The sequence below is a fragment of the Kaistia nematophila genome (genome assembly GCF_026343855.1).
GTDB lineage: Bacteria > Pseudomonadota > Alphaproteobacteria > Rhizobiales > Kaistiaceae > Kaistia > Kaistia nematophila.
The window spans coordinates 282,587-339,445 of record NZ_JAPKNK010000002.1; the positions used below are offsets into that span (position 1 = coordinate 282,587).

At 66.4% G+C, this 56,859-nt stretch carries 53 protein-coding genes and 1 tRNA gene (2 of these 54 only partly in view); 25 read left to right on the forward strand and 29 right to left on the reverse strand.

Translation table 11 applies throughout. The features are described from left to right. The 9 genes from ribH to OSH07_RS05660 all read right to left on the reverse strand — a co-directional run. On the reverse strand, positions 1–87 hold the beginning of the coding sequence (gene ribH / locus OSH07_RS05620; protein ID WP_266337634.1) for a 6,7-dimethyl-8-ribityllumazine synthase. The gene continues 366 nt to the left of window position 1, outside the view; only the first 87 of its 453 coding nucleotides appear in the window; it begins with the start codon at positions 85–87; its stop codon lies beyond the left edge, outside the window. 174 nt (positions 88–261) lie between these two features. Next, positions 262–873 carry a riboflavin synthase gene (locus OSH07_RS05625; protein ID WP_266337635.1) on the reverse strand — a complete coding sequence of 204 codons (612 nt, stop codon included), beginning with the start codon at positions 871–873 and terminating at the stop codon, positions 262–264. 3 nt (positions 874–876) lie between these two features. Beyond that, positions 877–2,010 (reverse strand): bifunctional diaminohydroxyphosphoribosylaminopyrimidine deaminase/5-amino-6-(5-phosphoribosylamino)uracil reductase RibD, encoded by a 1,134-nt coding sequence (gene ribD / locus OSH07_RS05630; RefSeq protein ID WP_266337636.1) that lies wholly within the window; start codon positions 2,008–2,010, stop codon positions 877–879. A gap of 39 nt (positions 2,011–2,049) precedes the next feature. Beyond that, positions 2,050–2,529: a transcriptional regulator NrdR gene (gene nrdR, locus OSH07_RS05635; RefSeq protein ID WP_266337637.1), complete on the reverse strand. Its 480-nt coding sequence runs from the start codon at positions 2,527–2,529 to the stop codon at positions 2,050–2,052. 12 nt (positions 2,530–2,541) lie between these two features. Next, positions 2,542–3,849 (reverse strand): serine hydroxymethyltransferase, encoded by a 1,308-nt coding sequence (glyA, locus tag OSH07_RS05640; RefSeq protein ID WP_266337638.1) that lies wholly within the window; start codon positions 3,847–3,849, stop codon positions 2,542–2,544. A 180-nt stretch (positions 3,850–4,029) separates the two neighbouring features. Next, positions 4,030–5,322, reverse strand: a complete 1,293-nt coding sequence (locus OSH07_RS05645) for a L,D-transpeptidase family protein (RefSeq protein ID WP_266337639.1) — start codon at positions 5,320–5,322, stop codon at positions 4,030–4,032. A 359-nt stretch (positions 5,323–5,681) separates the two neighbouring features. After that, the gene (ldtR, locus tag OSH07_RS05650; protein WP_266337640.1) at positions 5,682–6,194 is read right to left on the reverse strand and encodes a transcriptional regulator LdtR; all 513 of its coding nucleotides are present in this window, start codon (positions 6,192–6,194) and stop codon (positions 5,682–5,684) included. Between the two features lie 190 nt (positions 6,195–6,384). Next, positions 6,385–6,807, reverse strand: a complete 423-nt coding sequence (locus OSH07_RS05655) for a DUF6163 family protein (protein ID WP_266337641.1) — start codon at positions 6,805–6,807, stop codon at positions 6,385–6,387. Next, complete coding sequence (locus tag OSH07_RS05660; RefSeq protein WP_266337642.1) at positions 6,804–7,844, reverse strand: enoyl-CoA hydratase/isomerase family protein; 1,041 nt, start codon at positions 7,842–7,844, stop codon at positions 6,804–6,806. The genes OSH07_RS05655 and OSH07_RS05660 overlap by 4 nt, the downstream gene beginning before the upstream one ends. A 321-nt stretch (positions 7,845–8,165) precedes the next feature. On the opposite strand from OSH07_RS05660, the gene OSH07_RS05665 reads away from it, so the two are divergent. The 6 genes from OSH07_RS05665 (at position 8,166) to OSH07_RS05690 (ending at position 14,633) form a co-directional block, all read left to right on the forward strand. Further along, a complete protein-coding gene (locus OSH07_RS05665; RefSeq protein WP_266337643.1) occupies positions 8,166–9,428 on the forward strand; it encodes a hemolysin family protein in 1,263 nt (420 codons plus the stop codon). A gap of 95 nt (positions 9,429–9,523) precedes the next feature. Beyond that, complete coding sequence (hemB, locus tag OSH07_RS05670; protein ID WP_266337644.1) at positions 9,524–10,543, forward strand: porphobilinogen synthase; 1,020 nt, start codon at positions 9,524–9,526, stop codon at positions 10,541–10,543. A gap of 43 nt (positions 10,544–10,586) precedes the next feature. Then, complete coding sequence (locus OSH07_RS05675; RefSeq protein ID WP_266337645.1) at positions 10,587–11,933, forward strand: branched-chain amino acid ABC transporter permease; 1,347 nt, start codon at positions 10,587–10,589, stop codon at positions 11,931–11,933. A gap of 15 nt (positions 11,934–11,948) precedes the next feature. Then, positions 11,949–13,205: a threonine ammonia-lyase gene (locus tag OSH07_RS05680; RefSeq protein ID WP_266337646.1), complete on the forward strand. Its 1,257-nt coding sequence runs from the start codon at positions 11,949–11,951 to the stop codon at positions 13,203–13,205. 87 nt (positions 13,206–13,292) lie between these two features. Continuing rightward, on the forward strand, positions 13,293–13,793 hold the full coding sequence (locus tag OSH07_RS05685) for an RDD family protein (protein ID WP_266337647.1): 501 nt from the start codon (positions 13,293–13,295) through the stop codon (positions 13,791–13,793). Between the two features lie 81 nt (positions 13,794–13,874). Further along, positions 13,875–14,633 (forward strand): arginyltransferase, encoded by a 759-nt coding sequence (locus OSH07_RS05690; RefSeq protein ID WP_266337648.1) that lies wholly within the window; start codon positions 13,875–13,877, stop codon positions 14,631–14,633. Between the two features lie 156 nt (positions 14,634–14,789). On the opposite strand, the gene parC is transcribed toward OSH07_RS05690, so the two are convergent. Together parC and puuE are read right to left on the reverse strand one after the other, a co-directional pair. After that, entirely contained in the window at positions 14,790–17,048 is a 2,259-nt protein-coding gene (parC, locus tag OSH07_RS05695; RefSeq protein WP_266337649.1) for a DNA topoisomerase IV subunit A, read from the reverse strand. A 62-nt stretch (positions 17,049–17,110) separates the two neighbouring features. Beyond that, on the reverse strand, positions 17,111–18,022 hold the full coding sequence (gene puuE, locus OSH07_RS05700; RefSeq protein ID WP_266337650.1) for an allantoinase PuuE: 912 nt from the start codon (positions 18,020–18,022) through the stop codon (positions 17,111–17,113). Positions 18,023–18,205: 183 nt separating this feature from the next. On the opposite strand from puuE, the gene OSH07_RS05705 reads away from it, so the two are divergent. Then, positions 18,206–18,397 carry a hypothetical protein gene (locus OSH07_RS05705; protein WP_266337651.1) on the forward strand — a complete coding sequence of 64 codons (192 nt, stop codon included), beginning with the start codon at positions 18,206–18,208 and terminating at the stop codon, positions 18,395–18,397. A gap of 107 nt (positions 18,398–18,504) precedes the next feature. Here OSH07_RS05705 and pssA read toward each other — a convergent pair whose 3' ends face one another. From pssA to OSH07_RS05725, 4 genes are all read right to left on the reverse strand, one after another. Continuing rightward, positions 18,505–19,338: a CDP-diacylglycerol--serine O-phosphatidyltransferase gene (gene pssA / locus OSH07_RS05710; protein ID WP_266337652.1), complete on the reverse strand. Its 834-nt coding sequence runs from the start codon at positions 19,336–19,338 to the stop codon at positions 18,505–18,507. A gap of 1 nt (position 19,339) precedes the next feature. Further along, a complete protein-coding gene (locus tag OSH07_RS05715; protein WP_266337653.1) occupies positions 19,340–20,041 on the reverse strand; it encodes a phosphatidylserine decarboxylase in 702 nt (233 codons plus the stop codon). 260 nt (positions 20,042–20,301) lie between these two features. After that, on the reverse strand, positions 20,302–22,239 hold the full coding sequence (locus OSH07_RS05720) for an ABCB family ABC transporter ATP-binding protein/permease (protein WP_266337654.1): 1,938 nt from the start codon (positions 22,237–22,239) through the stop codon (positions 20,302–20,304). A 134-nt stretch (positions 22,240–22,373) separates the two neighbouring features. Beyond that, positions 22,374–24,026 carry a LysM peptidoglycan-binding domain-containing protein gene (locus OSH07_RS05725; protein ID WP_266337655.1) on the reverse strand — a complete coding sequence of 551 codons (1,653 nt, stop codon included), beginning with the start codon at positions 24,024–24,026 and terminating at the stop codon, positions 22,374–22,376. Positions 24,027–24,255: 229 nt separating this feature from the next. Between OSH07_RS05725 and OSH07_RS05730 the strand changes: the two genes are divergently transcribed. Next, a complete protein-coding gene (locus OSH07_RS05730) occupies positions 24,256–24,861 on the forward strand; it encodes an LOG family protein (protein WP_266337656.1) in 606 nt (201 codons plus the stop codon). A 24-nt stretch (positions 24,862–24,885) separates the two neighbouring features. Here the strand turns inward: OSH07_RS05730 and OSH07_RS05735 are convergent, their stop codons facing one another. Next, complete coding sequence (locus OSH07_RS05735; protein ID WP_266337657.1) at positions 24,886–26,031, reverse strand: FAD-dependent oxidoreductase; 1,146 nt, start codon at positions 26,029–26,031, stop codon at positions 24,886–24,888. Between OSH07_RS05735 and OSH07_RS05740 the strand changes: the two genes are divergently transcribed. Continuing rightward, the gene (locus tag OSH07_RS05740; RefSeq protein WP_338149868.1) at positions 26,015–26,791 is read left to right on the forward strand and encodes a TetR/AcrR family transcriptional regulator; all 777 of its coding nucleotides are present in this window, start codon (positions 26,015–26,017) and stop codon (positions 26,789–26,791) included. The two genes, OSH07_RS05735 and OSH07_RS05740, sit on opposite strands and share 17 nt — an antisense overlap. Before the next feature lie 47 nt (positions 26,792–26,838). On the opposite strand, the gene cimA is transcribed toward OSH07_RS05740, so the two are convergent. Genes cimA through cysS form a run of 3 tightly spaced genes read right to left on the reverse strand, consistent with a single transcriptional unit; the run spans position 26,839 to position 30,210 of the window. Beyond that, positions 26,839–28,443 (reverse strand): citramalate synthase, encoded by a 1,605-nt coding sequence (gene cimA, locus OSH07_RS05745; RefSeq protein ID WP_266337658.1) that lies wholly within the window; start codon positions 28,441–28,443, stop codon positions 26,839–26,841. After that, positions 28,440–28,652, reverse strand: a complete 213-nt coding sequence (locus tag OSH07_RS05750) for a CysS/YqeB C-terminal domain-containing protein (protein ID WP_266337659.1) — start codon at positions 28,650–28,652, stop codon at positions 28,440–28,442. Before OSH07_RS05750 ends, cimA begins: the two co-directional genes overlap by 4 nt. Positions 28,653–28,698: 46 nt before the next feature. After that, positions 28,699–30,210, reverse strand: a complete 1,512-nt coding sequence (gene cysS, locus OSH07_RS05755) for a cysteine--tRNA ligase (RefSeq protein WP_266337660.1) — start codon at positions 30,208–30,210, stop codon at positions 28,699–28,701. 348 nt (positions 30,211–30,558) lie between these two features. Between cysS and OSH07_RS05760 the strand changes: the two genes are divergently transcribed. From OSH07_RS05760 to OSH07_RS05780, 5 genes are all read left to right on the forward strand, one after another. Further along, positions 30,559–30,747 carry a hypothetical protein gene (locus OSH07_RS05760; protein WP_266337661.1) on the forward strand — a complete coding sequence of 63 codons (189 nt, stop codon included), beginning with the start codon at positions 30,559–30,561 and terminating at the stop codon, positions 30,745–30,747. A 91-nt stretch (positions 30,748–30,838) separates the two neighbouring features. Beyond that, entirely contained in the window at positions 30,839–33,124 is a 2,286-nt protein-coding gene (locus OSH07_RS05765) for an NADP-dependent malic enzyme (protein WP_266337662.1), read from the forward strand. Between the two features lie 140 nt (positions 33,125–33,264). Beyond that, entirely contained in the window at positions 33,265–33,837 is a 573-nt protein-coding gene (locus tag OSH07_RS05770) for a hypothetical protein (RefSeq protein ID WP_266337663.1), read from the forward strand. A gap of 159 nt (positions 33,838–33,996) precedes the next feature. Beyond that, positions 33,997–34,956 (forward strand): metallophosphoesterase family protein, encoded by a 960-nt coding sequence (locus OSH07_RS05775; protein WP_266337664.1) that lies wholly within the window; start codon positions 33,997–33,999, stop codon positions 34,954–34,956. Between the two features lie 57 nt (positions 34,957–35,013). Then, positions 35,014–35,409, forward strand: coding sequence for a cupredoxin domain-containing protein (locus OSH07_RS05780; RefSeq protein WP_266337665.1), 396 nt, complete (start codon positions 35,014–35,016; stop codon positions 35,407–35,409). Between the two features lie 91 nt (positions 35,410–35,500). Here the strand turns inward: OSH07_RS05780 and OSH07_RS05785 are convergent. After that, positions 35,501–35,575: transfer RNA gene (locus OSH07_RS05785), tRNA-Val, on the reverse strand. 154 nt (positions 35,576–35,729) lie between these two features. On the opposite strand from OSH07_RS05785, the gene OSH07_RS05790 reads away from it, so the two are divergent. The 4 genes from OSH07_RS05790 (at position 35,730) to OSH07_RS05805 (ending at position 41,674) form a co-directional block, all read left to right on the forward strand. Continuing rightward, entirely contained in the window at positions 35,730–37,181 is a 1,452-nt protein-coding gene (locus OSH07_RS05790; protein ID WP_266337666.1) for a DHA2 family efflux MFS transporter permease subunit, read from the forward strand. Between the two features lie 218 nt (positions 37,182–37,399). Next, a complete protein-coding gene (locus OSH07_RS05795) occupies positions 37,400–38,188 on the forward strand; it encodes a ThuA domain-containing protein (RefSeq protein WP_266337667.1) in 789 nt (262 codons plus the stop codon). A gap of 176 nt (positions 38,189–38,364) precedes the next feature. Continuing rightward, positions 38,365–39,411, forward strand: a complete 1,047-nt coding sequence (locus OSH07_RS05800; RefSeq protein WP_266337668.1) for a Gfo/Idh/MocA family protein — start codon at positions 38,365–38,367, stop codon at positions 39,409–39,411. Between the two features lie 442 nt (positions 39,412–39,853). Further along, complete coding sequence (locus tag OSH07_RS05805) at positions 39,854–41,674, forward strand: ABC transporter ATP-binding protein (protein WP_266337669.1); 1,821 nt, start codon at positions 39,854–39,856, stop codon at positions 41,672–41,674. A 40-nt stretch (positions 41,675–41,714) separates the two neighbouring features. Here the strand turns inward: OSH07_RS05805 and OSH07_RS05810 are convergent, their stop codons facing one another. From OSH07_RS05810 to OSH07_RS05825, 4 genes are all read right to left on the reverse strand, one after another. Beyond that, a complete protein-coding gene (locus OSH07_RS05810) occupies positions 41,715–42,167 on the reverse strand; it encodes a YbaN family protein (RefSeq protein WP_420909601.1) in 453 nt (150 codons plus the stop codon). Between the two features lie 151 nt (positions 42,168–42,318). Continuing rightward, positions 42,319–43,218, reverse strand: coding sequence for a ribokinase (locus OSH07_RS05815; RefSeq protein ID WP_266337670.1), 900 nt, complete (start codon positions 43,216–43,218; stop codon positions 42,319–42,321). Then, positions 43,215–44,090, reverse strand: a complete 876-nt coding sequence (locus OSH07_RS05820) for a MurR/RpiR family transcriptional regulator (protein WP_266337671.1) — start codon at positions 44,088–44,090, stop codon at positions 43,215–43,217. The genes OSH07_RS05815 and OSH07_RS05820 overlap by 4 nt, the downstream gene beginning before the upstream one ends. Before the next feature lie 36 nt (positions 44,091–44,126). Continuing rightward, positions 44,127–45,107, reverse strand: a complete 981-nt coding sequence (locus OSH07_RS05825; RefSeq protein ID WP_266338180.1) for a TIM barrel protein — start codon at positions 45,105–45,107, stop codon at positions 44,127–44,129. Positions 45,108–45,329: 222 nt separating this feature from the next. Between OSH07_RS05825 and yghX the strand changes: the two genes are divergently transcribed. Next, positions 45,330–46,217, forward strand: a complete 888-nt coding sequence (yghX, locus tag OSH07_RS05830; RefSeq protein WP_266337672.1) for a YghX family hydrolase — start codon at positions 45,330–45,332, stop codon at positions 46,215–46,217. A 94-nt stretch (positions 46,218–46,311) separates the two neighbouring features. On the opposite strand, the gene OSH07_RS05835 is transcribed toward yghX, so the two are convergent. Next, positions 46,312–47,295 carry an aldo/keto reductase gene (locus OSH07_RS05835; protein WP_266337673.1) on the reverse strand — a complete coding sequence of 328 codons (984 nt, stop codon included), beginning with the start codon at positions 47,293–47,295 and terminating at the stop codon, positions 46,312–46,314. Between the two features lie 68 nt (positions 47,296–47,363). Between OSH07_RS05835 and OSH07_RS05840 the strand changes: the two genes are divergently transcribed. After that, a complete protein-coding gene (locus OSH07_RS05840; RefSeq protein ID WP_266337674.1) occupies positions 47,364–47,759 on the forward strand; it encodes a MerR family transcriptional regulator in 396 nt (131 codons plus the stop codon). On the opposite strand, the gene OSH07_RS05845 is transcribed toward OSH07_RS05840, so the two are convergent. Next, positions 47,747–48,778: an NAD-dependent epimerase/dehydratase family protein gene (locus tag OSH07_RS05845; RefSeq protein ID WP_266337675.1), complete on the reverse strand. Its 1,032-nt coding sequence runs from the start codon at positions 48,776–48,778 to the stop codon at positions 47,747–47,749. The genes OSH07_RS05840 and OSH07_RS05845 overlap by 13 nt on opposite strands. A gap of 26 nt (positions 48,779–48,804) precedes the next feature. Further along, the gene (locus OSH07_RS05850; protein WP_266337676.1) at positions 48,805–49,386 is read right to left on the reverse strand and encodes a TetR/AcrR family transcriptional regulator; all 582 of its coding nucleotides are present in this window, start codon (positions 49,384–49,386) and stop codon (positions 48,805–48,807) included. Positions 49,387–49,732: 346 nt separating this feature from the next. On the opposite strand from OSH07_RS05850, the gene OSH07_RS05855 reads away from it, so the two are divergent. From OSH07_RS05855 to aspT, 4 genes are all read left to right on the forward strand, one after another. Continuing rightward, the gene (locus tag OSH07_RS05855) at positions 49,733–50,212 is read left to right on the forward strand and encodes a VOC family protein (protein ID WP_266337677.1); all 480 of its coding nucleotides are present in this window, start codon (positions 49,733–49,735) and stop codon (positions 50,210–50,212) included. Between the two features lie 170 nt (positions 50,213–50,382). Further along, on the forward strand, positions 50,383–51,129 hold the full coding sequence (locus OSH07_RS05860; RefSeq protein WP_266337678.1) for an SAM-dependent methyltransferase: 747 nt from the start codon (positions 50,383–50,385) through the stop codon (positions 51,127–51,129). Positions 51,130–51,536: 407 nt separating this feature from the next. Further along, complete coding sequence (locus OSH07_RS05865) at positions 51,537–52,736, forward strand: TCR/Tet family MFS transporter (RefSeq protein ID WP_266337679.1); 1,200 nt, start codon at positions 51,537–51,539, stop codon at positions 52,734–52,736. A 78-nt stretch (positions 52,737–52,814) separates the two neighbouring features. After that, positions 52,815–54,482: an aspartate-alanine antiporter gene (gene aspT, locus OSH07_RS05870; protein WP_266337680.1), complete on the forward strand. Its 1,668-nt coding sequence runs from the start codon at positions 52,815–52,817 to the stop codon at positions 54,480–54,482. A gap of 16 nt (positions 54,483–54,498) precedes the next feature. Here the strand turns inward: aspT and rsgA are convergent, their stop codons facing one another. Next, a complete protein-coding gene (rsgA, locus tag OSH07_RS05875) occupies positions 54,499–55,470 on the reverse strand; it encodes a ribosome small subunit-dependent GTPase A (protein WP_266338181.1) in 972 nt (323 codons plus the stop codon). A gap of 227 nt (positions 55,471–55,697) precedes the next feature. Continuing rightward, positions 55,698–56,384, reverse strand: a complete 687-nt coding sequence (locus OSH07_RS05880; protein WP_266337681.1) for a GntR family transcriptional regulator — start codon at positions 56,382–56,384, stop codon at positions 55,698–55,700. Positions 56,385–56,549: 165 nt separating this feature from the next. On the opposite strand from OSH07_RS05880, the gene OSH07_RS05885 reads away from it, so the two are divergent. After that, positions 56,550–56,859, forward strand: the beginning of a protein-coding gene (locus tag OSH07_RS05885; protein ID WP_266337682.1) for a benzoate/H(+) symporter BenE family transporter. Its footprint extends 857 nt past the window's final position; the window shows 310 of its 1,167 coding nt (coding positions 1–310); its start codon is at positions 56,550–56,552; its stop codon lies off the right edge, out of view.

A 56,859-nucleotide genomic window follows, 5' to 3' on the forward strand; every position in this document is an offset into this window, starting at 1 on the left:
GCCCTTGGCGCCGTTGAACAGCTCGTCGGAGATGTCTTCGTAGAAGCGGGCGTCGATGATGAGGAGATGAGGTGCCGAATCGCTCATGTTGAGGCTCTCATTTTGACCGGTCACCCGGAAAGGAATGGGCGGCAGGTGAACCACGCGGCCCCTGCGCTGTAAAGGGAAAAGAACGCCGCAGCCGCCGCCCTCCCCGCGCCGCGGAAACGCTCGCGCATTCCCGGGCGGGAGGCCGCGCGGACAGGCCGCTTTCCTGGCAGCTTACGACGCCTCTGTCAGGCGTGCCACATAGCGCGCCATCTGGTCGACTTCGAGATGTACCCGGTCGTCGACCTTGCGCGCGCCCCAGGTGGTGACGTCGGGGCTCAGTGTGTGCGGGATTAGAAGAACCGAGAAGCGGTTGCCCTCGACCCAATTGACGGTGAGCGAGGTGCCGTCGAGTGCGACCGAGCCCTTGGTGGCGATGAAGCGGGCGAGGCTGGCCGGCGCCTCGAAGACGAAGCGCGTGGTCTCGCCGAGTTCCTCACGGCTGACGATGGTGGCGAGGCCGTCGACATGGCCGGAAACCATATGGCCGCCGAGCTCGTCGCCGAGCTTCAGCGCCCGCTCCAGATTGATCGCCTCCCCGGCCTGCCAGTTACCGACTTCGGTGAGCGCGAGCGTTTCCGGCGCCGCCTCGACGTCGAAGCGTGTCCGGCCATTCGGCTGCGGGTCAATCGAGATCACGGTGAGGCAGACGCCGGCGCAGGCGATCGACGCCCCGATGTCGATGGTCGCCGCATCGTAGCGGCTGTCGATGGTGATCCGGTTGACGTCGTTGCGACGCTCGATCGCCGTGACCTTGCCGACGTCGGAGATGATACCCGTGAACATTGTTCAGACTGCCCTTTCGTAGCGAACCATTCGGTCTTCGCCGAGACGCGCTTCCTCGACGCGGCGGAAGCGCGGACTGCGCTCGATCGCCGAAAGCGCACCGCCCGCGAGCGCGCGCACGCCATCCGGCCCGACCACGACCGGCGCGTGAAACAGAACCACTTCATCCAGGAGGCCGCGCCCGAGCAGGGAAGCCGCCACCTTGGCGCCGCCCTCGGCCAGAAGCCGGGTCACGCCGCGCTCCGCCAGCAGGCGCATCGCCGCCTCGATGTCGATGCCGCCGGATCCAGTGCCGACCGGCAGGATCTCGACGCCATGCGCCAGCAGAGCCTCACGGTGGGCGAGCGGCGCCTCATTACTGCAGACAACCCAGAGCGCCGTATCGGCGGCGCCCCGGACGAGCGACGATTTCGGCGAAAGCCGCGCCTGGGTATCGAGCACGATGCGGATCGGCGAGTGCGCCCGCAGGCCCGGGACCCGGACCGTCAGGCTCGGATCGTCGACGAGCGCGGTGCCGATGCCGATCAGCGTGGCGTCGGCCTCGATGCGCATGGTCTGCAGCCTGGCGAACGCCTCGCGGCCGGAAACCAGCATCCGCTCGCCGGTCTGTCGGCCAATCATGCCATCGGCGGAAACGGCGAGCTTCAACGTTACATGCGGCCGCCCGGCCGCAAGAACGGAAATGGTGCCGGCATGCAACCGCCTGGCCTCGTCGCCGAGCACGCCGACGGTGACGGCAATGCCGGCGTCGCGCAATTGGGCATGGCCGCGCCCAGTGATTTGCGGATCGGGACTCTCGAGCGCGCTGACCACGCGAGAAACGCCCGCCTCGATCAGTGCCTGGACGTCGGAGACACCATCAACAGCGACCGGCGACGGCTCCAGCGTCGTGTAGAGAGTGCTATCGCGAGCCAATTCGCCCGCCATAGCGAGCGCACCGCGCTCGGCATGTGGGATGCCACCGGCCGCGGTGTTGCCGCGACCGAAGATGACAGGCTCGCCGCTTTCGAACCCGACGACGAGCGCGCCGACCGCCGGGGCGACGGAACCGAGATTGCGACGGCCGAAGCGGAGCGCAACGGCCATGAGCCGGCGGTCCAGTTCGGGATCGGCGTTGCCCGTTCGCTCCGTCGCCATCCGACACCCCCGCAGGTTTCGAGCGAGACCGGGAAAGCCCTAGTCGCGCTCCTCGGCGTCCGTCACGTCCTGGCTCGAAAGCTCGTCCAGCACGGTGGAGAAGTCCTTGGCCTCGCGGAAATTGCGATAGACCGAGGCAAACCGCACATAGGCGACGTCATCGAGGCCCTTCAGCGCCTCCATGACATAGACGCCGATCTGCTCCGCATTGATCTCGCTCTCGCCGCTGCTTTCGAGCTGGCGGACGACGCCGTTGACCATGCGCTCGACGCGCTCGGGATCGACCGGCCGCTTGCGCAACGCGACCTGGACCGACCGCATCAGCTTGTCGCGATCGAAAGGGACACGCCGGCCGCTTTTCTTGATGACGATCAGCTCGCGCAGCTGGATCCGCTCGAAGGTCGTGAACCGGCCGCCGCAATCCGCGCAGACCCGCCGCCGCCGGATGGACGTATTGTCCTCCGACGGACGGGAGTCCTTCACCTGCGTGTCGTCGCTACCGCAATAGGGACAACGCATGGAGTTCCCCGATCAGGAATAGATCGGGAAGCGTGCGGTCAGAGCATGGACGCGCTCCTTGACCGAAGCTTCCACGAGCGGGGCCGAACCGTCTTCCGACTGCGACACGGCGCCGAGCACCTCGGCGATCAACCGGCCGACCTCCTGGAATTCCGCGACGCCGAAGCCGCGGGTGGTGGCGGCCGGCGTGCCGAGACGGATGCCGGACGTGACGAAGGGCTTTTCCGGATCGTAGGGGATACCGTTCTTGTTGCAGGTAAGGCCAGCGCGGACGAGCGCCTTCTCAGAGACGTTGCCCTTCACCTGCTTCGGCCGCAGATCAACCAGCATCAGGTGATTGTCGGTACCGCCCGAGACGATATCGAAGCCCGAGCCCTTCAGCGTTTCCGCCAGCGCACGAGCGTTTTCGACGACGTTGTTCGCGTAGACCTTGAAGTCCGGGCGCAGCGCCTCGGCGAAGGCGACGGCCTTGGCGGCGATGACGTGCATGAGCGGTCCGCCCTGCAGGCCCGGGAACACGGCCGAGTTGATCTTCTTCGCGATCGCCTCGTCATTGGTCATGATCATGCCGCCGCGCGGACCGCGCAGCGACTTGTGCGTCGTCGAGGTGACGACATGCGCATGCGGCAGCGGCGACGGGTGGGCGCCACCGGCGACGAGGCCGGCGAAGTGCGCCATGTCGACCATCAGGTAGGCGCCGACCGAATCGGCGATCTCGCGGAAGCGCTTGAAATCCCAGATGCGCGAATAGGCCGTGCCGCCGGCGATGATCAGCTTCGGCTTGGTCTCTTCGGCGATGCGCTGGATCTCTTCATAGTCGAGCAGCTGGTCCTCGCGGCGCACGCCATAGGGCGCAACCTTGAACCACTTGCCGGACATGTTGACCTGCGAGCCATGCGTCAGGTGTCCGCCGGCGGCGAGGTCGAGGCCCATGAAGGTGTCGCCCGGCTCCAGCAGGGCCAGGAACACGGCCTGGTTCATCTGGCTGCCGGAATTCGGCTGGACGTTGACGAACTGGCAGTCGAACAGCTTCTTGGCGCGCTCGATGGCGAGCGTCTCGACGATGTCGACGAACTCGCAGCCGCCATAGTAGCGCTTGCCCGGATAGCCCTCGGCATACTTGTTGGTGAGCACCGAACCCTGCGCTTCCAGAACGGCGCGCGAAACGATGTTCTCCGAAGCAATCAGCTCGATCTCATGCTGCTGGCGACCGAGCTCCTTGCCGATGGCGTCGGCGATTTCCGGATCGGCCTGGGCAAGCGTCCGGTTGAAGAAGGCGGAGGTCGAGGAAAGGCTGTCTGCACGATCCGTCAGAGACATGGGGCGGTCCATCCTGTTGGCGGTACCGGAATCGTGCCAGAGACGGCACGTGCCGGAACCCGCGCGGCGTACCATATGTAGGGGTAGACGCCAAGAAAAAGGGCCTCATCGGCCCTTCAATTAACGGTTGTCGTTCCGGGCAATTGGCGCGGAACGACGCTTTCAGGGCCTGCCAGCGACCTATTGTAGCGCCAGCTGGCCGATGCCGTCGCGATTGTAGATGTCATCGCGGAAATGGGTCACGCCGTCGGCCATCGCCCAGGCGCTGATATATTGCAGGTAGAGCGGAATCTCCGGCTTCGGATTGATGTCGACCTGCTCGCCCGACTTGAAGATCTGGTCGATGCGCTCGCGCGGGAACTCCGGCGTGTCGCGCAGCAGCCAGCCGATCAGCTGGCGGATGTTCTGCACGCGGATGCAGCCCGACGAGTCGAAGCGCTGCTCGCGGCCGAAGATGTCTTTCTGCGGCGTGTCGTGCATGTACACCTGCTCGTCGTTGTGGAACGAGATGCGCACGGTGCCGAGCGAGTTGAAATCACCCGGATCCTGGCGGAAGCGGTAGCCCTTGGTCGCCTGGTCGGTGTTCCAGTCGATCGCCGTCGGCGGCACTTCCATGCCGCTCTGGTCGTAGATGCGGATATGCTTCTTGGTCAGGTAGTCCGGCGACTTCTGCATCAGCGGGATCAGGTCCTTGCGGATGATCGAGGCCGGCACGGTCCAGAACGGATTGAAGCTGACGCGATAGATCTTGGTGGCGAGCACCGGCGTCGGACGATCGACCTTGCCGACGACGGCGGTGTGGCGCGAGATGACGCGGCCATTCTCGACCACCTCGATCGCTGCGGCCGGGATGTTGATCATGACATAGCGTTCGCCGAGGAAGCCCGACATAGAGCGCAGGCGGACCAGGTTGGTCTGCAGCTGGCCGAGACGGACATCTGCCGGAACGTTCATCATGTTGATGGTCGACTGGCCGGCGACGCCATCGGCCGGCAGACCGTGCCGGGCCTGGAAGCGGCGCAGGCCGGCATCGACGTAGGAATCGAAGGTCTGCGAATTGCCGGCGCCGGCGGCGAGATCACCGGTAACGGTGAGGCGCTGGCGTAGGATGACAACGTTGGGATCCTTGAGGCCGAGGCTGAGCTTCTTGTCGGCCGGAACCATGGGCCAGCCGCCGCGCGCCACGATATCGGTATAGTTCTGGATCGCGTATTCGACCGCCTGGGCCGTATCGGGCGACAGGATCGGCGCCGAGGTGCGCACGGAGGCGGCGCCGCTCGACGCGGCATCGAAGCCGTCGGACCAGTCGCCGCTGCTGCTCTGCAGCACCTGATTGATCGGATCGTCGCTCTGCGCCATCGCCGCGATCGGCGCCGCAACCGAGGCGGCCAGGGCGCCGGCCAGGGTGCGCAACGCGCCACGCCGCGTCATCCGGGCCGCCGGGAGGAGATTGGTGTTCTTGGATCCGCTCATGTCGATACTTCTGGAAGCTCGCCTGTACTGGGAGCCCGCGAACCGATCGCCCGCCCCCGATCTTCGACTGCGGCTAGCACGCGCCGCGAACCTTGAAAACAGGCCGGCCTGAAGCCGACCCCACCACCACGCGAAACGCACAGCGCCGCGACTGTACCCACTCCATACAGACGATCCGCACGCGCGACACCGCACAATCCGTATGCCTCTGGCTTTCATGTCACTATGGCGCTTTCATGTCACACCGCCGCAACGCAGCGCAGTCGCCCGGATGCGTGCCGCGCCGCCAACCCGCCGCCGAACGTGCAAAAGCCCCGGCAGGGGTGGCCGGGGCTTTTGGAGGGTCAGGCGATCCTGCTTCAGAGGCGATACAGGATCTGGTCGGTCCAGAAGCGCTCGAGGCGCTGCAGCGAGCGGTTCAACTGCTGGAAGTCGTCGATGGCGATGCCGCCGATCTGTTCGATCGACTTCATGTGGCGCTCATAGACGCCGGCGACGATGGCGGCGACTTCCCGGCCCGCCTCGGTCAGGCTGACGCGAACCGAACGGCGATCCATCCGCGAACGCTGGTGGTGGATGTAGCCCATCTCGACCAGCTTCTTGAGATTGTAGGAGACATTGGAGCCGAGATAGTAGCCGCGGGTGCGCAGCTCGCCTGCGGTCAGCTCGGAGTCGCCGATGTTGAACAGCAGCAGCGCCTGGGTGCTGTTGATGTCGGAGCGCCCCTCGCGGTCGAACTCGTCCTTGACGACATCCAGCAGGCGGCGGTGCAGACGCTCGACGAGCGTCACGGCCTCCATGTAAAGCGGCTTGAGTTCCGAAGTAGACTGGGGCTTGGCGACCGTTTCGACTGCCCGAGCTGCGCTGATCATCTTCTGTGCCTCTCTGTTCCGCGGCAAGTATTCTTCTCACCTCATGACAACGGAACTTATAGGCGGCATTTGAAAATCATCTTAAGGATCAGGATTAACAGCCACTTACCCGGCAGGTTGGCATTCGAAACGGATTCTATCGTTAAAAACTTGCTATACGGCGAGCGGAACGCCGCGCCCCACCTCGGTTTCAGCCGGTCGCCGCCTCGTGCCGGCGGCTCATGACGAGCAGGCCGACGAAGACCAGGAGGGCGATGACGTGGAACGAGACGACGAAAAGGTTGAGCCCGAACGTCTCGGCGAACACCGTGTGCATCGCGATTTCGAACAGCGCGACATAGATCCAGATCACGTTGCCCCAGGCGACGCGCATCCAGAGGCCGACAGCGGCGACGAGGTCGACCACGGCGAGATGGATGGTGACGAAGCGCCACTGCGTCGACATCGTCTCGAAGCTCCAGCCGTCATCCTGGAAGACGCCGGCGATGTAGAGCCACTGGCGCAGGCCGAGCAGCAGCAGGATGGCCGCCACGCCACGCAGATAGACGTCGAGCGCCAGCGCATACGGATTGTCCGGCTCGCTCGGCAGCTGGGTAACTTCATTGTCGATCATGGCAGCGGAAGATCTCCGTCGTGGGGAGCCACGAAGTGCCCTTCGATCAGGCCCGGGTCAACTGCGTCGAGCGTAGCAGGGTTCCACCGCGGCGACTGGTCCTTGTCGACCAGCACGGCCCGCACGCCTTCATAGAAGTCATGGCCGTCGAGGATCGTGCAGGCGATCCGCCAGTCCAGCCGGATGCAGTCGTCGAAATCGAGTTCGCGTGCGGCGCGGATCTGCCGTAGCGCGACGCGCAGGCTGGTTGGCGATTTGCCGCGGATGGTGGCGGCCGTTCGCGCCGCCCATTCGGCATGGGGCCCCTCCAGCACGTCGAGGCGGGCGAGGATCGATTCGACCGGACCGGTCGCGAAGATGGCCGAGATCGTCGCATCGAGCGGTCCGAGCGTCTCGGCGGGCGCCGCCTCGGCGTGGCGAGCGAGCACCGCGTCGACATCGGCGGATTCCGCGAGTTCGGCGACGATCGCATCGAAGGCGGCGGCTGGGGCCGCATGGGTCGCGACGCCGGCGTGGAGCGCATCGCCGCGCGCCAGCCGCGCCGCGGCCAGGCCGCAATAGAGCCCAATCTCGTGCGGCATGCGCGACAGGAAGAAGCTGGAGCCGACATCCGGGAAGAAGCCGATGCCGGTCTCCGGCATGGAGAAGATCGCCTTTTCGGCGAAGACGCGATGCGATCCGTGCACGGCGATGCCGGCGCCGCCGCCCATGATGTAGCCGTCGACGAGCGCGACATAGGACTTGGGATAGGCCTTGATCGCCGCGTTCAGACGGTATTCGTCATGGAAGAAGGCTGTCTGGTCCGGCGCCCCTCGTCCGGCCTCGTAGACGGCGCGGATGTCGCCTCCGGCGCAGAAAGCGCGCCCCTTCGCCCGGACGATCACCAGGCGGATCGCCGGATCGTACTTCCATTCCTCGAGAGCGCCGGCGAGCGCCTTGATCATGCCGTGCGACAGCGCGTTCAGCGCGGACGGGCGATTGAGCGTGACGAGGCCGGCATGCCCCAGGCGTTCGAACAGGATTTCAGGCTCGGCCATCTTGCCTCCGGCGGGATGTGGACGATGGTAAGCGGGACCCGTGGCGGGACAAGGCCGTGTCGTCCGCCGTCCCCACCTCATTCGCCGGTGGCGTCTTTCAGACGAGATGATGGCCTCATCTCTCCGCTGGCGAGAAGCCGGCGCGTTCTATATGATCCACCGCATGTCTAGATAGTCTTTGCGAAGCTTTGCTCTGGAGCGGAACCTTGCGGTTCGGCGGGCCAGCCCTTTTTCTTTGTCCAAACGGATAAGATGGTACCCTTCTCAATGATTGCCGCGCGCTAACCGCACATGCCCTGGCAAGACCTTTTGATCATCGCTGTGTTGATCGCATTCAACGGCTTCTTCGCGCTTTCCGAGATCGCCGTCGTTTCATCCCGCCCCGCCCGTCTGCAGTTCATGGCCAATGAAGGCGTCCGCGGCGCCACCACGGCCCTGCGCCTGGCGGAAGATCCGACCGGGTTTCTCTCCGCCGTCCAGATCGGCATCACGCTCGTCGCCATCCTGTCGGGCGCCTTTGGCGAGGCAGCGCTGGCGACGCCGCTTACCGACTTCCTGATGTACGAGTTCCCGAGCCTCGGCGCTCGCGCCTCGACGATCGCGACCGTCATCGTCGTGGTCGGCCTCGCCTATTTCTCGCTGATCGCCGGCGAACTGGTGCCGAAGCGGCTGGCGCTGACCAATCCCGAGCGGCTGGCCTGCTTGGTGGCGCGTCCCGTCGGCATGCTCGCCCGCATCGCCCTGCCCGTGGTCTGGTTCCTGCGCCTGTCGACGGACACGGTGCTGCGCCTCATCGGCAAGCAGGGCAATGACGAGCGTGGTGTCACCGAGGAAGAGGTGAAGACCATGATCGCCGAAGGCGCCGAGGCCGGCGTCTTCCACCAGGCTGAGCGCGAGATGATCGAGGCGGTAATCCGCGTCGCCGACCGTCCGGTGCGCACAATCATGGTCGCCCGGCCCGACGTCGTCTGGCTCGATATCGAGGATCCGCCGAGCGAGAACCGCAACACGGTGATCGAATCCGGCCACTCGCGCTTTCCGGTCAGCCGCGGCGAGATCGACGCTGTCATCGGCATCGTCCACGCCAAGGACCTGCTGGAGCAGATCTACAAGGGCCAGACCGTCGATATCGAGGCGATCATCCGCGAGCCGCTCTATGTCGACGAGCGGATGGCGATCCTGAAGGTCCTCGACCGGTTCAAGACTTCGAACGTCCACATGGCCGTCGTCCTCGACGAGTATGGCAGCTTCCAGGGCGTCGTCACGCCGATGGATATCCTGACGGCGATCGCCGGCGACATGCCGGAGCACGAGGGCGACGACGTCCCTGACGCAACGCAGCGCGCCGACGGCTCGTGGCTGATCGACGGCAGCGCGCAGATCGACAGCGTCGAGCGGACGCTGGGACTGCGATCCCTCGCCAAGGACGAGGACTTCGCCACGATGGCCGGCTTCATGCTGCACCATCTCGGCCACATCCCCGTGCCGGGCGAGTTCTTCAGTTATGAAGGCTGGATCTTCGAGGTGGTTGACCTCGACGGCCGCCGGATCGACAAGGTACTCGTCCGCAAGAGCGACAGCTAAGTCGCTCCACTCCATCGGGAGGCGCGACAGCGCGGCGCTTGCCGCCGGCTTTGCCGGTGCTAACGTCCCGCTGCCGCGCATCCAAGGAAACAAGAATGACCCGTCACACCTTCACGCCGCCCGACATGAACGCGATCCTGGGCGGCCGCCGCCTTCGACGCAATCGCAAGGCGGACTGGTCGCGCCGGCTCGTGCGCGAGACGCTGCTGACGGTCAACGACCTGATCTGGCCGATCTTCCTGATCGAGGGCACGAATGTTCGCCAGGACGTCGCCTCGATGCCGGGCGTGCAGCGCCTCTCGGTCGACCAGGCGGTGGTGGAGGCCGAGAAGGCGGCGGCGCTGGGCATTCCGGCGATCGCGCTCTTCCCCTTCACCGAGCCGTCGCTGCGCGATCCGACCGGCTCCGAATCGCTCAATCCGAACAACCTCGTCTGCCAGGCCTGCCGCGCCATCAAGGCGGCGGTGCCGGAGATCGGCCTGATCACCGACGTCGCGCTCGATCCCTATACCAGCCACGGCCATGACGGCGTGATGGAAGGCGACCGAATCGTCAACGACGCCAGTGTCGCCCTGCTGGTCCAGCAGGCGCTGCGCCAGGCCGAAGCCGGCGCCGATGTCATCGCGCCGTCCGACATGATGGACGGCCGCGTCGCGGCGATCCGCGAGGTCCTGGACGAATCGGGCTTCCTCGACGTCCAGATCATGGCCTACTCGGCCAAGTACGCCTCGGCCTTCTACGGCCCGTTCCGCGACGCGATCGGCACCTCGAAAACCCTGATCGGCGACAAGCGCACCTACCAGATGGATTTCGGCAATACCGACGAGGCGCTTCGCGAGGTTGAACTCGACATCCAGGAAGGGGCTGACATGATCATGGTCAAGCCCGGCATGCCCTATCTGGACGTGGTGCAGCGGGTGAAGGAGACCTTCGCCATGCCGACCTTCGCCTACCAGGTGTCGGGTGAATACGCGATGCTGCAGGCGGCCGCCCGCAATGGCTGGATCGACGGCGAGCGCGCCTTCATCGAAAGCCTCGCAGCCTTCAAGCGGGCGGGGGCGGACGGCGTGCTGACCTACTTCGCGCCGCTCGTCGCGCCGCTGCTTCCTCGCTGAGCGGGGCGCGCCGATGAGGGGGGCCGCAAGATCGGCCGCGATCATGGCGCTCCTCTTCTGCGCCGCCGCGCTGCTTTCCGCCTGCGGCGACGTCGACCGCCAGCAGGCGAAGATCTGCGTTGCGGTCGCCACCGCCGTCGCGCCCGAGAACCAGAAGGTCTCGATCCAGTCGGTGATCCCGCTCGTCGGCGTCAGCCATGCGGTGCGGGTGAACTACAGCGTGCCCGGCATGGCGCTGCCGCTCTATGTCGATTGCGCCTTTGGCGGCGGCATGCTGGAGCCCGGCCGGAGCGATGTCATCGGCGTGCGCGGCTATGACGGCGCGCTGTCGGAACGGGAATTGCTGACGCTCTATCGCTGGTTCCTGTCGCGGGACGATTTCATCGATCGCGCCGTGGCCGAGACGAACTGGCAGCCGGAGAGTATCCAGTTGCTGTCCTGGGCGCCGCCGAAGGCTGTCGGCTTCGCGCTCCAGCAGGTGACCAACATTCTGAACCTCGCGGCGCTTTATTCGCCGCTCGCCCTCGCCTTCGCCCTCATCTACGGGCTGATCCGGCGCATCAACATGGCCTTCGGCCAGATCACGGTGATCGGCGGCTATGGCGCCATCTTCGGCATCGTGGCGGCAGTCGGGATCCCTTCCTTCGGCCCCTTCGCGACGCTCGCCCTCGCCGTCGCCTGCGCGGTCTCGCTCGCGGCGCTCTGGGGCTGGCTGGTGGGGCGGACGGTCGTGCTGCCGCTCGCGGACCGTCCGGACCGCGCCTTCATGATCGCTACCATCGGTCTCGGAATCGCGCTGTCGGAAATGCTCCGCCTCGGCCAGGGCGCGCGCGAGATCTGGGTCGAGCCGATGCTGGACACGCCGGTGATCCTGACGGCGGGCGCCTTCCCCGTCGTCGTGCCGGAGATGCGGCTGGTGATCATCCTGGTCGCGCTGATCGTGCTGCCGGCGGTCCTCGCCTTCATGCGCCTTTCGCGATTCGGTCGGGCCTGGCTCTCGGTCGCGGACGACCCGGTGATGGCGCGCCTCGCCGGCATCAATACGGGCGCGGTCACCGCCGTCACGCTCATCCTCGCCTCGGCGCTCGCGGCTGGCGGCGGGCTGGTGCTGGCTCTGAGCTATGGCACGATCAGCTTTTCCATGGGCCTGATGGTCGGACTGAAGGCGCTACTCGCGAGCCTCGTCGGCGGTGCCGGCTCCCTGCTCGGCGCCGTGCTCGGCGGCCTGCTGATCGCCACGCTGGAGACGGCGTGGTCTGCCTATTTCGATTCGACATCGCGCGACATCGTCGTGCTCGGCGTGCTCACGCTGCTCTTCCTGCTGCGTCCCAACGGCCTCATGGGGCTGGGCAAGGCGCTGGAGGAAGGGCGCGGCACCCGACTATCCTGAGTTTCGGAGACCTCCATGCAAGAAGCGTCCAGCCAAGACACGTCGCGGCCCTCCCCCCAGGCCATCCCGACCCTTGAGGACATTCGCGACGCCGCGCGGATCATCGACGGCGTCCTGATCCGGACGCCGTTCCTGCCTGCGCCGCGCCTGTCGCGCCTCACCGGCGCCGAGGTCTACGTCAAGTACGAGAACCTGCAGGTCACCTCCGCCTTCAAGGAACGCGGCGCCCTGGTCAAGCTGCTGTCGCTGACCCCGGAGGAGCGCGCCAACGGCGTCGTCGCCATGTCGGCCGGCAACCATGCCCAGGCCGTCGCCTACCACGCACAGCGGCTCGGCATCCCGGCCACCATCGTGATGCCGAAGACCACTCCCTTCGTGAAGGTCGAGGCGACCCAGGCGTTCGGCGCCAAGGTCGTCGTCGAGGGCGAGACGCTCGCGGTCTGCCAGGCGATCGCCGCGAACATCGCGCAGGAGACCGGCGCGGTCTGGGTCCATCCCTATGACGATCCGCACGTCATCCGCGGGCAGGGCACGGTGGCGCTCGAAATGCTGGAGGACGGCCCTCCCCTCGACTGCATCCTCGTGCCGGTCGGCGGCGGCGGCCTGATCGGCGGCATCGCCATCGCCACCAAGGCGCTCTCGCCGCAAACCGAGGTGATCGGCGTCGAGACCGAGCTCTATCCGTCCATGCGCGCCGCGCTCGACGGCGTCGAGGGCGAATGCGGCGGCAACACGCTGGCCGAGGGCATCGCGGTCAAGAATGTCGGCAAGCTGACGCTGGAGATCGCCCGCCGCCATGTCGACGACGTAGTGCTGGTGCCGGAGACGACGATCGAGCGCGCGGTCAACGCCTATCTGACGCTGCAGAAGACAATGGCGGAAGGCGCCGGCGCCGCGGGCCTCGCCGCCATGCTGGCCGATCCCGAACGCTTCCGCGGACGACGCGTCGGCCTGGTGCTCTGCGGCGGCAACATCGATCCGCGCCTCGCCGCCTCCATCATGGTGCGCGAACTGGCGCGGTCCGAACGGATCGTCGCCGTGCGGATGACCATTCCCGACCGGCCGGGCGTGCTCGCCGACATCGCCGAGACGATCGGCGAGTGCGGCGGCAACATCCTCGAAGTCTCGCATCATCGCCACCTGCTGAGCGTGCCGGCGAAGGGCGCCAGCCTCGACGTGACATTCGAGACGCACGGCCCCGAGCATGCGGCCGAGATCGTCGCCGCCCTCGAGGCGAAGCACTATTCGGTGGAGCGCATGGATCCGCCCTGATCCCGGGCAGCACGAGAGCATCTCTTCTTGTATGAAGGAGCAGCATTTCCCATTTGATTAACCATGGGACGGGGCCAGGAAATCGCCATGACGCACTATGACGACGCCTACCGCTCGGATGGCCTGGTCTTCGACCCGGCGCGCGAGCCGGAACTCTTCGATGGCGTGCTGTCGAAGCGGTTCTTCGCCTGCATCGTCGACGCAATCCTGATCGGCGTCTTCCTCGCGCTGGCGGCGCTGGTCATCTTCGCGATCGGCGTGGTGACGCTCGGCATTGGCTGGTTTCTGTTCGCGCTACCGCTGTTCGCGATCGTGGCGCTGCTCTACATCGCGCTGACGCTGGGCGGCCCCAAGGCGGCGACGCCCGGCATGCGGATGATGGGCGTCGCGATCCGCAGCACCGACCGCCAGCGCATCGGCCCGATCATCGCGGCCGCCCATGCGCTGATCTTCTGGTTCTCCATGTCGGTGCTGACGCCGCTCGTCCTGCTGGTCGGCCTGTTCTCCAACCGCAAGCGCCTGCTGCAGGACATGCTCCTCGGCACGGTGATCCTGAACAACGACCCGCTGGTGCGGACGCGCCGCTGAGTCCTGCAGAATTTACTATTGGCACCGGCTGCTCGCGTATTATCGTTCGATGATGCCTGAATCGTCCGGCCCCGTTGTGCGATGACCCATCACTCGACCGACACGCCGCAGTTCTTCCTCACCGCGCCGTCGCCCTGCCCCTATCTGCCGGGCCAGATGGAGCGGAAGGTGTTCACGCATCTCGTCGGCGACAAGGCCTCGGCCTTGAACGAGGTGCTGACCCAGGGCGGCTTCCGCCGTAGCCAGAACATCGCCTATCGGCCCGCCTGCGAGGCCTGCAAGGCCTGCGTCTCGATCCGCGTCCCCGTCGACCAGTTCGTGATGACGCGCAGTTTCCGCCGCGTGCTGGAGAAGAACAGCGACCTGATCGGCACCCGCGTCGCGGCCGCCCCGACCTCGGAGCAGTATTCGCTCTTCCGCGCCTATCTCGACGCCCGCCATTCGCAGGGCGGCATGGCCGACATGACCGTGCTCGACTACGCCATGATGGTCGAGGACACGCATGTCGACACCATCCTGGTCGAATACCGCTTCCGTGGGCCGGACACCGCCATCACCGGCGAAGGCGAGGGTCCGCTGGTCGCGACCGCCCTCACCGACCTGCTCTCGGACGGCCTGTCGATGGTCTACTCGTTCTATGAGCCCGACCTGATCGACCGCTCGCTCGGCACGCTGATGATCCTCGACCACATCCGCCGCGCCGGGCGGATGGGCCTGCCCTATGTCTATCTCGGCTATTGGGTCGATGGCTCGAAGAAGATGGCCTACAAGGCCCGCTTCAAGCCCCAGGAGCACCTTGGTCCCCGCGGATGGGAGCCGGTGGGCCCGGGCGGCGAGTGATCAAGGTTTGAAGTAAGCCCCTCACCCAACCCTCTCCCGCCAGCGGGCGAGGTCTCTTGGGCCGGCGTACTTCGTGAACCTCAAGCCTCAACAGGCGCCGCAGCGCCCCCCCCCTCTCCCGCTGGCGGGAGAGGGCTGGGGTGAGGGGCTGCCGACCTATTTCAGCGGCGGCGTTCCAAAACTATTGGTCTTCGGGAACTTGTCCGGCGGCAGGCGGCCGGCCTGGCCGCGCTCGGCGATCCAGGGCTTCAGCTCCTCGGCCGTGCGCGTGTAGCTGCGGCCGGACGAATCCATCCAGGTCAGCCCGTCGGCGGTCGAGAACATGCGGACGTCGGCCGGGCCGCCATCCTTGTAGCGCTGCAGGCGGACGCCCTTGCCACGCGTCATCTCGGGCACCTGTTCGGCCGGGAAGACGAGGAACTTGCGGTTCTGGCCGATGATGGCGACGAGATCGCCCGCAGCCTCGACGCAGATCCGCGCCTCCTCGGTGCCGTCGACGTTGAGCACCTGCTTGCCCTTGCGGGTGTTGGCGATCACCTCGGTCTCCGGCACGATGAAGCCGCGACCATCGGTCGAGGCCAGCAGCAGCTTGCGGCCGGGCTTGTGCACGAAAACCGTGACGATGTCCTGCGCATTGTCCATGTCGACCATCAGGCGGATCGGCTCGCCATGGCCGCGACCACCCGGCAGCTTGTCGGCGCCCAGCGTGTAGAACTTTCCGCCGGTCGAGAACACCAGCAGCTTGTCCGTCGTCTCGGCGTGGAAGGCCATCTTCAGGCCGTCGTCGGTCTTGAAGGTCAGCGTCGTGTAGTCGCTGACATGGCCCTTCAGCGCGCGGATCCAGCCCTTCTCGGATACCACCACCGTAATCGGCTCGCGCTCGATCATCGATTGCTGGATGTCCTCGACGTCATGCTCCGGCGCATCGGCGAAGCCGGTGCGGCGCTTGCCGAGCGGCGTCTCGGGCCCGAAGGTCTTGCGGACCTCCTTGATCTGCCAGGCCACCGTCTTCCACTGCTTGTCCTCGGAGCCGAGCAGCGCCTCGATCTCCGCCATCTCGGCCGACAGCTTCTCGTGCTCGCTGCGGATCTCGAATTCCTCGAGCTTGCGCAGGGAGCGCAGCCGCATGTTGAGGATCGACTCGGCCTGCAGGTCGGTCAGCGAGAAGGTCTTGATCAGTTCCTGCTTCGGCTCATCCTCGTAGCGGATGATCCGGATCACCTCGTCGAGGTTGAGATAGGCGACGAGATAGCCTTCGAGCACTTCGAGCCGGTGCTTGATCTGCGCCAGGCGGAAGGCCGAGCGGCGCACCAGAACCTCGCGGCGATGCTCCAGCCATTCGCGGAGAACCTCCGAGAGGTTCATCACCTTCGGCACGATGCCCTTCGAAAGGACATTCATGTTGAGCGAGATCCGGCTCTCGAGCTCGGTGAGCTTGAAGAGCGATTCCATCAGCAGCGCCGCATCGACCGTGCGGGCGCGCGGCTCCAGCACGACGCGGATGTCCTCGGCCGATTCGTCGCGCACATCCGCCAGCAGCGGCACTTTGCGCGTCTGGATCAGCTCGGCGATCTTCTCGATCAGGCGTGACTTCTGCACCTGATAGGGGATCTCGGTGACGACAATCTGGTAGGTGCCGCGACCCTGGTCCTCGACATGCCAGCGCGCGCGGACGCGGAAGCCGCCCTTGCCGGTGCGATAGGCCTCGGTGATCTGGGCGCGGGTGTCGACGATGATGCCGCCCGTCGGCAGGTCCGGTCCCTGCACGTACTGGACGAGATCCTCGGCCGTCGCGTCGGGGTTCTTGATCAGCGCCAGCGACGCGTCGCAGAGCTCGGCGATGTTGTGCGGCGGGATCGAGGTCGCCATGCCGACGGCGATGCCCGAGGTGCCGTTCGCGAGCAGGTTCGGGATGCTCGCCGGCAGAACCACCGGCTCCTTCAGGTCGCCGGAATAGTTCTCGCGGAAGTCGATCGCGTCTTCGTCGATGCCTTCGAGCAGCATCTGCGCGACTTCGGTCATGCGCGCTTCGGTGTAGCGGTAGGCCGCCGCGCCGTCGCCGTCGATGTTGCCGAAATTGCCCTGGCCGTCGACGAGCGGATAGCGCGAGGAGAAATCCTGCGCGAGGCGCACGAGCGCGTCGTAGATCGACTGGTCGCCATGCGGATGGAACGAGCCCATCACATCGCCGACGATCTTGGCCGACTTCTTGAAGGCCGAGTTCGGATCGAGCCGCAGCAGGTGCATGCCGTAGAGGATGCGGCGGTGGACCGGCTTCAGGCCGTCACGCGCATCCGGCAGCGCCCGACCCATGATGGTCGAGAGAGCGTAGGCGAGGTAGCGCTCTTCCAGCGCCTCGCGGAGATTGATGCTTTCGACATGGCCGCCATCCGGCGGAATCAGCGCTTTTCCCATGCCTGATGGGAGTATCCGCTGAATTCCGCCGATTCAAGGAAAACTGGCCGGCCGCCGCCGTTTCATGCCGGCCTGTGGTGCGCGTGCCAGTGCCAGGCGATGTCGATCCGGCGCGGAATCCAGACCTTCTCCTTGGAGGCGACGTAATCGACGAAACGGGCGAGCGCCGCGGCGCGTCCCGGCCGTCCGACGAGGCGGCAGTGCAGGCCGACGCTCATCATCTTCGGCGCGCCCTGCTCGCCCTCCTCGTAGAGCACGTCGAACGCGTCCTTCAGATAGGTGAAGAACTGGTCGCCCGAGTTGAAGCCCTGCGGCGTGGCGAAGCGCATGTCGTTGGTTTCGAGCGTGTAGGGAATGATCAGGTGCGGGCCGTTCGGCCCCTTCACCCAATAGGGCAGGTCGTCGGCATAGCTGTCGGAGGTGTAGAGGAAGCCGCCCTCCTCCATCAGGATCTTCAGCGTGTGGTCTGACGGCTTGCCCTGGTAGAAGCCGAGCGGCCGAGAGCCGGCGACCTCGGTGTGCAGGCGGATCGCCTCGTGGATGTGGCGACGCTCCTCCTCCTCGGAGAAGTCCTTGTATTCGAGCCAGCGCAGGCCGTGGCTGGCGAGTTCCCAGTCCGCCTCCTTCATGGCGGCGACCGCCTCGGGATTGCGGGCCATCGCCTGCGTCACGCCATAGCAGGTGACCGGCACCTGCCGGCTGGTGAACAGCCGCCACAGCCGCCAGAAGCCGGCGCGCGAGCCATATTCGTAGATCGATTCCATGTTCAGGTTGCGCTGGCCGACCCAGGGCTGCGCGCCGACGATCTCCGAAAGCAGCGATTCCGAGGCCTTGTCGCCATCGAGGATGTTGCTCTCGCCACCCTCCTCGTAATTGACGACGAACTGCACGGCCACGTTCGCGCCGCCCGGCCATTTCGGGTCGGGAGTGTTGCGGCCATAACCGATGAGGTCGCGCGGATAGGAAGTCGTCATGCTGTTCCCGGTAAGCTGGCGGAATGGTTATCGTCGCCGCACCACCAAAGCCCGGGTGTCGCGGCAAGCCTGCAATTTCAGCGTTAACACGGCCCGCCGATTCACAGGACGTTAACCTACATGGCTCAAATTCAAGACAATTGGTAGCGACCGCAGCTGCCGCCCTTGCCCGAGGAAGACCCGATGCAGTCCGCGCACCCGCAGTTCCAGGCAGCCAGCCTCCCGGCCGATGATCCGCGCTTCATGGCGGCGCTGGATCTCCAGATCGCCCAGATGCGCCGCGTTCTCGAATTGATGGCGCCGAGCAGCGCCAATACGGATTTCGGTCATGTCCCGTTCGGCGAACGCATGCAGGCAGTCGCCAGCCACGGCTGACATCTTCAGACGCAGATAGAAAAAAGGCCCGATCCGCGGAAGCGTTGATCGGGCCTTTTTCTTTTGCTCGCAGCCGAGGGATCGCACGGTGCAACGAGCGGATGCCGCTAGGGGCTATCCGCCCCGATGCTCGCCGCCAGGCGATCCTCCCGCTCATGCTTGCGCCAGGCGCGCCAGCCGACCGGCAGCACCCCGAGATAGACGATCGCGCCCGCCGTCAGTACATGCCAGGGATAGCTGAGCAGCGAGGCCGCCAGCACCACCACCAGCACGAATAGCGGCAGCACGACCTCGCGCGAAACGCGGGCGCCGAACTTCTTGCCCGACCAGGTCGGCAGGCTGCTGACCATCAGCAATCCGATCGCAATCGTGTAGACCGCCACGACCGGCGCGGTGAAGCGGCCGTGCGGCAGTTCGAGATATTCGAGATAGACCGGCAGCAGGACGAGCAGCGCCCCCGCCGGCGCCGGCACGCCGACGAAGAAGTTCGCCTGCCACTCCGGCTTGTTCGGATTGTCGATCGAGACGTTGAAGCGCGCGAGCCGCAGCGCGGCGCAAATGGCGAAGACGAGCGCCGCGATCCAGCCGAGCGAGCGGACCTCGTCCAGCGCCCAGACATAGAGCAGGATCGCCGGCGCGACGCCGAAATTGACGAAGTCGGTCAGGGAATCGAGCTCGGCGCCGAAGCGCGAGGTCGAGCGCAGCAGCCGCGCCACGCGCCCGTCTATGGCGTCGAGCACGGCGGCGACGACGATCATCGCGATCGCCTCGCCATAGCGCGCCTCGATCGCCATGCGGATGGCCGTCAGGCCGGCGCAAAGCGCCAGCAGCGTGACCAGATTGGGAAGGATCATCCGGATCGGGATCTGGCGAACCTGCCGCAGCCGGGGCCGATGGCCCTCCTCGTCATCGGGGTCGAACGGCGGAAAGATGGTTTCCATCTCAGTCGATCCGCACGCCGGTCGCCCCACCCGCCGCGCCGAAGCGCGCCAGCACCGTCTCGCCGGCGATCGCCGTCTGGCCCTCGGCGACGAGCGGAACGGCGCCCTCGGGCAGATAGACATCCAGGCGGGAGCCGAAGCGGATCAGGCCGAAGCGCTCGCCGGCGGCGAGCTGCTGGCCTTCGCGCGTGAAGCAGACGATGCGGCGGGCGACGAGGCCGGCGATCTGGACCACGCCGAGCGAACCATGCGCGCCTTCGATCACGAGGCCGTTGCGCTCATTGTCCTCGCTCGCCTTGTCGAGCTCGGCATTCAGGAACTTGCCGGGCTTGTAGGCGATGCGCTGGACGCGGCCGGCGACCGGGGCGCGGTTCACGTGGCAGTTGAAAACGTTCATGAAAACGGAGATGCGCACGCGCGGCGCGGTGCCGAGCTCGAGCTCCGGCGGCGGCACGACCGGACCGACCGCCGAGACGCGGCCATCGGCCGGGCTGATGACGAGATCCGGATCGATCGGCGTCACGCGCGGCGGATCGCGGAAGAAATACACGCACCAAGCCGTCAGGATCAGGCCGAGCCAGAACAACGGCCCCCAGAGCCAGCCCAGAAACAGCGAGACGAAGGCGAGGATCGCGATGAAGGGATATCCCTCGCGATGAATCGGCACGAAATTCGCCCGGATCGATTTCAGCACAGAATCCATGCTTTGCCCTGTCTCCTGAATAAGCTGCGTCCGGTAAATCACGGATGGGCCGGCGAGTGAAGCCGCCCCATGCCCTTTCCCGCTGTCGAAACGGGGCGCACTCACCTCTCCCTGAGGGAGAGGTCGACGCACGCAGTGCGGCGGGTGAGGGTTTACGGCCTCAGCCGGATCGTTCCCTACCCCCTCACCCGGAGCTTCGCTCCGATCTCTCGCTCGGGGAGAGATGAAGATTCTGACGCCCCCCCGAAATGGAGAGGACCCTAGCCGACGGTTTCCAGACCGGCCTTCTGTCCGCGCACCACGACGCCCAGCGTATCGGTCTCCTGGACCTGGCGCAGGCGCTCGGCCGCCTCGTCCGCTTCGCGCTGGCGATTCCACATGGAAGCGTAAAGTCCGCCCTTCTGCATCAGTTCGTTGTGGCGGCCGCGCTCGATGATCCGGCCGGCCTCCAGCACGATGATCTCGTCGGCGGTCACAACTGTGGAAAGCCGGTGTGCGATCACCAGCGTGGTGCGCCCGGACGACACGCGATCGAGCGCGCCCTGGATTTCCCGCTCGGTATGCGTGTCGAGTGCCGAGGTCGCCTCGTCCAGCACCAGGATCGGCGGCGCCTTCAGGATCGTGCGGGCGATCGCCACGCGCTGCTTCTCGCCGCCGGAGAGCTTCAGGCCGCGCTCGCCGACCTCGGAATCATAGCCTTCCGGAAGCGACTCGATGAAGGCGCCGATCTGCGCCATCTGCGCGGCCTCGCGGACTTCTTCGCGCGTCGCGCTCGGCCGGCCATAGCCGATATTGTAGGCGATGGTGTCGTTGAACAGCACCGTGTCCTGCGGAACCATGCCGATGACGGCGCGGACGCTCGCCTGCTGCACCTCGCGGATATCGACGCCGTCGATGGTGATGCGGCCGGCGGTGACGTCGTAGAAGCGGAAAATCAGCCGCGAGATCGTCGACTTGCCGGCGCCGGACGGACCGACGATGGCGACCGTCTTGCCGGCCGGAACCTCGAAATCGACGCCCTTCAGGATTTCGCGCGCCGGGTCGTAGTGGAACGAGACATTCTCGAAGCGAACGGCACCCTGCTTGACGACGAGCGCCGGAGCGCCGGGCTTGTCCTGCACCTCTTCCGGCATGTCGAGCAGCCGGAACATCGCCTCGACATCAGCGAGGCCCTGCTTCAGTTCGCGATAGACCGTGCCGATGAAGTTCAGCGGGAACGAGAGCTGAACCAGCAATGCGTTGATCATGACGAAATCGCCGATGGTCTGCTCGCCGCGCATGATCGCCGCGCCGGAGAGCGCCATGCAGATGGTCATGCCGGTGGTGAAGATCACCGTCTGGCCGAAGTTCAGCCAGGCGAGCGACGTCCAGGTCTTGATCGAGGCAGCCTCGTAGCGGGCGAGCGAGCGGTCGTAACGCTCGGCCTCCATCTGCTCGTTGCCGAAATACTTGACCGTCTCGTAGTTCAGAAGCGAGTCGACCGCCTTGGCGTTGGCGTCCGTGTCGGAGGCGTTCATCTCGCGACGGATGGCGATGCGCCAGTTCGAGGCGACGATGGTGAACCAGACATAGGCGACGATGGTGACGGCGATGACAGCGACATAGGTCAGGTTGAACTGCCAGGCGATCACCACGGCCGCCAGCAGGAACTCAAGCAGCGTCGGGAAGGTGTTTAGGATGATGTGGTCGACGATCGAGTCGATGCCCTTCATCCCGTGGTCCATCGTCCGCGACAGGCCGCCGGTGCGGCGCTGCAGATGGAAGCGCAGCGACAGGCGATGCATGTGCACGAAGGCGCGCCGGCCGAGCTTGCGGATCGCGTTCTCGCTGACGCGCGCAAACAGCGCGTCGCGCATCTGGTTGAAGGCGTTGAGCAGGATGCGGCCGACGCCATAAGCGACCACCAGCATGATCGGCACGGTGATGATCAGTGCGAGGCCGCCCTTGTCGCCAGCGGCATTGGCCGGCGCCACGAGCGCATCGGTCGCCCATTTGTAGAGGAACGGGATGCAGACCGTCAGCACCTTGGCCAGCACCAGGATGACGAGCGCGCCGGCGACCCGGAGCTTCAGATCGGTCCGGTCCTTCGGCCAGATATAGGGCCAGAGGCTGGCGATGGTGGAGAACGCGGTAGCGTCCTTATCTTCGTCCGGCACGGCCTTGGCAGGCTGCGGGGTGGCGCTGTTGTTCGCGCTCATTGGCGTCTCTCCAGATCATGGCGGACTGCCGCCGCGCGCTGGCGCAACGGCAAAACCGCGCCTCGGAGCCTGCCCGGGCGCGGTGGAAAACGGGAGCGCGCGATGACGCGCTCCGCTCACATGGTGCTTGCGGCTCAGTTCGTCCAGTTCGCGTCGCCGGTCGGCAACACGAAGGTCTGGCCGGGATAGATCAGATTGGGATTGCGGATCTGATCGTTGTTCGCCTCGTAGATCGTCGAGAAGCGGATACCGCGGCCATAGAGGCGGCGCGAAATGCTCCAGAGATTGTCGCCGCGGCGAATGATGACATTCTGCGGCGCGGGCACGCTGCCGTCCGCCGATGCACCACCTGCGCCGCCACCGCCCGCCACGACCGGCGACAGCGCCGCGACATCGGCGGTGCGATCGAACGGAACCTCGGCGCGGGCGACCACCTTGCCGGTGCTGGTATCGACCTGGTCGACGCGTACGACGCGACGGCCCGGCTCGATCGACTTCGGCGTCTCCAGCAGCCAGCGACCGCCTTCACCCGGCTTTGCCTCGCCAACCGGCTTGTCGTCGACATAGACGCGAACCGGCGCATTGGTCTTGGCCGAGCCGGCGACGAAAGTCTTGCCGTCTTCAGCCTCGACAGCATCGACAGTGACCTTGGGCTCGGTGCTGGCAGGAGCCGCATCGGCGGTCTTCGTCGCGTCGGAGCCTGCTTCGGTGGCCTTGGGCGCGTCGGAGGCGGGGGACTCTGCCTTGGCGACGTCAGTCTTGGTGGCACCGGTCGCCGGGGCAGCCTGCTCCGTCGAACCGGCGACAGGCGCAGCGGCGTCCGCCGGTGCGGCAACCTTGTCGGAAGCGGCGAGCGTATCGCCCGCCTTGGCCGACGCGTCGGCCTTGGGCGCCTCCGCCTTTGCAGTCTCGGTGCCGGCGGATTCGGTCTTCGCCGCATCCGTGCCGGCCGCCTCGGCCTTGCCGGCAGCGTCCGGCGCAGCGGCGGAGGGCGCGGCGGTCTCGGGCTTCGCGGCGGCCTCCGGGGTCGTGGTCGCGGTGCCCCCCGCCTGCGGCACAGCCGGTTCCGGCGTCGCGGCGGCCACCTTGGTCTCGGCGCCGGCATCCGGCTTCTGCAGGACCTTGCTGGCGGCGTCCGGCGTGTTCAGGACGACGAGCGCCTCGCCCTTGCCCGGCTCCTGCACCTGCACGGCGACGGTCTGCTCGGAAAGGGTCTCGGTCTTCTTGTCGGCCGAGGTGGTGCGGATCGAAAGGTCGTGCGTGCCTGCAGCGAGCGGCTTCTCCACCGCCATAGCCCATTCGCCGCGCTCATTAGCCTCGGCGGTCGCGATCGGCGCGGAGCCGTCCAGCAGTTCGACCTTAGCCTTCGGCGCGGCGAGGCCGGCGACGACGGTCTCGCCGGTCGGCTCGACGCGGACGATGTCGAAGCTCGGAGCGGCGCTCTCGGCCGGCGCCTCGGCCTGCTTCGCGGCGCCCGAAGCATCGGCAGTGGCATTCGAAGCCGCGTCAGCCGGCTTGGGCGCGTCGGCGGGCTTGTCGGCCTCGGCTGCCTTGGATGTATCGGTAGTCTTGGAGGCGTCGGCGGTGCCGGAATCAGCAGCCGGCTTCGCATCCGCAGACTTGGAATCTGCAGACTTGGCGTCCGCCGAAGCCGTGGAGCCGGCGCCCGGCGTGGAACTCGGCTTGACGACAAGGCCGTAGTAGCCCCCGACCAGGATAGCGGCAATCGCCACGACGCCGGCGACGCGGCCGGAAGTCTTCGGCCCGGAGGGTGTATTTTCAGCCATCGATGCTCAAACCTGTCGCTCAAAACGGAACGGTTTCGCGTTCCGCGCCCGGCGGGCACTCATTCCCCTGCCGGATCCGCCGATTCCCTGGCTGTTTCCCCGGCATCTCACGAAACTGTTATACCTGCTTTCCCCCGCGCGACAAGGCAGCGAAACCGCAGTTTCCGAGGCTCTGTGACGCATTTGCCGACCGCTTGACGGTCGCCGCCACGGATGCGAGGAAGGCCCTATGACAGAGCTTTCCTCGATTTGCGTCTACTGCGGTTCCTCCACCGGAGATCGACCCGTCTATGCCGAATTTGCCGAGCGTCTCGGTGATCTCATGGGCCAGGAAGGCCTCGGCCTCGTCTATGGCGGCGGCGCCATCGGCCTGATGGGAATTACCGCCCGCTCGGTCATGGCCGCCGGCGGCCATGTGACAGGCATCATCCCGCAGTTCCTGAAGGAACGCGAAGTGATGCTGGAAACGGCGCATGAACTGATCGTCACGGAGGACATGCATGAGCGCAAGCGCATGATGTTCGAGCGTTCGGACGCCTTCGTCGCCCTCCCGGGCGGCATCGGCACGCTCGAGGAGCTGGTCGAGATGATGACCTGGGCCCAGCTCGGCCGCCACCGCAAGCCCGTGCTGATCGCCAACATCAATGGCTTCTGGGATCCGCTGATCGCGCTTCTGCGACACATGGCCGATTCCGGCTTCATCCGGCGCGGCTTCGAAGTCAACTACCTCGTCGTCGACAGCGCCGAGCAGGTGCTGCCGAAGCTGCGCGAAGCGATTGCCCGCACGGTCGAGCCGGCGCCCGTCGTCGAGCCGATGCCGATCGCCGACCTCTGAGCGATCGGCCCTCTTCCGAAGCGGCTAGGGTGCGGGCACGAGCGGCTCGCGCGCGCCGGTGAGGAAGTCGACGATGCCCGCGGGTCCGCGCTCGCCGAGGCAAAGCGCCAGCACCTGATGGGCAGCCGCGGCTTCCGACGCGCTGCGCGGGAACATCGCCGCCTCATAGGCGGCGAAGGCGGCCTCGATGTCGCCGGCGTGCGCCACGATCGCCTCGCCGAGTTCAGCGCCGTCCAGCATCGCCAGGTTCGCGCCCTCGCCGGCCGGCGGCGCCAGGTGCGCGGCATCGCCGACAAGCGTAACGCCGGGCACGCGCTCCCATTTCAGCCCGACCGGCAGCGCATACAGCCGCCGCAGCACCAGCGCGGTCTCGCCTTCCGTGATCAGCGCGGTCAGCGCCGGCGCCCAGCCCTCGAACTCCGCGGCGACCCGCGCCATCAGCGCATCGGAATCGGCAAGGTCGATGGCGTCGAACCACGCCTCGGGGCGCTTCAGCCCGATATAGCTGTGCAGGATTCCATTCGGCTCACGATGGGCAAAGATCCCCTTGCCCGGCGCCAGCACGAACAGCGCGCCGCCACCGACCGCCTCGGCCGTGGCGGCATGCCGTGCGTCGGCATCGTGCAGATAGGTCTCGACGAAGCTCGTGCCGATATAGTCGGGTTTCACGTCCGTCAGCAGGGGCCGCACTCTGGACCACGCGCCGTCCGCGCCGACGAGCGCTTCGGCCACGACCTTCGATCCGTCGGCGAAGCCGAGTTCATGCCGGCCTCCGCCCAGCGCCGCGATGGCGACGAGTTTCCTGCCCCACTGGATCGTGCCCGGCGGCAGGGATTCGAGCAGGATCCGCCGCAACTCACCGCGCAGCACCTCGGGCCGCCCGCCCGTGCCGTCGTCCGGCTGGTCGAGCAGGACGGTGCCGTCCCGATCGAGCACACGCGTCGCCTCGCCGCCCTCATGCACCAGGGCACGAAACGCATCATAGAGCCCCGCCGCCCGCAGCGCCCCCTGCCCGTCCGCTTCGTGAATGTCGAGCATACCGCCCTGGGCGCGAGCGCCAGCCGAGGGATCCGCCTCATAGATTGTCGCCGGGATGCCGTGGAGGTGAAGGACGCGTGCGAGGGTTAGGCCGCCCAGGCCCGCGCCGACGATCGTGACCGCTGCCATCATCGAGTTCCTTTCAGGATCAGAATGGAACGACGTTCCATACATCGTAATTGGAATGGCGTTCCATGCATGTCAAGATGCCGGCATGAAAACCGAACCCCCTCGAACCGAACGGCGCGCCGACGCGCTCTCGAAGCAGCGGATCGTCGAAGCGGCGATCGAGATCCTCGACGCCGACGGCGAGACCGCGCTGACATTTCGCGCGCTGGCGGCGCGACTGGCGACGGGAAGCGGCGCCATCTACTGGCACGTCGCCGATAAGGGCGAGCTGCTGGCGGCGGCGACCGACGAGATTGTCGCCCGCGTCATGACCGGCATCGTCCCGGAAGTGGAGCCGCGCGCGGCGATCCGGGCTATCGCTCTGGGCGTGTTCGATGCGATCGACGCCCACCCCTGGGTCGGCGCCCAACTGACGCGCGAGCCGTGGCGGCCGGCACTGTTGCTGGTATTCGAGGGAATTGGCGGACGGCTGCAAACGCTTGGCGTGCCGGAACGGGCGCAGTTCGACGCCGCTTCGACCCTGCTCAGCTACGTCATCGGCGTCGGGGGACAGAACGCCGCCCACGCGCGCATGGCGCGCGATGAGGAGCGGACGGATCGGTCAGCCTTTCTCGGCGAAGTCGCCGATCGATGGTCTGCGCTGTCGGCCTCCGGATATCCGTTCCTGCGTCATGTGGCGGCGCAGATGCGCGACCATGACGACCGCGAGCAGTTCCTTGCGGGCGTCGACCTCATCATGGCGGGCATAGCTGCCATCCAATAGATTCGCCCGGCTGCGGCGAAGGGCGCCCGTGCGGGCGCCCCGCTCGTTCAGGCGGCGACGGGCTTCGCGCCGGCGCGGATCAGCTTGTAGATGATCGAATCGAGCAGCGCCTCGAAGGAGGCGTCGACGACGTTTTCCGACACGCCGATCGTCATCCAGCTGTCGCCGGTGCCGTCGCGCGTCTCGATCAGCACGCGCGTCACCGCCTCCGTGCCGCCGTTCAGGATGCGGACCTTGTAGTCGATCAGCTCGAGATCCCGGATGATGTCCTGATAGACGCCGAGATCCTTGCGCAGCGCTCGGTCGAGCGCGTTGACCGGGCCGTTGCCTTCCTCGACCGTCAGCAGCCGCTCACCGCCGACGATCAGCTTCACCACGGCCTCCGAGACCGAGATCTGCTTGCCGATCGCGTTGAAGCGGCGCTCGACGGTGACGTGGAAGCTTTCAACGGTGAAATAGTCCGGCACGTGCCCGAGCGTGCGCCGGGCCAGCAGCTCGAACGAGGCGTCGGCGCCCTCATAGGAATAGCCGACCGCCTCGCGCTCCTTCACCTCGGCGAGCAGCGCGTCGAGGCGGCGATCGCTCTTGTCGACCGAGATGCCGAGCCGCGCCAGTTCCGCCAGCAGATTCGAGCGGCCGGCCTGGTCCGAGACCAGGACGCGGCGATGGTTGCCGACCTGCTCCGGCTTCACATGCTCGTAGGTGCTCGGATCCTTGACGATGGCCGAGGCATGGATGCCCGCCTTGGTGGCGAAGGCCGAGGCGCCGACATAGGGCGCCTGACGGTTGGGCGCGCGGTTGACGATCTCGTCGAAACGATGCGAAAGCGCCGTCAGCCCGCGCAGCGACTCGGTCGAGACGCCGATCTCGAAGCGGTCGGCATAGAACGGCTTCAGCATCAGCGTCGGGATGATCGAGGTCAAATTAGCGTTGCCGCAGCGCTCGCCGATGCCGTTCAGTGTGCCCTGGATCTGGCGCGCGCCGCCGCGCACGGCGGCCAGCGAATTGGCGACAGCCTGCTCGGTGTCATTATGGGCGTGCACGCCGAGATGATCGCCCGGAATGACCTTGGCGACCTCGCGGACAATCGCCTCGACCTCTTCCGGCAGCGTGCCGCCATTGGTCTCACACAGCACGACCCAGCGCGCGCCGGCGTCATAGGCCGTCCTGGCGCAGGCCAGCGCATAGGCCGGATTGGCTTTGTAGCCGTCGAAAAAGTGCTCGCAATCGACAAGCGCTTCTTTGCCGGCCGCGATCGCCGCCTCGACCGACTGGCGGATGCCGTCGAGGTTTTCTTCCTCGGTGGCGCCGAGCGCGACCTTGACCTGGTAGTCCCAGCTCTTGGCGACGAAGCAGATCGCGTCCGATGCGGAAGCGAGCAGCGTGTTGACGCCGGGATCGTTGGAGAGGCTGACCCCTGCCCGCTTGGTCATGCCGAAGGCGGTGAAGGTCGCCCGCTTTGTGCGCCTCTCGGAGAAGAACCGCGTATCGGTCGGGTTGGCGCCGGGATAGCCGCCCTCGACATAGTCGACGCCGAGTTGGTCAAGCAGGTCGGCAATCAGGACCTTGTCCTCGACCGAGAAGTCGACGCCATTCGTCTGCGCGCCGTCGCGCAGCGTCGTATCGAAAAGATAGAGGCGCTCTTTCGTCATTCCGCGTCTTCTTCCGGCGCCGCCTTGCGGTCCCATGTCGTCCAGAACTCGCCGGTCACCTCGTCCTTGCCGTCGATGATGACGAGGCCCATGGCGTCGAGCTGCTTACGGATGCTGTCGGCCTTGGCGAAGTCCTTCGCCTGGCGGGCGGCGATGCGGTCGGCGATCAACTGATCGATCAGGTCTTCGTCGAGCGGAATCTGGGTCATCTTGGTGTGCTTTCCTGTTGGGGATGGCGTGGTCGGCCTCAGGCCGTCAGCGCTTCACCTCCCACGTCGTGACGATCTCGCCGGTCGCCGGATCCTTGGCGTCCTTGAGCGCAATGCCCATGCCGTCGAGCACCTGGCGGATGCGATCCGCCTCGGCGAAGTTCTTGGAGCGGCGCGCGTCGAGACGGGCGGCGATATAGGCTTCTATCTCCGCGTCGGCGGGACCGTCCGTCACGGCATGGCCGTAAGAATAGATCTCGGCCGAAGCCTCGCCATTCCAGAGGCCGAGGAAGCGCATCGAACGCGAAAGTTTGGTCGCCGCCTCGACGTCCCCCTTCTGCCGCGCCCAGGCCGCCATCAGCGCCTTGGCCTCGGAGAAGTTCAGATCATCGGCCAGCTTCTCCACTAGCTCTGCCGGCGGCTCGTCGCTGTCGCCCGGGTCGGCGCCGATGACGAAATCGATCCAGTCGGCGAGCTGCTTGCGCGCCTCGACCAGCCGCTCGGCGGTGAAATCGATTGGTTGGCGGTAATGCGTCGTCAGCATGGCGAAGCGCAGCACATAACCGTGCCAGACATTCGAACCGAAGCTGCCGGTTTCCAGCAGTTCGCGGATGGTGACGAAGTTGCCGAGGCTCTTCGACATCTTCTCGCCTTCGACCTGCAGGAAGCCGTTATGCATCCAGATATTGGCCATGCACGGCGCGTCGAAGGCGCAGCAGGACTGCGCGATCTCGTTCTCGTGGTGCGGGAAGACGAGATCGATGCCGCCGCCATGGATGTCGAAGGTGTTCTTCTGCGGATCGTCGCAGGAAAGCCCACCGCCGAACGGCTCCAGAAGCTTCGCCATCGACATGGCCGAGCATTCGATGTGCCAGCCGGGACGGCCGCGCCCCTCGATGCCGGCCGGCGACGGCCAGCCCGGCTCGTTGTCGGCCGAAGGCTTCCAGAGCACGAAATCCATCGGCTCCTTCTTGTAAGGTGCTACGTCAACCCGTGCCCCGGCCAACATCTCGTCGAGCGAACGGCGAGCGAGCGCGCCATAGCGCGGCAGCTTGCCGTTGAGCGCGTCCATCGCCGAGGGCGAGAACAGCACATGGCCTTCCGCGACATAGGCGACGCCGCGCTCGACGAGCCGCTCGATCATCGCCTTCATGCCATCGATGTGCTCGGTGGCGCGCGGCTGCTCGGTCGGCGGCAAGCAGCCGAGCGCCGCCACATCCGCCTGGAACTGCGCGTCGGTCTTTTCCGTGACCAGCCGGATCGCCTCGTTCAGCGGCAGGTCGGGATAGTCGACGGCGGCGCGCGCGTTGATCTTGTCGTCGACGTCCGTGATGTTGCGGACATAGGTGACGTGATCGGCGCCATAGACATGGCGCAGCAGGCGGTACAGCACGTCGAAGACGATGACCGGCCGCGCATTGCCGATATGAGCGAAATCGTAGACCGTCGGACCGCACACATACATGCGAACATGCGGCTTGCCCGTAGCGGGATCGCGGAAGAGCGGGTTCAGCTCGTCCTTGTCCTTCGTCAGCGTATTGTAGAGGCGCAGCGTCATTGAACGATCCCGATGAACAAAAGCCCGCCTGCCAAGGCGTTCATCTCTATCGGAACGGAACAGAGGAACGGCCTCAGCCAGCGAGCGCTAGCCGGTAATAATCCCGCAGCAGGTAATGCCGTTGAAACGCGGAAAAGCCGTCATGCCAGCGTGATGACGGAATTCGGACGAAGCGTCAAGGCGGAAGCCATCCACAGTCCCGCCATCAACGTCACCAAAACCCTAAGATCGGGACAATTTTAATCAAATCGCAATTATTCCGAACGATATCTGAACGCAGGTTTCAGGTCGGGTTCAGCGGCGGGGGCGCAGGATCCGAGCATCGACCGGCTTTTGGAGTATTGCGTCATGGCCACTCGTTCGTTCTTCGCCGTCACCCTCTTTGCGACGCTGATCGGTATCGGCCTCGCCGAAATGGTCCAGCGCCCGACCCACACCGACATCCGGGATCCGCGCGCGTCCGCCCTCAGCATGTGCATGAGCAAGGGCGTCGCCTGCGGCGTAGCAGCCAACCGCGCCGGCTTCGCCTCATTCTGACATTCAATCGCTCGCCTCGCTGGCCCTGATCGGCTACGACGGATCGCGGCAGGCAAGCTGCCCACCATCCGTATCGTTCGCAGGCAAGACAATGACCGACAAAAGCCCGGCCGGCGCCGATCTCGACGAGAGCGCGCTGTTCTTTCACCGCTTCCCACAACCGGGAAAGCTTGAGATCCGGGCGACGAAGCCCCTCGGCAATCAGCGCGACCTGGCGCTCGCCTATTCGCCGGGCGTCGCGGCCCCCTGTCTCGCCATCGAGAAGGACCCTGCCAAGGCCTTCGACTATACCGCCCGCGGCAATCTGGTCGCGGTCATCTCCAACGGCACCGCCGTGCTCGGCCTCGGCGCCATCGGCGCCCTCGCCTCGAAGCCGGTGATGGAGGGCAAGGCCGTCCTCTTCAAGAAGTTCGCCGGCATCGACGTGTTCGACATCGAGGTGGACGAACGCGACATCGATCGCTTTGTCGACGTGGTGGCGGCGCTGGAGCCGACCTTCGGCGGCATCAACCTCGAAGACATCAAGGCGCCGGAATGCTTCGAGATCGAGCGCAAGCTGCGCGCGCGGATGCAGATCCCCGTCTTCCATGACGACCAGCACGGCACGGCGATCATCGTCGGCGCCGCCGTCATCAACGGTCTGAAGCTGAAGCAGAAGCCCATATCGGAAGCGAAGATCGTCTGTTCGGGCGCCGGCGCCGCCGCGCTCGCCTGCCTGAACCAGATGGTCGCGCTCGGCGCGAAGCTCGAGAATATCTGGGTCGCCGACATCGAGGGCGTCGTCTACGAGGGCCGCGAGGCGCTGATGGACCCGTGGAAGTCCGTCTTCGCCCAGAAGACCGACAAGCGGAAGCTCGCCGACATCATCGACGGCGCTGACGTCTTCCTCGGCCTCTCCGCCGCCGGCGTGCTGAAGCCCGACATGGTCGCCCGCATGGCCGAGCGGCCGCTGATCCTGGCGCTCGCCAATCCGAAGCCGGAGATCATGCCGGACGACGCGCGCGCCGCGCGGCCCGACGTGATGATCTGCACCGGCCGTTCCGATTTCCCCAATCAGGTCAATAACGTACTCTGCTTTCCTCACATCTTCCGCGGCGCGCTCGACGTCGGCGCGACGACGATCAACGAGGAGATGAAGCAGGCCGCGGTCCACGCGATCGCAGCCCTCGCCCAGGAGGAGCCGTCCGACATCGCCGCGCAGGCCTATGGCGGCGTGCAGCTCACCTTCGGACCGGACTACCTGATCCCGTCGCCCTTCGATCAGCGCCTGATCCTGCGGATCGCGCCGGCGGTGGCGCGGGCGGCGATGGAATCCGGCGTCGCGACGCGGCCGATCGCCGATTTCGACGCCTATATGGACCGCCTGACCCGCTTCGTCTTCAAGTCGGGCCTGTTGATGAAGCCGATGGTGGCGGCCGCCAAGCAGGACGTGAAGCGCGTCATCTATGCCGATGGCGAGGACGAGCGCGTGCTGCGCGCCGCCCAGGTGGCGCTGGAAGACGGCCTGGCGCAGCCGATCCTGATCGGCCGCCCCTCGGTGATCGAGACCCGCGTCAAGCGCTTCGGCCTGCGCTTCAAACCGGGCACGGATTGCGAGATCATCAATCCCGAGGACGACAAGCGCTATCGCGAGTATGTCGAGCTCTATCTCGACAAGATGGGCCGGCGCGGCATCACGCCGGAAGCGGCGCGCACCATCGTCCGCACCAATTCGACCGTCATCGGCGCGCTGGCGCTGATCCGCAGCGATGCCGATGCGCTGCTCTGCGGTCTCGAGGGCCAGTTCCGCACCAATTTCCGCGTCATCCGCGACGTCATCGGCCTCAGGCCGGGCAGCCACGCCTATTCGGCGATGAGCCTGCTGATCAGTTCGGGCGCGACGACGTTCCTCACCGACACCTATGTCAACGAGAACCCGACGGCGGAGGAAATCGCGGAAGTGACCCGGCTCGCCGCCGACCACATCCGCCGCTTCGGCATCACCCCGAAGGCGGCGATGCTGTCGCACTCCAACTTCGGCTCGCGCGACAACATCTCGAGCGCCAAGATGCGGGCGGCGACGCAGATCCTGTGGGAGACGGCGCCCGAGCTCGAGGTCGATGGCGAGATGCACGGCGACTCGGCGCTTTCCGAGACGCTGCGCGCCCGCGTGATGCCGAAGTCGAAGCTGACCGGCGAAGCCAATCTCCTGGTGTTCCCGAACCTCGACGCCGCCAACATCACGATGAACGTCGTCAAGGTGATGACCGACGCGCTGCATGTCGGCCCGATCCTGCTCGGCGCCGCCAAGCCTGCCCATATCCTGACGCCGTCCGTGACGTCGCGCGGCATCGTCAACATGACGGCGCTGGCCGCCGTGGAGGCGCAGAGCGTCTGATCGAGGCGCCCGACACCCGCATGCGCATGCGGATGCGGATGGGCAGGCACGCGTCAACCTGATCTAAATCATGGCCGGCCCAGATTGGGCCGGCCATTCTTCTTCGTGGCACCTTCCCTCCCGAAAAGAGCCAAGTCGCGATGACCAGTCCGGCTGACGACAGCGTCGATCTCTATCTGAGCGACATCCATAACTTCTTCCAGACGCCGGAAGTCGATCCGTTCCTCGGCGAGAACATCGAGGCGTCGGGCATCGATCAGCTGATCGACACGATGAATTCCCGGCCCGACTCGCGAAAGATCCGGCGCATTGTCATCCACCTGCCGGAAGCGACGATCGAGCCGGCCCTGCAGGGACGGGTGCGGACGGCGATCACCAATTACTGCGACGCCCAGATCCGCCTCGACGTACAGAAGACCCGCGAGATCTGGCTGGAGGGACGCAGGGCGCTCAAGATCGGCCTCGTGTTCTGGGCAATCTGCCTGAGCCTGTCGCTGCTGTTCGAAGAGGTCATCTTCACCCGCCACGCGCTCGGCCGGCTGTTCGGCGAGGGCTTCATCATCGCCGGCTGGGTCGGATTGTGGCGACCAGCCGAACTGCTTCTCTATGACTGGCGCCCCTTCGCGCGTGAGAAGAAGCGCTACGAGGAAATCAAGGCGATGGAGGTCACCATCGTGCCCCGCGCCGCCGGCGCCGGCCCGACCGCACTCTGAGGAGCCCGCCACGCACTGCGGACAGCTCTCACTGGATGAGAGGACCGGCAGGCTTCGCGCGAACTGCCGAGGCAGCGCCCCGGCGGGACAAATGCCGGCCTCGCTCTATCTGGCATCCATGGCGCGTGCTTGCCGCCGCACCAGGATCAGGAGCGAATCATGAGCACATCCGATCAGGACAGGGCCTTGCTTGACGAGGACGGCATCGACCGCCGCGGCTTCCTCAGATGCATGAACTGGGCCGGAACCGGAATTCTCTGGAGCCTCGCCGGGGGCCTGCCGCTGGGGATCGGCCTCGACAGGGCGCTCGCCGCCGAGGCGCCCGCATCGCCCTTCACCTTCCTGCAGATCAGCGACAGCCATGTCGGCTTCGACAAGCCGGCCAATCCCAACGCCCTGGCGACGCTGCAGGAGGCGATCGACCGGATCAAGACGCTGCCCGTCAAGCCCGCCTTCATGATCCATACCGGCGATATCAGCCACCTCTCCAAGCCCTCGGAGTTCGACAACGCCGACAAGCTGATCGGCGAGGCCGGCATGCAGGTATTCTACGTCCCCGGCGAGCACGACCTTCTCGATGAGCAGCAGGGCAAGGCCTATCTCGACCGCTACGGCAAGGGCTCGAAGGGCGCGGGCTGGTACAGCTTCGACCAGGACGGCGTGCATTTCGTCGGCCTCGTCAACGTCGCCGGCCTCACCGCCGGCGGCCTCGGCAAGCTCGGCGCCCAACAGCTCGCCTGGCTGAAGGCCGACCTCGCCGGCCAGTCCGCCTCGACGCCGATCGTCGTCTTCGCCCACATCCCGCTGTGGAGCGTCTATCCAGAATGGGGCTGGGGAACCGACGACGGCGCGGAGGCGCTTTCCAACCTGAAGCGCTTCGGCTCGGTGACCGTGCTCAACGGGCACATTCACCAGGTGATGCAGAAGGTCGAGGGCAACGTCACCTTCCATACCGCCCGCTCGACCGCCTTTCCGCAACCGGCCCCCGGCACGGCGCCGGCGCCGGGCCCGATGAAGGTGCCGGCCGGCGATCTCCGCAAATATCTCGGCATCGCGACGGTCGATTTCGTCCGCGGCGCGCAGCCGCTCGCCATCATCGACCGTCCGCTCGCCGGCTGACGGAGAGGCCCGGGCCGTCCGACAGGGCGCTCGCACTCTCGAAAGGAGGACTTCGTCATGCGCGCATGCATAACGCCTCGTCCCATAGCGAGGAAAGAATCAGCGAGCCGCTCGCCGCAGCCGCGCCGTAGCCTGGTCGCGCTGCCGACCCTGCTGCTCTGGCTCGCGACCGCACCTGCCGCCCTCGCCGCCGGAAATGCTGCGACGGTGGAGATCCAGAACTTCACCTTCACCCCCGCCGAGCTGACGGTAAAGGCTGGCACGACCGTGACCTGGGTCAATCACGACGACGTCCCGCATCTCGTCGCCGCCACCGACAAGTCGTTCCGCTCGCCGCCGCTCGATACCGACGAGCAGTTCTCCTTCACCTTCGAGAAGTCCGGAAAGCTCGCCTATTTCTGTGCGCTTCACCCGCGCATGACGGGCACCATCGTGGTGACCAAGGGGAAATAGGGGTCCGATAGCGCGGATAGCCCTGCGCCGCGATCCGCAAGAAGCGAACACGGCCCTGTGCGGGGAATATCGATTGGAATGATAAGGAAAATGGTGGGCGGTACTGGGATTGAACCAGTGACCCTTCGCGTGTGAAGCGAATGCTCTCCCGCTGAGCTAACCGCCCTACCGCCGGAAGCTCGTTCCGGGAAGGTGGCCGGGATATAGATTGCCGCGGCGGACCAAGTCAAGCCGGACCGGTGGCTTATACCACGGGATTGTGAATTGCGCGTTTCGGGTCTATCGGTCAGATAGATCGCCCACCTTACGAAACGCCCGTTATGCCAAGCGATACAGTCCTCGGCGCGGAGACCACCTCCCGCGCGCCTGCCCCCGCCTACCGCATCACCGCCCTGATCGTCGCCAGCGCGCTGTTCATGGAACAGCTCGATGCCACAGTGCTCGCGACGGCGCTGCCGACCATGTCGAAGAGTTTCGGCGTATCGCCGCTCGACATGAGCGTGGCCTTGACCGGCTATCTACTCAGCCTCGCCGTCTTCATCCCGGCGAGCGGCTGGATCGCCGACCGCTTCGGCGCGCGAAACGTCTTTGGCGCCGCGATCGCGATTTTCATGGCCGGCTCGCTGCTCTGCGCCCAGGCGCACAACCTGCCCTTCCTTGTGTTCGCGCGCGTGCTGCAGGGGCTGGGCGGCGCGATGATGGTGCCGGTCGGCAGGCTGGTGATCCTGAAGAGCGTGCCGCGCGCCGATTTCGTCTCCGCCATGGCCTGGGTGATGGTGCCGGCGCTGATCGGCCCGGTGATCGGCCCGATGGTGGGCGGCTTCATCGTCACCTATCTCGACTGGCGCTGGATCTTCTATGTGAACCTGCCGCTCGGCGTGATCGGCATCCTGCTCGCCAGCCACTACATCGACAATGTGCGCGAGGAGATCCGACGGCCGTTCGACGTCATCGGCCTCTTCCTGTCGGGCACGTCGCTCGCCTCGCTTCTCTTCGCCTTCGAGACGGGCGGTCGCGGCGCGGCGTCGCCGCGCACGGCGCTGGTGCTGCTCGCCGTGGGCGTCGTCACCGGCGCGCTCTATATCGCCCATGCCCGCCGCCACGCCGCGCCGATCCTCGACCTGACGCTGATGCGGCTGAAGACGTTCCGCCTCTCGGTGCTCGCCGGCGGGCTGGCGCGCATCACCGCCGGCGCCATGCCCTTCCTGCTGCCGATGATGATGCAGCTCGGCTTCGGCATGTCGGCCGCGCATAGCGGCCTCGTCACTTTCGTCTCGGCCGCCGGCGCGATGGCGATGAAGGCCTCGGCCGCGCCGATCCTGCGCCGCTTCGGCTTCCGCAACACGCTGATCTGGAACAGCGTCGTCGCCAGCGCCTTCCTGGCGATCTATGCCACCTTCCGCCCGGACTGGCCGCTCGCCGCCATCTATGTCGTGCTGCTGATCGGCGGCTTCTCGCAGTCGCTGCAGTTCACCGCCTACAACACGATCGCCTATGCCGAGGTCGAGCGTGACCGCATGAGCGCGGCTACCAGCTTCTACACCACCATGCAGCAGATGATGCTGTCAGCCGGCATCTGCGTGTCGGCGGCGGTGCTCCACATGGCAGTGGCGCTGTCCGGCCGCGAAACGCCGGTGATGGCGGATTTCTCGGCCGCCTTCCTCACAGTCACCAGCATCTCGCTGCTCGCCGCCTTCGTCTGCGCCCGGCTGCCGCGCGACGCCGGCGATGACCTGACCGGTCGTGCGCCGGCCGAGGACGCAGCGCACTGAGGGCTGGAAGCTGGCCGGACCTGCGACAGATTCGGCACGAGCGGTGGATATTGCTTCCACGGGGATGCAGGCTAGAGTGGGCTGGTTTACGATCCAAAGCGCTTTGGGAAGACCTCCGTCACCCCGGCCTCCCTCCATCCGGGGCCCCAGAGCAAATACCGAAATCGCATGCGCCGGACGGCCGGCGCGCCAAGGAACCGTCTAGGGAGACCAAGGTCATGACGATCCGCGTTGTTGTCTGGGGCGAAAACGTCCACGAGCAGGAAAACGAAGTCGTCCGGAAGATCTATCCGGAAGGCATGCACACCACGATCGCCAAGGGCCTGGACGAGGACCCCGTCATCGAGGTTTCGACCGCGACGCTACAGGAGCCGGAGCACGGCCTGACCGAGAAGCGCCTGGCGGAGACCGACGTGCTGATCTGGTGGGGCCACAAGGCGCATGGCGAGGTTTCTGACGCCGTCGTCGAGCGCGTCGCCAAGCGCGTCTGGGAAGGCATGGGCCTGATCGTCTTGCATTCCGGCCACTTCTCGAAGATCTTCAAGCGCCTGATGGGCACCCCCTGCTCGCTCAAGTGGCGCGAGGCCGGCGAGCTCGAGCGCGTCTGGGTGATCAACCGCAACCACCAGATCGCTCAAGGCCTGTCCGACTATTTCGAGATCGAGCAGACCGAGATGTACGGCGAGCCCTTCACGGTTCCGGAGCCGCAGGAGACGGTCTTCGTCACCTGGTATGAAGGCGGCGAAGTGTTCCGCTCGGGCCTGACCTGGCAGCGCGGCGGCGGCAAGATCTTCTATTTCTCGCCCGGCCACGAGACCTACCCGATCTATTACAACGCCGACGTCAAGCAGGTGCTGAAGAACGCCGCCAAGTGGGCCTACAACCCCGCTCCGGCCTGGGTCGGCATCGAGAAGGCGCCGAACACCCCGGCCGACCAGGCCCCGAACGGCCCGCTCACCATCAAGGGCGAAACGCTGCACAAGCGCGGCGAAGAAGGCTTCCACTAAGCCAGAAGGCGATGGCAACGGACCGCCGGCCGTCTCCCCAAGGGACGCCGGCGCGATCGCGCAGGGTTCGCCCTTCCTGCCCCGGCCGCCATCGCCCTCTTCCTTTCGGAAGATAGTCCCTCGCCTGCCCCCTTGGGACCCGATCCCGCAAGCCAAGTCACCCAAGAGCGATCATCATGGTCAAGATTCTCATCCTCGGAACCGGCAGCATGGCCGCCAACCATGCCGTGGCCTTCAAGGCCGCGCCGGGCGCCTCCGTCGTCGCCGCCGTCGAGACCGATGCCGAGCGCCGCGCCGCCTTCGGCAAGGAACACGGCATCACCAACCTGTTCGCCGATCTCGATGCGGCGATCGCCTGGGGCGAGTTCGACGCCGCCACCAACGTGACGCCGGACGCCGTCCACTACGCCACGACGATGAAGCTGCTCGCCGCCGGCAAGCATGTGTTCTGCGAGAAGCCGCTGGCGACCGACTACCCGCACGCCCTGGAAATGGCCGAGACGGCCGAGGCCAAGGGCGTCATCAACATGGTCAATCTGACCTACCGCAACTCGCCCGCGCTGCAGAAGGCGCGCGAGCTGGTCGCGGCCGGCAAGATCGGCAAGATCCGCCATGTCGAGGCCTCCTATCTGCAGAGCTGGCTGGTCGGCAAGCAGTGGGGCGACTGGCGCACCGAGTCGCGCTGGCTCTGGCGCCTGTCGGAAGAACACGGCTCCAAGGGCGTGCTGGGCGACATCGGCGTCCACATCGTCGACTTCGCCTCGTTCGGCGCCGATAGCGACGTCACCACCGTCGAAAGCCGCCTGAAGACCTTCCACAAGGCGGATGGCGACCAGATTGGCGAATACAAGCTCGACGCCAACGACTCGGCGATCATGATGACCGAATTCGCCAATGGCGCGATCGGCACCATCACGGCCACCCGTTTCGCCACCGGCCACGCCAACGACCTGACGCTGCTCCTGTTCGGCACCGAGGGCGCGCTCGAGGTGAAGACCGACGGCAAGGCTTCGTCGCTGAAGATCTGCACCGGCGCCGACATCGACACCCAGACCTGGAAGCCGGTCGAGTGCCCGCCGGTCGTCACGACCTACGAGCGCTTCGTCAAGGCCTGCAACTCGGGCGTCAACGGCGACCCGAGCTTCCGCCGGGCCGCCGAGATCCAGCGCATCCTGGACCTCTGCTTCGACCAGGACGTCGCTCGCGGCAAGAAGATCGGCTGATCGTCCCATCCGACTGGAAACGACCGAGATCGGCCCGGCTTTGCCCGGGCCGATCGCATTTTAACGGCAATTTTCGCACCCAATGCGCCCGCTTCGGTGTTGCGGCGCCGACACGCGATCCGCAAACCCTGCGCGGCGGACTTGTAATCCGGGACGTCGCAGCTATAAAAAGCGCCTCTTCAACTCCGAGCACGGGGGATTTGCATGGCATCGCTGCATATGATCGTCGCCCCGGTAAAGCCGGTTTCGGGCTTTCCCCGCAGCTAATTCGGACGTTCCGCGGGCCTTGCCCCGGTTCCTTTCCGCGGCTCTCTGAGAACCCGCCCCTTCGATACCAAACCGTTTAGCCGCGAGCCCGCGCACCGATTGCGCGTCGCTCGCAGTCCATTTTTCTCCTTTTTCGGGACCGGATCGGCGTCTTCGACGCGTCCGGATTGCCATCATGACTCGATTCAGATTCCCCCGCTTCCGCATCCGATGGCGGGCCAACGCCTTCTCCGACGTTCTGGGCTTCACCTTTGCGCACTGGCGCAAGCAGCCGCTGCTGATCGCCGGCCTCGCCGCGACCATGCTGACGGCGACGCTCGCCGACGTGCTGCTGCCGCTCTATGCCGGCCGCCTCGTCGACGCCATTGCCAGCGGATCGACCGACCGCGACGCGGCGCTTTCGGCGGCGCTTTCCGCCTTCGGCGCACTGATGGCGCTCGGCGTCGGCATGATGGCGCTGCGCCATTGCGGCTTCCTCGCCATCATCCGGCTGACGCTGAACATGATGACGGACATCGCCGGCGACGCGTTCCACCGCGTGCAGCGCTTCTCGACCAACTGGCATGCCAACGCGTTCGCCGGATCGACCGTGCGCAAGATCACGCGCGGCATGTGGGCGCTCGATCTGCTGAACGACACGCTGCTGCTGGCGCTGCTGCCTTCGCTCGCCATGCTGGTCGGCACCACCATCCTGCTCGGTTCCTACTGGCCGGTGATGGGCCTCATCATCGCCGCCGGCTCGCTGCTCTACATCGGCATGACGGTGTCGCTATCGCTGTTCTACGTGGCGCCAGCGGCGAGCCTCGCCAACCAGTGGGACACCAAGCTCGGCGGCGCGCTCGCCGACGCGGTTTCCTGCAACGCGGTCGTCAAGGCGTTCGGCGCCGAGGACCGCGAGGATGCGCGCCTGTCGCGCGTCGTCGCCAAGTGGCGCTCGCGCACGTCGCGCACCTGGATCCGCGGCACCAACAACGGCACCGCGCAGGGCATCCTGCTGGTGCTGCTGCGCGGCGCGATCATCGGCACCGTGCTGCTGCTCTGGTGGCATGGCCAGGCGACGCCGGGCGACGTCACCTTCGTGCTGACGGCCTTCTTCCTGCTGCAGGGCTATCTGCGCGATGTCGGCGTGCATATCCGCAACCTGCAGCGCTCGGTCAACGACATGGAGGAACTGGTCGCCCTGCACGCGCAGCCGCTCGGCATCGAGGACAAGCCGGACGCCCGGCCGATGGTTGTCGGAGCCGGCGAGATCCGCTTCGAGGACGTCACCTTCCACTATGCCGGCCATGAAACGCCGCTCTACAAGGACTTCGACGTCACGATTCAAGCAGGCGAGAAGATCGGCCTGGTCGGCCATTCCGGCTCGGGCAAGACGACCTTCGTCAAGCTGATCCAGCGTCTCTACGACGTCACCGACGGCCGCATCGTGATCGACGGGCAGGATATCGCCCATGTCACGCAGTCCTCGCTGCGCGGCGAGATCGCGATCGTCCAGCAGGAGCCGATCCTGTTCCATCGCTCGCTGGCAGACAACATCGCCTATGCCCGGCCCGAAGCCTCGATGGCCGAAATCATCGCGGCGGCGAAGCTCGCCAATGCGCATGACTTCATCGAACGCCTGCCGCAGGGCTACGCCACGCTGGTCGGTGAGCGCGGCGTCAAGCTCTCGGGCGGCGAACGCCAGCGCGTGGCGCTTGCCCGCGCCTTCCTGGCCGACGCGCCGATCCTGATCCTCGACGAGGCGACGTCGAGCCTCGATTCGGAATCGGAGGCGCTGATCCAGGAGGCGATGGAACGGCTGATGGAAGGCCGCACGGCGATCATCATCGCCCATCGACTCTCCACGGTGCGCTCGCTCGACCGGCTGCTCGTCTTCGACCGCGGCACGATCGCGGAAGAAGGCACACATGAGGAACTCGTACGCCTCGACAACGGCATCTATCGCAAGCTGTTCGAACGGCAGGCGATGGACCTCGCGCGAGGCCTCGCGGCCTGACGAAGCGGATGGGCCGGCAGCATGCCGGCCCATCCCGGCTCTAGGGGGTATCGACCGGCCGGGCGGCAGCCTGCTCCGGCCGCGTGACGATCCAGAGCGCGCAAGCCAGCATACCGGCAGCGACCAGCAGGCCAAGCCACCAGGACGGCTGCGCGCCCCACCAGAAGCCGGCATAGCCGAGCGCGATGCCGCCGCAGGCCAGCCACTTCGCCTTGCGCGGGATTGCGCCATTCTCGCGCCAGGCGCGCAGGACGGGGCCGAACTTCGGATGGTTCAGCATCCAGGCCTCGAGCCGCGGCGACGATTTGCCGAAGCTCCATGCGGCCAGGATGAGGAAGACGGTCGTCGGCATGACGGGCAGCAGCGCGCCAATGATGCCAAGCGCCACGAAGAAGAAGCCGAGCACGATATAGGCCGCCCGTCGGCCGGCATGCAGCACCGAACGGGGGCGCGCTCCTCGTTCCGGCGCCGAGTTGGGATTGTCCTGGTTCAATTCAGCTTTGCCCGGTGGCCTGCCCGCGCATTCGCGCCGGCGCTTTCCCGGCGAATGGCATGCGTCGGCCTGTCAGGCAAGATAGCCGGCGACGTTTGCACGCCCCAAGCGCCATCCTTGCAACGGAGGTGGGGCCGCAGCCCGCGCGTCCCTATCCGGCGATAGCGGCTCCCGGCAGGGGGCGGCTCACCAGCTCCGCCGCAGCACGGTTGGCCTTGTCGAGCGCTACCGCCAGAAGATCGTCGCCGGCAAGGCTCGCCGCCAGCATGCCGATGAACGCATCGCCGGCGCCATGCGTGCTGACCAGCTTGACCTTGATCGCCGCGATGGCGATTTCCTCGCCCGAAGCCGTGACGCAGGCGACGCCTTCCCCGCCGGCGGTCACGATGGCGGCCGGATAGCTTCGCGAAAGGATCCTCGCCGCAGCCAGCGCACCTTGGAGGCTCTCGACGACCGGCACACCGGCGAGCAGTTCCGCCTCGATCGCGTTGACGACGATGATGTCGACGGCCGCCGCGAGCGCCGGTGACGGTATGCGTCCGGGCGCGGCGTTCAGGATCACCCGGGCGCCCGCCCGCTTCGCCGCCTGGGCGGCGGCGACATTGGCGGCATCTGGCACCTCGTTCTGCAGCACGAGGACGGCTGCTGCGGCAAAGGCATCCTGCGCCGCCGCAACGTCCCGCTCCGACAGCATCAGGTTGGAGCCGGAAACGATCACCGCGCCATAGTCGCCCTCGCCGTCAAAAATAGCGACGCTCATGCCGCTCGATCCGCCAGAGATGACACGGACGAAGCGACGATCCACGCCCTGATCGTCAAGGTTCTGCAGTAGCGTCCGGCCGAAATCGTCGGCGGCGACGGCGCCGACCATGACGCAGCGCGCGCCCGCCTCCACCACCGCGACGGCCTGGTTTCCGCCCTTGCCGCCGCATTTCGGCTGCCAGGACTGGCCGGCGATCGTCTCGCCCTTGCGCGGGCGCGCCGGGCCGCGGACGATGATGTCATAGTGCAGGCTGCCGAAGACGACGACCGCGGGCGCACTCTGGTTCATGGAGTTCGGTCTTTCCGATTGGCGGCGACGGCCGACATGGTCTTTTCGAGATTCCGCTCGGCCCGCTGGTAATCCCGCTGCGCGACGGCGACGAAGACGGCGTCGAGGATGTTGAGCTGCGCAATGCGGGCGGCGGCGTTCTCACCCATCAACGGCGAGCCGAGCGCGGTAGAGCACAGCACGATTTCGGCCTGGCGGGCGAGCGGCGAGCGGTCGTAGTTGGTGATGGCGAGCGTGCGGGCGCCGTTCCGCCGCGCCAGTTGCAGCGCCTCGATCACCGCGGCCGTGTTGCCGGAATGCGAGAAGCCAATCGCGATGTCGCGCTCGCCGAGCAGCGCCGCCGACATCAGCATCATGTGCGCGTCGTCATGGACGCTGGCGCGCAGGCCGATGCGGAGGAACTTGTGGGCGACGTCGCGCGCGATCTGCGCCGACCCGCCGACGCCATAGAAATCCCTCTGGCGGGCGCCGTAGATCGCTTCGACGGCGCGATCGAACGCGTCGAGATCGAGGATCGCCAGCGTCTCCTCCAGTGCACGGATCGAGGTGCGGAACACCTTCTGGACGATCTCGCGCGACGTATCTTCCGGCGACACTTCCTGGTGCATGGCGGCGGCCGGCAGGCGGTTATATTGCGAGAGCGCCGAACGGAGGCCGCGATAGCCGTCGAAGCCAAGCTTCTTGGCAATCTTGACCACCATGGCCTCGGAAACGCCGGTCGAGTCGGCGATCGCCTTCAGCGCCGTATCCGGCCCGAAATCGCGCATGGCGAGGACGGATTCCACGACATGCGCCTCGCGGGGCGTCAGCGACGGCAACATCATGCGGATGCGCGGGCCAACAGAATTCGGGTTTGCGTCGTCGAGGGTCATCCGCGTTCTTTCTGAGCCCGCCACAAGACGTCGCGATCAGTTCGCCGGCGCCAGCATCGCCTCCTGCACGATGGCGTTCGACGCGACGGCGTCCTGGCGATCGATCGCCTCGCCGAGGCGGTTGTCGCGTTCCAGCCGGTCGACGACCTCCAGCATGCGGCGCACGGTGCGGATGTTCACCTCGCATTCGCGCACCGGGTCCAGCCCGGTCATGTCAGGGAACGTGTCGAAATAGATCGCGCCATCATAGCCGTCGCGCCGGATCTGGCGCAGCAGTTCGATCGTCTGCACCGAATGGACCGCGCCCACCATCAGCCCGTCATCGCGCTTGGCATAGCCGTCATTCAGATGCACGCCGAGCAGGCGGCTGTGGCGGGCAATCAGCGCCGCCGCGAAAGCGGGCTGCTCGTCGGCATAGAGCACATGCGCGAAATCGAGCGTCACGCCCAGATTGGGCGCTCCGGCCTCCCGGATCGCCAGCAGCGTCGTCGCGCAATCCGGCATCAGGCTGTAGGCGCGCGGCTCGTTCGGCTTGTATTCGATGCTGATGAGACAGTCCGGATCATGCGCGCAAACTTCACGAATTCCATAGATTTCGTGATCCCAGAGCCGGTCATAGTCGGCCTGGAACGCATAGTCGAAACCGTCCTGGCCCAGCCAGATGGTCATAAGGTTCGATCCGGCCGCGCGCGCCGCGTCGATGCCTCGCCTGGTGAGATCGATTGCCTCACGGCGCACTGCGGCATCCGGATTGGTGAATGCGCCCAGCTTGAACGCCGGATTGGTGTAGTAGCGCATGGCGAAGCCATTGATCGCCAGCCCCATATCGCCAAGCTTGCTCGCCAGTTCACGCGGATCCTCGCCGACATGATCGGGATAGTTCAGGTCGAGATCCGTGAGCCCGTCCACCCGGGCCGCCCTTGCCGCCATCTGCAGCACGCTCGGCTTCCCCTTCTGGTCCGGCCATTCTGCTTCGGCGCGCGAGGCAAAGGAGTTCAGGCGAGTGGCGAAGCGCAAGCTGTTCACGGCGAAACCCTGCATGACGAGGCGAGGGAAGAAAGTTCACATATTATTCGTGATTTGTAAAGTTTCGGCTCGAGCGTGAGGCGGTTGGACAGGGCGCCGGTGCACCGCGATCATGCCGCTGCCTGCAATCAGGGCTGGTCTGCCGGCGCTCGGCCGCTATCATCCCGGCCTCCACCACGACGGCACCCCTGCCCCTTACCCCACGAGGCACCGATGACCCGACTGACCGCCAAGGACTTCCATCCCGAGCTGCTGGAGCTCTACGATTTCTACGCGCATGGGAGGATCACCAAGCGGGAATTCCTCGACAGGGCCGCGAAATTCGCGATCGGCAGCGTCACCGCCGCCTCGATCCTGGCCACGATGAGCCCCAACTACGCCTTGGCCGAGCAGGTCTCGTTCACCGATCCCGACATCGTCGCGGAATACATCACCTACCCCTCGCCCAACGGTCATGGCGAGGTGCGCGGCTACCTCGTCCGGCCGGCCAAGGCCGAGGGCAAGCTGCCGGCGGTCGTCGTCGTGCACGAGAATCGCGGCCTCAACCCCTATATCGAGGATGTGGCGCGCCGCGTCGCCAAGGCCGGCTTCATCGCGCTCGCACCGGACGGCCTCACCTCGAAGGGCGGCTATCCCGGCAATGACGAGAAAGGTCGCGAACTGCAGCAGCAGGTCGACCCCGAGAAGCTGATGAACGACTTCTTCGCGGCGATCGAATTCCTGATGAAGGACGAACGCACCACCGGCAAGGTCGGCATCACCGGCTTCTGCTATGGCGGCGGCGTCGCCAATGCCGCCGCGGTCGCCTATCCCGAGCTTGGCGCCGCCGTGCCGTTCTATGGCCGCCAGGCGAAGGCCGAGGACGTGCCTCGCATCAAAGCGCCGATCCTGCTCCACTATGGCGAGCTGGATACACGGGTGAACGAAGGCTGGCCGGCCTATGAGGCGGCGTTGAAGGCCAACGGCAAGACCTACGAGGCCTATATCTACCCCGGCGCCAATCACGGCTTCCACAACGACTCGACACCGCGCTACGACGAAGCCGCCGCCGACCTCGCCTGGCGGCGGACGATCGACTGGTTCAAGAAGTACCTGGCCTGACGATCCGGCAGTCTCGCGCCGGCGAATGCCGGACGCGGCACGACGCCCCACACGGCGCCGTGCCTTCTTCGTTGCTGACGTCCGCGCAGGCCTCCTAGACGGCGACGCCCTGCACCGCCGCGGCCAGCGGCTCGAGCGCCGCCATCTCGGCCGCGCTCAGGCGGATCGACGCGGCGGCGAGGTTCTGTTCGAGCCGGCTGCGCTTGCGCGTTCCCGGGATCGGCACCGTCCTTGCCTCAAGACTGTCGGCACGGGTGTAGAGCCAGGCCAGCGCCAGTTGCGCCGCCGTCACGCCCCTTGCTGCCGCGATCCGCTCGATCTTCATGACCAATTGCATGTTCGCGTCCCGGTTCTCGCCGGCGAAGCGCGGGAAGGACTGCCGCGCGTCGCCTGCCGTCAGGACGCTCGCAAAGGCCTGCCCGGTCAGCATGCCGCGGCCAAGCGGCGAATAGGGCACGACCGTCACGCCCAGTTCGGCCGCGGCGGGCACCACGCCCGCCTCGATGCCGCGCGTGAAGATCGACCATTCCGACTGCAGCGCCGCGATCGGATGGATCGAGGCGGCCTCGCGCAACTCGGCCTCGGAAACGGAGCAGAGGCCGAGCCAGCGCACCTTGCCGGCCGCGACGAGATCGGCCATCGCGCCGATCGAGTCCGCCAGCGGCACGGCCTCGTTCCGGCGATGCATGTAGTAGAGATCGATGACCTCGACGCCGAGGCGCTTCAGCGAGCGCTCTACGGCCGCGCGGATGTATTCGGGCCGGTTGTCGAGGCTCCAGTCGTCCGGATTTTCGGGCGTGCGGCTGTAGCCGAACTTGGTGGCGATCAGCGCCTCGCCGCGATGGGCGCGGAAGAAGGGCGCGAGGAACTCCTCATTGGCGCCCACGCCATACATGTCGGCGGTATCGAACAGCGTCACGCCCCGTTCGAGTGCCCGCTCCAGCGTCGCGCGGGACTCGACCTCGTCGGTCGCGCCATAGAACTCGCTCATGCCCATGCAGCCGAGCCCCTGGGTTCCGATCCACGGACCCTTCGGGCCGAGTTGCACCTGGGGCAGCGTTTCGATCTTGCTTGTCATCGCGGACTCCATTTTCTGACAAGCCAGACCTATAAGTATGGACCATACTCCATGGTCAAGGGTCCAAGATGCTGATCTCGGAATTTGCGCGCGCCTGCGGGCTGCCGCTCGACACCATCCGCTTCTACATCTCCAAGGGGCTGCTGAAACCCGAGCGGAGCCTCAAGGGCGGCTCGAACCCCTATCAGATCTTTCGCGAGGAGGACGTCACCGCCGCCCGGATGATCCGTCTGCAGCAGACGCTCGGCTATTCGCTCGGCGAGATCCAGGCGCTGAACGACGAGTACCGCGCGGGCGAAGGCTCGTCCGAACGGACGATCGAGATCCTCGAATCGCAGATCCAGCGACTGGAGACCCGCAAGGCCGCGATGGACACGGCGCTTTCCTTCCTGCGGGGCAAGGTCGAATGGGTGAAGGCGGGCAAGCCCGCCGACGCCCCGCGCCTCGAAGACTACCAGTGCTGACCCGAGCGCAGTTCCGCCAGCCCCTCCTCCCGCGACATGACCAGCGCATAGCCGAGTTCCCGCCGCGCCTTGCCGATATCCAGCGTGATCTCGACCGCCGATGTGGCATAGGCCTGCAGCGTCAGCGGCGGCTTGATCCTGCCGCCGGATAGGGCGGCTGCGACATCGCCGAGCGAGGCGACGACGCGCAGCAGGCGGCGGGGAACCGTCTTGCCGGTCGGCACGATTCCCTGCGTTTCGAGCAAGCGCGACACGAACGCGCGAAATGCGACCGGCTCGCCGTCGGAGACGAAATAGACTTCGCCGGCCCGCCCCTTGCGCAGGGCGAGTTCGACAGCGACGGAAAGATTGGCGATGTGGGTGGTCGAGGTAAGATAGCCGCCACCGTCGATCCACGCGAACTTGCCCGAACGGGCCGCGGCGCAGAGCTGCGGCAGCGCCGTCGTGTCGTCGCGGCCCCAGACCAGGCGCGGGCGCAGCACGACCACCTCGAAGCCGGGACCGCCGGCAGCGAGCGCCATGCGTTCTGCCGCCGCCTTGCTGCGCGAATAATTGCCGGCGGGCCTGCGCGGCAATGGCGCGGTCTCGTCGACATGCACAAGCGGCCGCCCGTCGGCAAGGACGGATTCGGTGCTGATCAGGATTCCTCGGCGAAGGCCGGCGGCGCGCGCGGCCTCGAACACGACCCGTGTCCCCTCCTGGTTGACGCGGGTCTGCTCGCCGCTGCCCGGACCATGATCGGTATCGGCGGCAGCGTGGATGAGAACGTCGCACCCGGCCATCCCGGCGGCGATGTCCGGGTTCAGCAGATCGCCAAGCCACGGCTTGGCGCCGAGGGCGCGGACGCGCTCGGCCGATCCGGCGCTGCGAACCAGCGCGACGACCTCGACATCGCGCCGGGAAAAATAACGAATGAGATTGCGCCCGACATAGCCGCTTCCACCGGTCAGGAAGATCCGCCGAAGCAGGGCGAGTTTCTCCGTTGCCCCGTCGAGCGGGGCAGCCGTCAGCATGGTCATGATGTCAAACCTTGAAAGAATGGGTCTCAGAGAGACGTGTCGGGGAGATCGGCCTCTTCCGGCACGGCGGTGACGAGCCAGTTGATTTCCCGGAGGATCCGGTCGCGCTCGTCGCGGGCGAAGTGGTGGAAGTCCAGATATTCGAGGAATTTGAGCCCCTCGAGGGCCAGATAGGCTAGCAGCGCGCCCCGCTCGGACGGGGACGTCTGCCGGATCCTGGCGATGGTTTCGGCCTGGTTGGCCCGCATCTTCGAGCGCAGCGCATCGTCGAGCGTCAGGGCAGCGCTCAGATTGAGCGCCACGGCCCGGAACGCCTCGGGCGGCGGTTCCGCTGCGGCGGCGATGCGTCCCCGGATCGCCGGGCCAGGCCCCTCCGGAAGGCCCGCCTCTATGCCCGCATGATGCTCGTTGTCGCGCTCGAAGGCACGATCGACAACAGCCTCGATCAGGGCCTGCTTGGATTTGTAGTCATAGATCACGCTGGCCTTGCTGATCCCTGCCTCGGCCGCGACGGCGTCCAGCGTGAGGTTCACGGCGCCGCTGCGCCCTACCACCCGCTCGGCGGCGTCGAGAATAGCCTGCTGATCGATCACGCGCTTCCGGGCCATCTGTTTCGTCCAATTAATTACCGACTGGATGGTTATTAATTGGACAAGGCGCCGGTGTCAATTCTCCGCCAATGCTATTGCCGGCTCCCGAGAACCGGCAAAGGCCCGACGGCAGCCGTTCCGGTGGAACGGAGCCCGGATCGTGCGCATTCTCGTTCTAGTTCCAAAGTTGAGACGACAACGGAGAGCGAAGCGGTCACCACCCGCATGACCCGGCAGCGGGGCGCCTCAGTCCGGAGCAATCGGAAAAATCGACATCGAGCGAACGCCCCATGTCGAAATCGCGTGTCTACATTCGTCGTTTGAGCAGCCCGGCGCGATCGGGTCGACATCGAAAGGACAAGCAATGGCTATTGCGAAGAACACGATCTGCGTCTGGTACGACAAGGACGCCGAGGAAGCCGCCCGCTTTTACGCCAAGACCTTTCCAGACAGCGCGGTCCATGCCGTGCACAGGGCGCCCAGCGACTATCCCTCCGGCAAGGCGGGCGACGTGCTGACCGTCGATTTCACCGTCGCCGGCATTCCCTGCATGGGCCTGAACGGCGGCGACATGTTCAAGCACAGCGAGGCCTTCTCGTTCCAGATCGCGACCGACGATCAGGCAGAGACCGATCGCTACTGGAACGCCATCGTAGGCAATGGCGGCCAGGAAAGCGCCTGCGGCTGGTGCAAGGATAAGTGGGGCATCTCCTGGCAGATCACGCCGCGCGCGCTGACCGATGCGATGGCGGCTGGTGGCGCCGAGGCGAAGCGCGCCTTCGAGGCGATGATGGAAATGGGCAAGATCGACATCGCCAGGATCGAGGCGGCCCGCCGGGGCTGAGTCGACGTCCCGTCCGCCCCGGACAGGGCGCCGAAGTGAGGCGCACAACCCATGCAGCCGCCACTCCGGCCGAATTCGCGCGGGATGCGGCGGGAGGGTGACATCGAAACACAATCTCCGCGTGTTATGGCTCGACCACCGATTCCCTTGACGCGAGAGGCTTTTTCGAAGTGGACATCCCCCGGATCTTCAACATCAGCGAAAGCGCCCATCGCATCCACAACCCGTTCACGCCCGACAAGCTCGCGACGCTCGGGGCGGCGCTGCGCCCCGAACCAGAGACGCGCATCCTCGACCTCGGCAGCGGATCAGGCGAGATGCTCTGCACCTGGGCCCGCGACTACGGGGTCTGCGGCACGGGTATCGACATGAGCCCGCTGTTCACCGAGCAGGCCAGACAGCGGGCTGACGAACTCGGAGTCGCGGATCGGGTCGCGTTCATCCACGGCGATGCCGCCGGCTACGTCTCCGAAGGCGAGGTCGATATCGCCGCCTGCCTCGGCGCCACATGGATCGGCGGTGGTGTCGCCGGCACCACCGCTCTCCTCGCGAAGAGCCTCCGTCCGGGAGGGCTGATCCTCATCGGCGAACCGTACTGGCTGCGCCTGCCGCCGACCGAAGACATCGCCAGGGGATGCCTCGCCGGTTCGATTTCCGATTTTCTCCTGCTGCCGGAACGGCTCGCGTCATTCCGCGAGCTCGGCTTCGACGTGGTGGAAATGGTTCTGGCGAACCAGGACAGCTGGGACCGATATGAAGCGGCGAAATGGCTGACGATGCGCCGTTGGCTCGACGCGAACCCCCACGACGAGTTCGCTGCCGTCGTCCGGGGCCAACTCACTACGGAACCGGAACGTTACGCCACCTTCACACGCGAATATCTCGGCTGGGGCGTATTTGCCCTTATGAGGCACTAGGTCTCTAGAGCGCTTTCGAGTGATGTGGATACCGGTTCGCGTGAAGGAAACGTGACAAAGCAAAAGGCTAGATCGTTTCGGCGTTTCCGTGAAACGCTGAAATGATCTTGGTTTTGGCCCCTCCTGACGGGCGCTTTTCCTGCCGCGGCCATGGGGGCTTGTCGCCGCTCGCCTTTCGGCGTAGACGCGTTGCGTCGCGAAAAGCGACCGCTTCCCTTGATCCGCCCGATGGCGGAGCAAACAGGTGGACGAATGAACGTCCAGGCGGTCAAGCACACGCCGACCATGCTGTCTGCCGCATGGTCCGGCCAGCGTCTCCCAGACCCGTAACGCCTGATCGTCAGGCCTCATCGCAAGCCATCGGCGCCGCGCGCGGCGCAGCCGGCCTGCGCGCAACGGAACGCGCCATGACCCGTCCCCTGCTCGTCATCTTCACCGCCATCGTCCTCGATGCCGTCGGCATCGGCCTCATCTTCCCGATCCTGCCTTCGCTGCTCCAGGAGGTCACGCACGCCGACAATGTCGCGCCGCTGATCGGCATCATGACCGCGCTCTACGCGGTGATGCAGTTCGTGTTCGCGCCCGTGCTCGGCTCGCTGAGCGACCGGCTCGGCCGGCGGCCCGTGCTGCTGATCTCGCTAGCCGGCGCCGCCATCAACTACCTGTTCCTCGCCTTCGCGCCCAATCTCTGGATGCTGCTGCTCGGGCGCGCCATCGCTGGCCTCACCAGCGCCAACATCTCGGTCGCCACCGCCTACATCACCGACATCACGCCCGAGGACCAGCGTGCCCGCCGTTTCGGCCTGTTCAATGCCATGTTCGGCATCGGCTTCATCGTCGGGCCGGTCCTTGGCGGCGCGCTGGGCGACAGCTGGGTGCGCCTTCCCTTCCTCGCCGCCGCCGCGCTCAACGCCTGCAACCTCCTGCTCGCCTTTCTCGTCCTGCCGGAGTCGCGCCCGCCAACCCGCGATAAAATCGACCTCGCCACCCTCAATCCGTTTGCGCCGCTGCGCTGGGTGTTCTCGGTGAAGAGCCTGCTGCCGATCATCCTCGTCTTCTTCATCTTCAGCGCCACCGGCGAGGCCTATGGCACCTGCTGGGCACTCTGGGGCAAGGATGCGTTCCAATGGAACGGACTCTGGATCGGCCTGTCACTCGGCGCCTTCGGCATCTGCCAGAGCCTCGTGCAGGCCCTCCTGCCGGGTCCGGCTGTGAAGCTTCTCGGCGAGCGCGGGGCGGTGCTGGCCGGCATAGCCGGCGTCTCGATCGCGCTCGTCGTCATCTCGTTTGCCAACGAGGGCTGGATCGTGTTCGCGATCATGCCGCTCTTCGCGCTCGGCGGCATCGGCGCGCCGGCGCTGCAATCGATGGCGACGCGTCAGGTCGACAAGGACCGGCAGGGCCAGTTCCAGGGCGTGCTGATGTCCGCGGTCAGCCTCGCCTCGATCGTCGCGCCGCTCGGATTCTCGACCGTCTACCTGCTGGTGCGGGCGCAATGGCCCGGCGCGGTCTGGCTGTCGGTCGTCGCCGTCTACGCCGTCGCCGTGCCGCTCGTCCTCGGCTTGCGCACGACGAAACCGGGTTTCGGGGCTGCTTCGGCCGACTGAGCCCGCGCAGGGCCCTTGCAAGAGGGCTCCGAGCGGAGAATAGTCGGGCAGGATCGCCATACAGCACCGGAATTGGTCGTGTCGTTCATCACACAACCGGTTGTCGCGCTATTCCTATGCCTTGCTCTCGGCTACCTGATCGGAAAGATCCGGCTCGGACCCATCCAGATCGGCGGCGTCTGCGGGACGCTGTTCGTCGCCCTGGCGCTGGGACAACTGGGCGTCACCATCTCACCGGACCTGAAGAACACAGCCTTCGCGCTCTTCATCTTTGCGCTCGGCTTCACCGCCGGTCCGCAGTTCTTCAATAGCCTTCGCGGCGGCTGGCGATACGGCATCCTCTCCTTCGTCGAGGTCGGGACCGTCATCGTTCTGCTTGCCGCCGCTATTCTCCTGTTCGGCCTCGACCACGGCACGGCATCGGGACTCTTCGCCGGCTCGGCGACGGAATCGGCCGTGCTCGGCACCGCCTCGGATGCGATCGCCCGCCTCGCCCTGCCGGCGGCGGAAGTCGAACGCCTTCAGGCCAACATGGCCACGGCCTATAGCGTCACCTACCTGTTCGGCCTCGTCGCCATCGTCGTATTCACCACCCAGATCGGCCCACTATTGCTCCGGATCGACCTGCGCCAGGCCTCGGCCGAACTGGCCCGGGAGCTCGGCGCCGAGGATGACGACGCCGAGGACAACGGGACGCTGGAGATCGTCTCGCGCGCCTTCCGCGCCGGAGCGATCGCGGGCGGTACGGTCGGCGACTTCGAGAACAGCATCAACGGTGTCGTCACCATCACCCAGGTCGGCCGGGAGGGCGATTTCACCAAGGCGACGGTCGATCGGGCGCTGAAGCCCGACAATGTCGTCGTGATCGTCGGACGCCGGCGCGCCGTCATCGCCATTCGGGAGCGGCTGGGCGAGGAGGTCGCGCTGCCGGCACAGGACAACGCCCCGATGATCGAGCGCGAGGTTGTGCTGACCCGCCGCGAACTGATCGGGCTGCGCATCCGCGACCTCCGCCGGCTGGCCAGCGCCGAACAGCGCCGCGGCGTATTCATCCCGAACATCCGCAGGCTGGGCCAGTCCGTGCCCGCCCTGCCCGGCACCGAGTTGCAGCAGGGCGATATCCTGACGCTCTACGGCACCGACGAGGCCATCCAGCGCGCCGCGCCCGAGCTTGGCCACCTCTTGCCGGCGCGCTCGGTGACAGATTTCGTCACGCTCGGGCTCGGCATCGTCGCCGGCCTTCTGCTCGGCGAATTGAGCCTTCGCCTCGGCCCGCTCAACCTGACGCTCGGCACGGGCGGCGGCGCGCTCGTCGCGGGCCTCGTCCTCGGCTGGCTCCACATGCACCGGCCGCAATATGGCGCCATCCCGGCCGACACCGCCCAGTTCATGAAGGATTTCGGCCTCGCGACCTTCATCGCCGCTGTTGGCCTTTCCGTCGGGCCGGATGCCTTCGCTCTGCTGAGGGAATATGGCGTGGTGCTGCCGGTGCTGGCGATCCTCGTCTCGGCCCTGCCGGCGCTGATCTCGCTCTATATCGGCCACTACCTGCTGCGGATCGAGGGGCCGATCCTGCTCGGTGCCATCGCCGGCCAGCATTGCAGCACGCCCTCGATCAGCGCGCTGGTGTCGCTGGCGGGCAATTCGACGCCGGTGATCGGCTATACCGTGACCTACGCGATCTCCAACGTCCTGCTGCCGCTGATGGGCCCGGTCGTCGTCGGCATGGTCGGGATGCTGCGCTGAGGCCGCCGCCGACGCGTCAGCGGCGCTTGTTGCCCTTCGGGCCCCGGAGCACCGGCGTCTTGGCGCGGTTCTCGTCCTGCAGCTTGCGCCAGCGGTCGAGACGGTCGGGGTCGAGATCGCCGGCCTGAATCGCCGCCTGCACGGCGCAGCCCGGTTCATGCTCATGCGTGCAGTCGCGAAAGCGGCAGTTCGGAGCCAATTCGGTGATCTCGGCGAAGAGCTGGTCGATTCCCTCCGCCGCGTCGCTCACATGCAGCGTCCGCATCCCCGGCGTATCGATCACCCAGCCGCCGCCGGCGATCCGGTGCAGCGAGCGCGAGGTGGTGGTGTGGCGCCCCTTGGCGTCGCTCTCGCGGATGCCTCCCGTCAGCTGCGGCGCATCCTGGTCGGGACCCGCCAGCGTGTTGAGCAGCGTCGACTTGCCGACGCCGGACGAGCCGATCAGCGCCACCGTCTGCCCTGCCCCGCACCAGCGCGCCAGCGTTGCCGCGGCCTCGGCGCTGCGGCCATCCAGCGTGACGCATTCGAGCCCGCGCTGCAGGCTCGCCACCTGGCTCGCATAGGCCTCGGCGTCCTCGGCCTTGTCGGCCTTGGTGAGCAGGATCACCGGATGCGTGCTGGCCTGGTTGGCGAGCGCCAGGTAGCGCTCCAGCCGCGCGACGTTGAAATCGGCATTGCAGGAGGTGACGATGAACAGCGTGTCGACATTGGCGGCCGTCAGCTGCGGAGTCGTCCCGCCCTCGACCCGCCGCTGCAGCAGGGTCCGCCGCTCGAGCCGACGATGGAGGAGGTCGGACCCGGGCTCGACCAGCACCCAGTCGCCCACCGCATATTCGCCGGTGTTGGTGTGCGGCGGCAGGACGAGACGGACAGGACCGTCGACGGAGATGGCGCTCATCCGCGCCCGGTGGACCGTCGCGATCCGCATCGGGACCAGACCGGCGTCGTCCGCTTCGATCTGCCCGGCGAAGAAATCCGACCAGCCCATGCCGGCGAGCGCGACCGGTTCGAACGCGGTCCCGCTCAAGATCCGGCCAAGCGGTAGGAGATCGCGATCATGGAAGCATCCCGGATAACAGAGGGGTAACGCCAGGCTAACGGAAATCGCGCTCGCGGCACGATATTTCGGCGCGACGCGGGATCTATAGAGCCCCGCCGCCGCCCGAGGCAAGCGGATCGACCAGTGCCTCGCCGACCCCAGTCCTCTCCCGGCGATCAGGGCGTCCCAGACGATCGCGCCGCGAAATAGGCCTTCATCGCCTCGCTCGCCCGACGATGATGGCGGGCCAGCGCATCGATGGCGGTCGCCTCGTCGCGCACGCGGCAGGCAGCCAGGATCTCTCGATGCTCGTCCTGCCCCATGTCGCCGCCGACGGCGGCGAGGTGGAAGCGCAGGTGGCGGTCGGCCGAGGCAAGATGCTGTTCGGTCAGCGCGATCAGGCGCGGCAGGCCGGCCTGGGCGTAGAGCGTCATGTGGAAGCGGCGATTGAGCTCGCCCATGCGGCCGGGATCCTGCTCCTGGTCGATTTCGGCCAGCAGATCCTCGGCGATCTCGAAATCCTCTTCCGTCAGGTTCGGAATCGACAGGCGCAGCGCCTGGGGTTCGAGCGCGGCGCGGATGGCATAGTTGTCCATCGCATCAAGCAGGGTGATCTGCACGACGACGGCGCCGCGATGCGGCTCGAAATCGACGAGCGCCTGCGCCTCCAGCTGGCGCAGCGCCTCGCGAATCGGCATCCGGCTGACTTTGAAGCTCGCCGCCAGCTCTTCCTGCCGCAGCGGCGTGCCCGGCGCGATCGCACCCGAGAGAATGGCCTCGCGCAGCGTCGCCTCGACATATTCCGTCGCGGTCCGGTAACGCGGACCGGATGACTGGATCAGTTCCGACAGTCCCGCCGACATGGCATGCCTCCCCCGCGGTCCGCTTTCGCGACAGCCAAGCTCGCTCCACCCTTGCCTGTCGATTGGATCCAATCTAACAATCCAGCACAAGATTGCAATCAGGGGCTTCCTGCGATGGACTTGCGAACGGCGCCGCGGACACCCGACTTCGAAACGGACGGCGCGGTGGGACGCACGGTCGGGCTGACCCAGCCGATCGTCGCCGGCATCATCGCCTCCTTCGTCGGCTTCGCCGGTGTCTTCACCGTGGTGCTGCAGGGCTTCCTCGCCGTCGGCGCGACGCCGGCCCAGGCCGCCTCCGGCCTGCTCGCCATCTGCTTTGCGCAAGGGATTCTGTCGATCCTGCTGAGTTGGCGCTATCGCATCCCGCTCAGCATCGCCTGGTCGACGCCGGGCTCCGTTCTGTTCGCCGCCACCGGCATCATCGAGGGCGGCTTCCCGGCCGCCGTCGGCGCCTTCGTGCTCGCCGGCGCGC

Coding starts and splice junctions, on each gene's coding strand:
- OSH07_RS05625 (WP_266337635.1), bottom strand. CDS start 873: ATGTTCACGGGTATCATCTCCGACGTCGGCAAGGTCACGGCGATCGAG.
- ribD (WP_266337636.1), bottom strand. CDS start 2,010: ATGGCGACGGAGCGAACGGGCAACGCCGATCCCGAACTGGACCGCCGG.
- nrdR (WP_266337637.1), bottom strand. CDS start 2,529: ATGCGTTGTCCCTATTGCGGTAGCGACGACACGCAGGTGAAGGACTCC.
- glyA (WP_266337638.1), bottom strand. CDS start 3,849: ATGTCTCTGACGGATCGTGCAGACAGCCTTTCCTCGACCTCCGCCTTC.
- OSH07_RS05645 (WP_266337639.1), bottom strand. CDS start 5,322: ATGAGCGGATCCAAGAACACCAATCTCCTCCCGGCGGCCCGGATGACG.
- ldtR (WP_266337640.1), bottom strand. CDS start 6,194: ATGATCAGCGCAGCTCGGGCAGTCGAAACGGTCGCCAAGCCCCAGTCT.
- OSH07_RS05655 (WP_266337641.1), bottom strand. CDS start 6,807: ATGATCGACAATGAAGTTACCCAGCTGCCGAGCGAGCCGGACAATCCG.
- OSH07_RS05660 (WP_266337642.1), bottom strand. CDS start 7,844: ATGGCCGAGCCTGAAATCCTGTTCGAACGCCTGGGGCATGCCGGCCTC.
- hemB (WP_266337644.1), top strand. CDS start 9,524: ATGACCCGTCACACCTTCACGCCGCCCGACATGAACGCGATCCTGGGC.
- OSH07_RS05675 (WP_266337645.1), top strand. CDS start 10,587: ATGGCGCTCCTCTTCTGCGCCGCCGCGCTGCTTTCCGCCTGCGGCGAC.
- OSH07_RS05680 (WP_266337646.1), top strand. CDS start 11,949: ATGCAAGAAGCGTCCAGCCAAGACACGTCGCGGCCCTCCCCCCAGGCC.
- OSH07_RS05685 (WP_266337647.1), top strand. CDS start 13,293: ATGACGCACTATGACGACGCCTACCGCTCGGATGGCCTGGTCTTCGAC.
- OSH07_RS05690 (WP_266337648.1), top strand. CDS start 13,875: ATGACCCATCACTCGACCGACACGCCGCAGTTCTTCCTCACCGCGCCG.
- parC (WP_266337649.1), bottom strand. CDS start 17,048: ATGGGAAAAGCGCTGATTCCGCCGGATGGCGGCCATGTCGAAAGCATC.
- puuE (WP_266337650.1), bottom strand. CDS start 18,022: ATGACGACTTCCTATCCGCGCGACCTCATCGGTTATGGCCGCAACACT.
- OSH07_RS05705 (WP_266337651.1), top strand. CDS start 18,206: ATGCAGTCCGCGCACCCGCAGTTCCAGGCAGCCAGCCTCCCGGCCGAT.
- pssA (WP_266337652.1), bottom strand. CDS start 19,338: ATGGAAACCATCTTTCCGCCGTTCGACCCCGATGACGAGGAGGGCCAT.
- OSH07_RS05715 (WP_266337653.1), bottom strand. CDS start 20,041: ATGGATTCTGTGCTGAAATCGATCCGGGCGAATTTCGTGCCGATTCAT.
- OSH07_RS05720 (WP_266337654.1), bottom strand. CDS start 22,239: ATGAGCGCGAACAACAGCGCCACCCCGCAGCCTGCCAAGGCCGTGCCG.
- OSH07_RS05725 (WP_266337655.1), bottom strand. CDS start 24,026: ATGGCTGAAAATACACCCTCCGGGCCGAAGACTTCCGGCCGCGTCGCC.
- OSH07_RS05730 (WP_266337656.1), top strand. CDS start 24,256: ATGACAGAGCTTTCCTCGATTTGCGTCTACTGCGGTTCCTCCACCGGA.
- OSH07_RS05735 (WP_266337657.1), bottom strand. CDS start 26,031: ATGATGGCAGCGGTCACGATCGTCGGCGCGGGCCTGGGCGGCCTAACC.
- cimA (WP_266337658.1), bottom strand. CDS start 28,443: ATGACGAAAGAGCGCCTCTATCTTTTCGATACGACGCTGCGCGACGGC.
- OSH07_RS05750 (WP_266337659.1), bottom strand. CDS start 28,652: ATGACCCAGATTCCGCTCGACGAAGACCTGATCGATCAGTTGATCGCC.
- cysS (WP_266337660.1), bottom strand. CDS start 30,210: ATGACGCTGCGCCTCTACAATACGCTGACGAAGGACAAGGACGAGCTG.
- OSH07_RS05760 (WP_266337661.1), top strand. CDS start 30,559: ATGGCCACTCGTTCGTTCTTCGCCGTCACCCTCTTTGCGACGCTGATC.
- OSH07_RS05765 (WP_266337662.1), top strand. CDS start 30,839: ATGACCGACAAAAGCCCGGCCGGCGCCGATCTCGACGAGAGCGCGCTG.
- OSH07_RS05770 (WP_266337663.1), top strand. CDS start 33,265: ATGACCAGTCCGGCTGACGACAGCGTCGATCTCTATCTGAGCGACATC.
- OSH07_RS05775 (WP_266337664.1), top strand. CDS start 33,997: ATGAGCACATCCGATCAGGACAGGGCCTTGCTTGACGAGGACGGCATC.
- OSH07_RS05780 (WP_266337665.1), top strand. CDS start 35,014: ATGCGCGCATGCATAACGCCTCGTCCCATAGCGAGGAAAGAATCAGCG.
- OSH07_RS05790 (WP_266337666.1), top strand. CDS start 35,730: ATGCCAAGCGATACAGTCCTCGGCGCGGAGACCACCTCCCGCGCGCCT.
- OSH07_RS05795 (WP_266337667.1), top strand. CDS start 37,400: ATGACGATCCGCGTTGTTGTCTGGGGCGAAAACGTCCACGAGCAGGAA.
- OSH07_RS05800 (WP_266337668.1), top strand. CDS start 38,365: ATGGTCAAGATTCTCATCCTCGGAACCGGCAGCATGGCCGCCAACCAT.
- OSH07_RS05805 (WP_266337669.1), top strand. CDS start 39,854: ATGACTCGATTCAGATTCCCCCGCTTCCGCATCCGATGGCGGGCCAAC.
- OSH07_RS05815 (WP_266337670.1), bottom strand. CDS start 43,218: ATGAACCAGAGTGCGCCCGCGGTCGTCGTCTTCGGCAGCCTGCACTAT.
- OSH07_RS05820 (WP_266337671.1), bottom strand. CDS start 44,090: ATGACCCTCGACGACGCAAACCCGAATTCTGTTGGCCCGCGCATCCGC.
- yghX (WP_266337672.1), top strand. CDS start 45,330: ATGACCCGACTGACCGCCAAGGACTTCCATCCCGAGCTGCTGGAGCTC.
- OSH07_RS05835 (WP_266337673.1), bottom strand. CDS start 47,295: ATGACAAGCAAGATCGAAACGCTGCCCCAGGTGCAACTCGGCCCGAAG.
- OSH07_RS05840 (WP_266337674.1), top strand. CDS start 47,364: ATGCTGATCTCGGAATTTGCGCGCGCCTGCGGGCTGCCGCTCGACACC.
- OSH07_RS05845 (WP_266337675.1), bottom strand. CDS start 48,778: ATGACCATGCTGACGGCTGCCCCGCTCGACGGGGCAACGGAGAAACTC.
- OSH07_RS05850 (WP_266337676.1), bottom strand. CDS start 49,386: ATGGCCCGGAAGCGCGTGATCGATCAGCAGGCTATTCTCGACGCCGCC.
- OSH07_RS05855 (WP_266337677.1), top strand. CDS start 49,733: ATGGCTATTGCGAAGAACACGATCTGCGTCTGGTACGACAAGGACGCC.
- OSH07_RS05865 (WP_266337679.1), top strand. CDS start 51,537: ATGACCCGTCCCCTGCTCGTCATCTTCACCGCCATCGTCCTCGATGCC.
- rsgA (WP_266338181.1), bottom strand. CDS start 55,470: ATGGGCTGGTCGGATTTCTTCGCCGGGCAGATCGAAGCGGACGACGCC.
- OSH07_RS05880 (WP_266337681.1), bottom strand. CDS start 56,384: ATGTCGGCGGGACTGTCGGAACTGATCCAGTCATCCGGTCCGCGTTAC.